The sequence below is a fragment of the Pseudomonas lini genome (genome assembly GCF_030812475.1).
In the GTDB taxonomy this organism is placed as follows: Bacteria; Pseudomonadota; Gammaproteobacteria; order Pseudomonadales; family Pseudomonadaceae; genus Aquipseudomonas; species Aquipseudomonas lini_A.
The window spans coordinates 283,290-338,881 of record NZ_JAUSSR010000001.1; the positions used below are offsets into that span (position 1 = coordinate 283,290).

The 55,592-nt window shown below is 60.1% G+C and carries 59 protein-coding genes and 1 pseudogene; 55 read left to right on the forward strand and 5 right to left on the reverse strand.

Annotated elements, in window-relative coordinates; all coding sequences use genetic code 11:
* The first annotated feature begins 114 nt into the window (after nt 1-114).
* The 26 genes and pseudogenes from J2W17_RS01385 to flhB all read left to right on the forward strand — a co-directional run bounded on the left by J2W17_RS01385 (nt 115) and on the right by flhB (nt 24,798).
* On the forward strand, nt 115-1,815 hold the full coding sequence (locus J2W17_RS01385; RefSeq protein ID WP_307328040.1) for a flagellin N-terminal helical domain-containing protein: 1,701 nt from the start codon (nt 115-117) through the stop codon (nt 1,813-1,815).
* Between the two features lie 215 nt (nt 1,816-2,030).
* Nucleotides 2,031-2,242: pseudogene (locus tag J2W17_RS01390) on the forward strand (flagellar protein FlaG); the annotation flags it as partial.
* A gap of 81 nt (nt 2,243-2,323) precedes the next feature.
* On the forward strand, nt 2,324-3,700 hold the full coding sequence (gene fliD, locus J2W17_RS01395) for a flagellar filament capping protein FliD (protein WP_307328042.1): 1,377 nt from the start codon (nt 2,324-2,326) through the stop codon (nt 3,698-3,700).
* A 154-nt stretch (nt 3,701-3,854) separates the two neighbouring features.
* Entirely contained in the window at nt 3,855-4,250 is a 396-nt protein-coding gene (fliS, locus tag J2W17_RS01400) for a flagellar export chaperone FliS (RefSeq protein WP_307328046.1), read from the forward strand.
* A gap of 17 nt (nt 4,251-4,267) precedes the next feature.
* A complete protein-coding gene (gene fliT, locus J2W17_RS01405; protein ID WP_307328049.1) occupies nt 4,268-4,564 on the forward strand; it encodes a flagellar protein FliT in 297 nt (98 codons plus the stop codon).
* A gap of 169 nt (nt 4,565-4,733) precedes the next feature.
* Nucleotides 4,734-6,209 carry a sigma-54 dependent transcriptional regulator gene (locus J2W17_RS01410; protein WP_307328051.1) on the forward strand — a complete coding sequence of 492 codons (1,476 nt, stop codon included), beginning with the start codon at nt 4,734-4,736 and terminating at the stop codon, nt 6,207-6,209.
* Between the two features lie 295 nt (nt 6,210-6,504).
* Nucleotides 6,505-7,725, forward strand: a complete 1,221-nt coding sequence (locus tag J2W17_RS01415) for a sensor histidine kinase (protein WP_307328054.1) — start codon at nt 6,505-6,507, stop codon at nt 7,723-7,725.
* Nucleotides 7,726-7,730: 5 nt separating this feature from the next.
* On the forward strand, nt 7,731-9,116 hold the full coding sequence (locus tag J2W17_RS01420; protein ID WP_307329441.1) for a sigma-54-dependent transcriptional regulator: 1,386 nt from the start codon (nt 7,731-7,733) through the stop codon (nt 9,114-9,116).
* Between the two features lie 310 nt (nt 9,117-9,426).
* On the forward strand, nt 9,427-9,756 hold the full coding sequence (fliE, locus tag J2W17_RS01425; protein WP_064679115.1) for a flagellar hook-basal body complex protein FliE: 330 nt from the start codon (nt 9,427-9,429) through the stop codon (nt 9,754-9,756).
* A gap of 15 nt (nt 9,757-9,771) precedes the next feature.
* Nucleotides 9,772-11,559 (forward strand): flagellar basal-body MS-ring/collar protein FliF, encoded by a 1,788-nt coding sequence (gene fliF / locus J2W17_RS01430; RefSeq protein WP_307328059.1) that lies wholly within the window; start codon nt 9,772-9,774, stop codon nt 11,557-11,559.
* A complete protein-coding gene (gene fliG / locus J2W17_RS01435; RefSeq protein WP_307328063.1) occupies nt 11,552-12,568 on the forward strand; it encodes a flagellar motor switch protein FliG in 1,017 nt (338 codons plus the stop codon). Before fliF ends, fliG begins: the two co-directional genes overlap by 8 nt.
* Before the next feature lie 7 nt (nt 12,569-12,575).
* Entirely contained in the window at nt 12,576-13,376 is an 801-nt protein-coding gene (fliH, locus tag J2W17_RS01440) for a flagellar assembly protein FliH (protein WP_307328066.1), read from the forward strand.
* Nucleotides 13,366-14,724, forward strand: coding sequence for a flagellar protein export ATPase FliI (gene fliI / locus J2W17_RS01445; RefSeq protein WP_307328069.1), 1,359 nt, complete (start codon nt 13,366-13,368; stop codon nt 14,722-14,724). Before fliH ends, fliI begins: the two co-directional genes overlap by 11 nt.
* A 6-nt stretch (nt 14,725-14,730) precedes the next feature.
* Nucleotides 14,731-15,180: a flagellar export protein FliJ gene (gene fliJ, locus J2W17_RS01450; RefSeq protein ID WP_307328072.1), complete on the forward strand. Its 450-nt coding sequence runs from the start codon at nt 14,731-14,733 to the stop codon at nt 15,178-15,180.
* A 213-nt stretch (nt 15,181-15,393) separates the two neighbouring features.
* Nucleotides 15,394-15,693, forward strand: coding sequence for an STAS domain-containing protein (locus J2W17_RS01455; RefSeq protein ID WP_307328075.1), 300 nt, complete (start codon nt 15,394-15,396; stop codon nt 15,691-15,693).
* A 5-nt stretch (nt 15,694-15,698) separates the two neighbouring features.
* A complete protein-coding gene (locus J2W17_RS01460; protein ID WP_307328078.1) occupies nt 15,699-17,405 on the forward strand; it encodes an ATP-binding SpoIIE family protein phosphatase in 1,707 nt (568 codons plus the stop codon).
* A 30-nt stretch (nt 17,406-17,435) separates the two neighbouring features.
* Nucleotides 17,436-17,804 (forward strand): Hpt domain-containing protein, encoded by a 369-nt coding sequence (locus tag J2W17_RS01465; RefSeq protein ID WP_307328079.1) that lies wholly within the window; start codon nt 17,436-17,438, stop codon nt 17,802-17,804.
* 83 nt (nt 17,805-17,887) lie between these two features.
* On the forward strand, nt 17,888-19,204 hold the full coding sequence (locus J2W17_RS01470) for a flagellar hook-length control protein FliK (protein WP_307328082.1): 1,317 nt from the start codon (nt 17,888-17,890) through the stop codon (nt 19,202-19,204).
* A 181-nt stretch (nt 19,205-19,385) separates the two neighbouring features.
* Nucleotides 19,386-19,886: a flagellar basal body-associated protein FliL gene (gene fliL / locus J2W17_RS01475; RefSeq protein ID WP_307328084.1), complete on the forward strand. Its 501-nt coding sequence runs from the start codon at nt 19,386-19,388 to the stop codon at nt 19,884-19,886.
* 9 nt (nt 19,887-19,895) lie between these two features.
* Complete coding sequence (gene fliM, locus J2W17_RS01480; RefSeq protein WP_307328086.1) at nt 19,896-20,864, forward strand: flagellar motor switch protein FliM; 969 nt, start codon at nt 19,896-19,898, stop codon at nt 20,862-20,864.
* 69 nt (nt 20,865-20,933) lie between these two features.
* Nucleotides 20,934-21,389, forward strand: a complete 456-nt coding sequence (gene fliN, locus J2W17_RS01485) for a flagellar motor switch protein FliN (RefSeq protein ID WP_307328089.1) — start codon at nt 20,934-20,936, stop codon at nt 21,387-21,389.
* Nucleotides 21,390-21,845, forward strand: a complete 456-nt coding sequence (fliO, locus tag J2W17_RS01490; protein WP_307328092.1) for a flagellar biosynthetic protein FliO — start codon at nt 21,390-21,392, stop codon at nt 21,843-21,845.
* Nucleotides 21,845-22,603: a flagellar type III secretion system pore protein FliP gene (gene fliP, locus J2W17_RS01495; protein ID WP_307328096.1), complete on the forward strand. Its 759-nt coding sequence runs from the start codon at nt 21,845-21,847 to the stop codon at nt 22,601-22,603. Before fliO ends, fliP begins: the two co-directional genes overlap by 1 nt.
* Nucleotides 22,600-22,869, forward strand: a complete 270-nt coding sequence (fliQ, locus tag J2W17_RS01500) for a flagellar biosynthesis protein FliQ (protein ID WP_307328099.1) — start codon at nt 22,600-22,602, stop codon at nt 22,867-22,869. Before fliP ends, fliQ begins: the two co-directional genes overlap by 4 nt.
* A 3-nt stretch (nt 22,870-22,872) precedes the next feature.
* Nucleotides 22,873-23,655, forward strand: coding sequence for a flagellar biosynthetic protein FliR (gene fliR / locus J2W17_RS01505; protein ID WP_307328101.1), 783 nt, complete (start codon nt 22,873-22,875; stop codon nt 23,653-23,655).
* Between the two features lie 3 nt (nt 23,656-23,658).
* On the forward strand, nt 23,659-24,798 hold the full coding sequence (gene flhB, locus J2W17_RS01510) for a flagellar biosynthesis protein FlhB (protein WP_307328104.1): 1,140 nt from the start codon (nt 23,659-23,661) through the stop codon (nt 24,796-24,798).
* Nucleotides 24,799-24,950: 152 nt separating this feature from the next.
* Here the strand turns inward: flhB and J2W17_RS01515 are convergent, their stop codons facing one another.
* Nucleotides 24,951-25,313 carry a DUF6124 family protein gene (locus tag J2W17_RS01515; protein WP_307328108.1) on the reverse strand — a complete coding sequence of 121 codons (363 nt, stop codon included), beginning with the start codon at nt 25,311-25,313 and terminating at the stop codon, nt 24,951-24,953.
* Nucleotides 25,314-25,813: 500 nt separating this feature from the next.
* On the opposite strand from J2W17_RS01515, the gene J2W17_RS01520 reads away from it, so the two are divergent.
* Entirely contained in the window at nt 25,814-25,954 is a 141-nt protein-coding gene (locus tag J2W17_RS01520; protein ID WP_307328111.1) for a hypothetical protein, read from the forward strand.
* 99 nt (nt 25,955-26,053) lie between these two features.
* Entirely contained in the window at nt 26,054-26,476 is a 423-nt protein-coding gene (locus J2W17_RS01525) for a hypothetical protein (protein WP_307328114.1), read from the forward strand.
* A 151-nt stretch (nt 26,477-26,627) separates the two neighbouring features.
* On the opposite strand, the gene J2W17_RS01530 is transcribed toward J2W17_RS01525, so the two are convergent.
* Nucleotides 26,628-27,731: an RHS repeat-associated core domain-containing protein gene (locus tag J2W17_RS01530; RefSeq protein ID WP_307328117.1), complete on the reverse strand. Its 1,104-nt coding sequence runs from the start codon at nt 27,729-27,731 to the stop codon at nt 26,628-26,630.
* An 862-nt stretch (nt 27,732-28,593) separates the two neighbouring features.
* On the opposite strand from J2W17_RS01530, the gene J2W17_RS01535 reads away from it, so the two are divergent.
* Nucleotides 28,594-29,490, forward strand: coding sequence for an RHS repeat-associated core domain-containing protein (locus tag J2W17_RS01535; RefSeq protein WP_307328120.1), 897 nt, complete (start codon nt 28,594-28,596; stop codon nt 29,488-29,490).
* Between the two features lie 414 nt (nt 29,491-29,904).
* Here J2W17_RS01535 and J2W17_RS01540 read toward each other — a convergent pair whose 3' ends face one another.
* Entirely contained in the window at nt 29,905-30,180 is a 276-nt protein-coding gene (locus tag J2W17_RS01540) for a hypothetical protein (RefSeq protein ID WP_307328123.1), read from the reverse strand.
* A 398-nt stretch (nt 30,181-30,578) separates the two neighbouring features.
* On the opposite strand from J2W17_RS01540, the gene flhA reads away from it, so the two are divergent.
* The 15 genes from flhA to J2W17_RS01615 all read left to right on the forward strand — a co-directional run bounded on the left by flhA (nt 30,579) and on the right by J2W17_RS01615 (nt 45,123).
* Nucleotides 30,579-32,708: a flagellar biosynthesis protein FlhA gene (gene flhA / locus J2W17_RS01545; protein WP_307328126.1), complete on the forward strand. Its 2,130-nt coding sequence runs from the start codon at nt 30,579-30,581 to the stop codon at nt 32,706-32,708.
* Between the two features lie 11 nt (nt 32,709-32,719).
* On the forward strand, nt 32,720-34,048 hold the full coding sequence (gene flhF, locus J2W17_RS01550; RefSeq protein ID WP_307328129.1) for a flagellar biosynthesis protein FlhF: 1,329 nt from the start codon (nt 32,720-32,722) through the stop codon (nt 34,046-34,048).
* A gap of 116 nt (nt 34,049-34,164) precedes the next feature.
* Nucleotides 34,165-34,995, forward strand: a complete 831-nt coding sequence (gene fleN, locus J2W17_RS01555) for a flagellar synthesis regulator FleN (protein ID WP_007975361.1) — start codon at nt 34,165-34,167, stop codon at nt 34,993-34,995.
* Entirely contained in the window at nt 34,992-35,732 is a 741-nt protein-coding gene (fliA, locus tag J2W17_RS01560; protein WP_307328135.1) for an RNA polymerase sigma factor FliA, read from the forward strand. Before fleN ends, fliA begins: the two co-directional genes overlap by 4 nt.
* A gap of 167 nt (nt 35,733-35,899) precedes the next feature.
* Nucleotides 35,900-36,271, forward strand: coding sequence for a chemotaxis response regulator CheY (locus J2W17_RS01565; RefSeq protein ID WP_024012118.1), 372 nt, complete (start codon nt 35,900-35,902; stop codon nt 36,269-36,271).
* A gap of 22 nt (nt 36,272-36,293) precedes the next feature.
* Complete coding sequence (locus tag J2W17_RS01570) at nt 36,294-37,082, forward strand: protein phosphatase CheZ (protein WP_307328139.1); 789 nt, start codon at nt 36,294-36,296, stop codon at nt 37,080-37,082.
* A 23-nt stretch (nt 37,083-37,105) separates the two neighbouring features.
* Nucleotides 37,106-39,367, forward strand: coding sequence for a chemotaxis protein CheA (locus J2W17_RS01575; RefSeq protein WP_307328142.1), 2,262 nt, complete (start codon nt 37,106-37,108; stop codon nt 39,365-39,367).
* Between the two features lie 50 nt (nt 39,368-39,417).
* Entirely contained in the window at nt 39,418-40,554 is a 1,137-nt protein-coding gene (locus J2W17_RS01580; RefSeq protein WP_307328145.1) for a protein-glutamate methylesterase/protein-glutamine glutaminase, read from the forward strand.
* A complete protein-coding gene (locus J2W17_RS01585; protein ID WP_307328148.1) occupies nt 40,554-41,294 on the forward strand; it encodes a flagellar motor protein in 741 nt (246 codons plus the stop codon). Before J2W17_RS01580 ends, J2W17_RS01585 begins: the two co-directional genes overlap by 1 nt.
* A 14-nt stretch (nt 41,295-41,308) precedes the next feature.
* Entirely contained in the window at nt 41,309-42,202 is an 894-nt protein-coding gene (gene motD, locus J2W17_RS01590) for a flagellar motor protein MotD (RefSeq protein WP_307328151.1), read from the forward strand.
* A 43-nt stretch (nt 42,203-42,245) separates the two neighbouring features.
* Nucleotides 42,246-43,034 (forward strand): ParA family protein, encoded by a 789-nt coding sequence (locus tag J2W17_RS01595; protein WP_307328153.1) that lies wholly within the window; start codon nt 42,246-42,248, stop codon nt 43,032-43,034.
* Between the two features lies 1 nt (nt 43,035).
* A complete protein-coding gene (locus J2W17_RS01600) occupies nt 43,036-43,305 on the forward strand; it encodes a hypothetical protein (RefSeq protein WP_307329483.1) in 270 nt (89 codons plus the stop codon).
* A complete protein-coding gene (locus J2W17_RS01605; protein WP_307328156.1) occupies nt 43,302-44,159 on the forward strand; it encodes a CheW domain-containing protein in 858 nt (285 codons plus the stop codon). The genes J2W17_RS01600 and J2W17_RS01605 overlap by 4 nt, the downstream gene beginning before the upstream one ends.
* 85 nt (nt 44,160-44,244) lie before the next feature.
* The gene (locus J2W17_RS01610; RefSeq protein ID WP_307328159.1) at nt 44,245-44,730 is read left to right on the forward strand and encodes a chemotaxis protein CheW; all 486 of its coding nucleotides are present in this window, start codon (nt 44,245-44,247) and stop codon (nt 44,728-44,730) included.
* Nucleotides 44,731-45,123, forward strand: coding sequence for a DUF2802 domain-containing protein (locus tag J2W17_RS01615; RefSeq protein ID WP_307328162.1), 393 nt, complete (start codon nt 44,731-44,733; stop codon nt 45,121-45,123).
* A 228-nt stretch (nt 45,124-45,351) separates the two neighbouring features.
* Here the strand turns inward: J2W17_RS01615 and J2W17_RS01620 are convergent, their stop codons facing one another.
* Together J2W17_RS01620 and fliK are read right to left on the reverse strand one after the other, a co-directional pair.
* Complete coding sequence (locus J2W17_RS01620) at nt 45,352-45,681, reverse strand: EscU/YscU/HrcU family type III secretion system export apparatus switch protein (RefSeq protein ID WP_307328165.1); 330 nt, start codon at nt 45,679-45,681, stop codon at nt 45,352-45,354.
* Nucleotides 45,678-47,249, reverse strand: coding sequence for a flagellar hook-length control protein FliK (gene fliK / locus J2W17_RS01625; RefSeq protein WP_307328168.1), 1,572 nt, complete (start codon nt 47,247-47,249; stop codon nt 45,678-45,680). Before fliK ends, J2W17_RS01620 begins: the two co-directional genes overlap by 4 nt.
* A gap of 198 nt (nt 47,250-47,447) precedes the next feature.
* Here fliK and ccmA point away from each other — a divergent pair, with 198 nt between their 5' ends.
* The 11 genes from ccmA to phnN all read left to right on the forward strand — a co-directional run bounded on the left by ccmA (nt 47,448) and on the right by phnN (nt 55,521).
* A complete protein-coding gene (ccmA, locus tag J2W17_RS01630) occupies nt 47,448-48,083 on the forward strand; it encodes a cytochrome c biogenesis heme-transporting ATPase CcmA (protein ID WP_307328171.1) in 636 nt (211 codons plus the stop codon).
* Entirely contained in the window at nt 48,080-48,748 is a 669-nt protein-coding gene (gene ccmB, locus J2W17_RS01635; protein WP_093225052.1) for a heme exporter protein CcmB, read from the forward strand. Before ccmA ends, ccmB begins: the two co-directional genes overlap by 4 nt.
* Nucleotides 48,749-48,839: 91 nt before the next feature.
* The gene (locus tag J2W17_RS01640) at nt 48,840-49,595 is read left to right on the forward strand and encodes a heme ABC transporter permease (RefSeq protein WP_064679078.1); all 756 of its coding nucleotides are present in this window, start codon (nt 48,840-48,842) and stop codon (nt 49,593-49,595) included.
* Entirely contained in the window at nt 49,592-49,768 is a 177-nt protein-coding gene (ccmD, locus tag J2W17_RS01645; RefSeq protein WP_064679077.1) for a heme exporter protein CcmD, read from the forward strand. The genes J2W17_RS01640 and ccmD overlap by 4 nt, the downstream gene beginning before the upstream one ends.
* Entirely contained in the window at nt 49,765-50,220 is a 456-nt protein-coding gene (gene ccmE, locus J2W17_RS01650) for a cytochrome c maturation protein CcmE (protein WP_307328183.1), read from the forward strand. The genes ccmD and ccmE overlap by 4 nt, the downstream gene beginning before the upstream one ends.
* 3 nt (nt 50,221-50,223) lie before the next feature.
* Nucleotides 50,224-52,212: a heme lyase CcmF/NrfE family subunit gene (locus J2W17_RS01655; RefSeq protein ID WP_307328186.1), complete on the forward strand. Its 1,989-nt coding sequence runs from the start codon at nt 50,224-50,226 to the stop codon at nt 52,210-52,212.
* On the forward strand, nt 52,209-52,745 hold the full coding sequence (locus tag J2W17_RS01660) for a DsbE family thiol:disulfide interchange protein (RefSeq protein ID WP_307328189.1): 537 nt from the start codon (nt 52,209-52,211) through the stop codon (nt 52,743-52,745). Before J2W17_RS01655 ends, J2W17_RS01660 begins: the two co-directional genes overlap by 4 nt.
* Nucleotides 52,742-53,215: a cytochrome c-type biogenesis protein gene (locus J2W17_RS01665; RefSeq protein ID WP_307328193.1), complete on the forward strand. Its 474-nt coding sequence runs from the start codon at nt 52,742-52,744 to the stop codon at nt 53,213-53,215. The genes J2W17_RS01660 and J2W17_RS01665 overlap by 4 nt, the downstream gene beginning before the upstream one ends.
* A complete protein-coding gene (ccmI, locus tag J2W17_RS01670) occupies nt 53,208-54,410 on the forward strand; it encodes a c-type cytochrome biogenesis protein CcmI (protein ID WP_307328196.1) in 1,203 nt (400 codons plus the stop codon). Before J2W17_RS01665 ends, ccmI begins: the two co-directional genes overlap by 8 nt.
* 14 nt (nt 54,411-54,424) lie before the next feature.
* On the forward strand, nt 54,425-54,835 hold the full coding sequence (locus J2W17_RS01675) for a hypothetical protein (RefSeq protein ID WP_307328200.1): 411 nt from the start codon (nt 54,425-54,427) through the stop codon (nt 54,833-54,835).
* Nucleotides 54,836-54,951: 116 nt separating this feature from the next.
* The gene (gene phnN, locus J2W17_RS01680) at nt 54,952-55,521 is read left to right on the forward strand and encodes a phosphonate metabolism protein/1,5-bisphosphokinase (PRPP-forming) PhnN (RefSeq protein WP_307328203.1); all 570 of its coding nucleotides are present in this window, start codon (nt 54,952-54,954) and stop codon (nt 55,519-55,521) included.
* Nucleotides 55,522-55,592 lie beyond the last annotated feature (71 nt).

Below are 55,592 nucleotides of genomic sequence, written 5' to 3' on the forward strand. Positions count from 1 at the left end.
AAAGCCCTCAAGCAAATTGCATTCACGACGATAACCATTACGAAGGTTCTCTAGGCCACACCCGGCGGTTGCCAGGGCCGGAAGCCGCAGTATTCATCCAATGAGGATTTCGTCATGTCCATGTCAGTAAATACCAACACTACCTCCCTGGGCGTTCAGAGAAACCTGAACAAGGCTTCCGATGCGCTGAGCAATTCGATGAACCGCTTGTCCTCCGGCCTGAAAATCAACAGCGCCAAAGATGACGCTGCCGGCCTGCAGATCGCTAACCGTCTGACCAGCCAGATCAACGGTCTGAACGTTGCCGTTAAAAACGCCAACGACGGTATCTCCATCGCCCAGACGGCTGAAGGTGCGATGCAGGAATCCACTAACATCCTGCAGCGTATGCGTGAACTGGCCCTGCAATCGTCCAACGGCGCGAACAGCGATGAGGATCGTACTTCCCTGAATCAGGAATTCACCGCACTGTCGGGTGAGCTGAACCGTATTTCCAGCACTACCACTTTCGGTGGCAAGAACCTGCTCGACGGTTCGTTCAACAACACCAGCTTCCAGGTAGGCGCCAGCGCTAACGAAACCATTTCGTTCGGCATGGGCGACCTGAGCGCCGCTGGTTTGAAAGGGTCTTATAGCAGCGCTTCTGTTACTGGCACCAACATGTCGGCCATGGCTGCTAGCGTAGAAGGTTCCACCACTACGCTGGCTTCGACTACTGTAACGGGTGTTGCTTATACCGGGTTCGCTCCAACCGGAACCGAAAAGCTTAGCGTCAACGGTGTTGATATTACGTTGGCCGCTGGCGATAACACCAGTACTTTGGTTGCCGCTAAGATTCAAGCTCAGGTACGGGCTGCAACGGGCAACGCTGCGTTCACCGCAGTTGCAGCGGCTGGTACTGATCCTATCGCAATAACCAATCCTACTGGTTCGGTTTCCATTGCAGGTGCAGACGCTGGCAAATTTGGTTTGACTGCTGGCACTACCAGCAACAATACAGTTGGTGCGTCCACTACTCCAAAAGCTGGAAGTATCAACGTCAATGGTACTGATCTTACTATTGCTGCTGGCGCTACCATCACCAGCATCCTGACCAGCATTAAAGGCGTGGCTGGTATTGGAGATGCCCAGATCAACGATGGTCAAATTTCCATCACCTCCAAGGACGGCACCAAACTAACACTGGCAGACAGCGCTGGGGCGGCCAATAGCGGCTCTCTTACCATGTTGGGTCTGAAAAGCGGTACTTCAGACGTGAAGATGACGGCTGATACTTCACTGAAAATCGGCAATACCGAAATAAAGATTACTAAAGGTAGCGATCTTGACGCCGTTATCTCTTCGATCAACAGCGCCAGTGCCGGCGCAACGGCATCTAAGACCGCCGATGGCAAAATTGCTCTCAGCGGCAAGGCAGACATCGCGATCTCGGCAGGCACCACTGGTTCACTGGGTGATCTGGGCCTGACCGCCGGTATCACCAACGCCACAGAAACCCAAACCACCGTCGGTGATCTGGACATCCTGAGCGCTGCGGGTTCCCAGCAATCGGTTCAGGCACTAGATGCAGCCATCCAGCAAATCGACAGCCAGCGCGCCGCGCTGGGTGCTGTTCAAAACCGTTTCGACAGCACCGTCGCCAACCTGCAAAGCATCGCACAAAACTCCACCGCTGCCCGTGGTCGAGTGCAGGATGCTGACTTCGCTTCCGAGTCTGCAGAACTGACCAAGCAACAAACTCTGCAACAGGCTTCCACTGCGATCCTGTCCCAGGCTAACCAGATGCCATCCGCTGTAATGAAGCTCCTTCAGTAATCCCAGCGTCTGGTCAGTGAAAAAGAAGGGCACGTCTAACGCGCCCTTTTATTCATTACATTGACTTTCATGTGAAGTGATAGCAATAGAATATGAGTGTAACGTTAAATCAGTCCCAGCTTTAATGCGTTGTAGAGGCAATCAGTCCTGACTAGTCGCCGCCGTCAGCCGATGTGGTTCGATAAAAAACAGGTGGAACAGCCCAAGCGGGCAGAATTGAACAAGCGGTGACCGATATTCGAGATTTTGTGCCGTCCACCGAGCACAATCTGGATTTCTCGATTGATGACTCGACCGGCAGAGTCGCGGCCAGGTGATCGCTACGGGTAGTGGTGAAGTCATTCGCCAGCTGCCATCAGAAGTGACTTTGAAGTTGGATGCAAGCTTGAGTGATGCCAACAGCCTTCTGTTTGACGAAAAAGTTTAACCTGGCATGTGTTTTGATGGTGGCTGTTATTGGTGAATCGTTCGTCAAGAACATGGCGGCCGTCCGGTAAGGAGAAGAAGTATGGCAAGTTCAACCGTCAGCGGCATTGGATCAGGGATTGACACCCAGAGCATTGTCACCGCTTTGGTTAATGCCGAAAAAGCGCCGAAGCAGGCACAGATCGACAAGCAGACCGCTTCGACCAGCACGACGCTGTCTGGTATCTCGATGATCAAGAGTGCGCTGGATACTTACCGGGCAGCGATTGCCAAACTCAATACCGCCACTGCTTTTGGTAGCATTTCCGGCGCGTCTTCCGATGAGAAAATTGCCAAGACAACGGTCACTGATACGGCTACCAATGGTTCCTATGCCCTGGAAGTCAGCAAGCTCGCCACGGCTTCAAAGGTCTCTACCGCCGTGTTTGCGGGCGGGGCGTCGAGCGTGGTCAATAGCGGTACGCAAGCAACCACGCTGACCATTTCACAATCAGGTTCTGATTACGGTGTCATCATCGAACCCGGTGCGACTCTGCAGCAGACTCGTGATGCGATTAACACCCAGCTCAAGTCGAAGAATATCAGTGCAAACATTCTTACCGATGCCAGCGGCTCTCGATTGGTTTTGAGTTCGAATACAACCGGCAAGGGTACTGAACTCACCCTCAGTGGTGCTGATGAGCTGACCAAAGACTACGTGGTCACTACCATTCCGCAGAATGCCGAGTACACGCTCGATAATGTAAAGATGGAGTCCGCTTCCAACTCTGTCAGTTCGGTCGTCAGTGGGGTTAATCTCGAGCTGATTGCAGAAGGAAAATCCACAATTACGGTATCGACCAGTACCGCGCAATTGAAAACTTCCGCACAAGCGTTCGTATCGGCTTATAACGCGCTGATGACGGCTATCAATACGCAAACCAAGGTAAGTGCGACAGTGACCGCTACTGGCGGTGCGACCACGACGGGTGGTGCGCTCACGGGTGATGCGACGATGCGTAGCCTGGTGTCTTCAGTGCGCAATGAGCTGGTATTTGTGGAAGGTGGTGCAGGAAGCAGTGGCTTAAGCATGCTTTCGCAGCTAGGCATCAACACCGACAAAAGCACCGGGCTGCTAGCCATCGATGATGCCAAATGGGACAGGGGCGTGAAGGCATTTGGTTCCGAAGTCGCCGAGCTATTCACTGGCAAAAGTGGCCTTATCAGTCGCATGACGAGCGCAACTGATGCGTTCGCGAAATCCGGAGGAGTGCTGGCTCAGCGCCAGACCAGCCTGACTGACTCCCTGGACTCACTCAAGGTCGATCAGGAAGAATTGACCCGCCGCGTGGCATCCTTGCAAACCACGTTGACTGCAAAGTACACGGCTATGGATACCCTTATCGCGCAGTTGAATGCGAGCTCCAAAAGTATCATGACGACACTTAATGCGTTGAACAAAGCCAATGACGACGACTGACGATCATCAGGCAGTAAAACCCGGATACCTGTCCTCAGGCGATCCGGGTTTTTTTTGTTGAGCGTAATGGGCTGTTATTAAAGTTTCGCTTGCTAAGGTCGATAACCTGTCATAGCAGAAAATCGACAGCTTATTGTTTTTCGAGGAACCAGCCGTGAACCCCATGAAAGCCCTTCGCCAGTATCAAATGGTCAACTCGCATGCGCAGACTTCCGAGGCTAGCCCGCATCGATTGGTACAGATGCTGATGCAAGGAGGTCTGGATCGTATTGCGCAGGCAAAAGGAGCGATTGAGCGTAACGATATAGCTACCAAAGGCCTCTGTATTGGCAAAGCGGTCGCAATCGTCGGTGGTTTGCGTGAGGGACTGGACCCTGAGAAGTCGCCAACCCCTTTGTCTGATCTCGACAACCTCTACGATTACATGATGCGTCGGTTGACGGAGGCGAATATCAAAAGTGATCCGCGCATCCTCGATGAGGTTGCCGGTTTGCTCAGTAATATCAAAGAAGGTTGGGATGCCATCGCGCCCGGAAATACTTCGCTTTAATCTTCGAGGTAAAGGCCATGAGTCAAGCACTGCAACGGATTGAACAAACCCGCGAAGCCCTTATCGACGCGCTGGCCGAGCGCAATTGGGATGCGATCGGCGAACTGGATATGGCGTGTCGGGAATGCGTTGACCAGGTGCTCACCGAAGCGCCGATCGACGAGGCAGCGGTGCGCACGAATCTGGAAAGCCTGCTGGCGGTCTACAAGGATTTATTGACGGCAACGATGGGCGAGCGCCAATCGATAGTCGACGAAATGTCCCAGATCACCCAAGCGAAGAACGCGGCAAAGGTTTACCATCTGTTCGGTTGAAAAACCGGCAGTCCCACATGTAGTGCGCCATAAATTTGACTGTGCACGGTTTTTTGACTTAACTAGTGGCTGTTCGCACATTTCAGGCGTCTACAGGCCTTTCGGTCTGCGAACGTCTAGCTTGCCCACTCATTTCGGGCACCGAGTTGACTAGGGAAGTTGCTATTGCATGTGGCGTGAAACCAAAATTCTGCTGATAGATGACGATAGCGTTCGCCGCCGGGATCTTGCGGTGATTTTGAATTTTCTTGGCGAAGAAAATTTGCCCTGCGGCAGCCATGACTGGCAGCAGGCGGTCGGCTCGTTGTCATCAAGTCGTGAAGTGATCTGTGTCCTTATCGGGACGGTCAATGCGCCTGGTGCACTTCTGGGCCTGTTAAAGACACTCTCGACCTGGGATGAGTTCCTTCCGGTGTTGTTAATGGGCGATAATTCTTCCGTTGAATTGCCCGAAGACCTGCGTCGTCGAGTGCTGTCGACCTTGGAGATGCCCCCCAGCTACAGCAAATTGCTCGACTCGTTGCACCGTGCCCAGGTCTATCGCGAGATGTACGACCAGGCGCGCGAGCGCGGTCGCCATCGCGAGCCCAATCTTTTCCGCAGTCTGGTCGGCACCAGCCGGGCGATTCAGCACGTGCGGCAGATGATGCAGCAGGTTGCCGACACCGATGCCAGCGTGCTGATCCTCGGGGAGTCCGGCACCGGCAAGGAAGTGGTGGCACGTAACCTCCACTATCACTCCAAGCGGCGTGACGCGCCGTTCGTGCCGGTCAATTGCGGGGCGATTCCGGCGGAATTGCTGGAAAGCGAACTGTTCGGGCATGAGAAGGGCGCCTTCACCGGGGCGATCACCAGTCGGGCCGGACGCTTCGAGCTGGCCAATGGCGGCACCCTGTTCCTCGATGAAATCGGCGACATGCCGCTGCCGATGCAGGTCAAGCTGTTGCGCGTGCTGCAGGAGCGCACGTTCGAGCGCGTGGGCAGCAACAAGACCCAGAGCGTCGATGTGCGCATCATCGCGGCGACCCACAAGAATCTTGAAAGCATGATCGAGATCGGCTCGTTCCGCGAAGACCTGTACTACCGCCTGAACGTGTTCCCGATCGAAATGGCGCCGCTGCGCGAGCGTGTCGAAGACATCCCGCTGCTGATGAACGAGCTGATCTCGCGCATGGAGCACGAGAAGCGCGGTTCGATCCGCTTCAATTCCGCGGCGATCATGTCGCTGTGTCGTCACGGCTGGCCGGGCAACGTCCGTGAGCTCGCCAACCTGGTGGAGCGCATGGCGATCATGCATCCCTACGGGGTGATCGGCGTGGTCGAGTTGCCGAAGAAATTCCGCTATGTCGACGATGAAGACGAGCAACTGGTCGACAGCCTGCGCAGTGATCTCGAAGAGCGGGTGGCCATCAACGGCCATGCCCCGAACTTCAGCGCCAACGCGCTGCTGCCGCCGGAAGGCCTGGACCTGAAGGACTACCTGGGTGGTCTGGAACAGGGGCTGATTCAGCAGGCGCTGGATGATGCCAATGGCATCGTGGCGCGCGCCGCGGAACGGTTGCGCATTCGTCGCACCACCCTGGTGGAGAAGATGCGCAAGTACGGCATGAGCCGGCGTGAGGGTGATGAACAGGCGGAGGATTGACGCCTGTTTCGCCCCCCTGTAGGAGCTGGCTTGCCAGCGATGGACTCAAAGGCGCCGCGTTTAACCGGTAAACACGCGTTATCGCGTCCTCCCCTGTAGAAGCGAGCTTGCTCCGGGCGGCGTTCCGACGATGGTCGTTAACGATAACGCGTTCTTTCAGGATGCACGCGTTGTCCTTGCGTTTTTCGCGAGCAAGCTCGCTCCTACAGTGTGCGGTTTTTTCAGGCACGGGTATTGCTATAGCTCTCGCAACGTTCCGTTTATCTGACGGTCCAGCCCAGCGAGTGAGCACACGATGCCCCAAGCCGCCCAGATCTCTCCTGTCCCTGACGCTTCGGGGCACCCGTCCGTAGAGCAGGCAAGCCGGCTTGGCCTCGAGCAGTCGTTTGCCCTGTTCAACCAGATGTCGAGCCAGTTGACCGATTCCTACAGCATGCTCGAGGCCCGGGTCACCGAGCTCAAGGGTGAGCTGGAAGTGGTCAGCGCCCAGCGCATGCAGGAACTGGCGGAAAAAGAACGCCTGGCCAACCGCCTGCAACACCTCCTTGATCTGTTGCCCGGCGGCGTGATCGTCATCGATGCCCAGGGCATCGTGCGTGAAGCCAACCCGGCGGCCTGCGAACTGCTGGGGCTGCCCCTCGAGGGCGAGTTGTGGCGGCAGGTTATTGCCCGGTGCTTCGCGCCCCGGGAGGACGATGGTCATGAAGTGTCTCTCAAGGATGGCCGACGATTGTCGATCGCCACGCGGTCGCTGGATGCCGAGCCGGGTCAACTGGTGCTGCTCAACGACCTGACTGAAACCCGGCACCTGCAGGATCAACTGGCGCGCCATGAACGTCTGTCGTCCCTGGGGCGCATGGTCGCCTCGCTCGCCCATCAGATTCGCACACCCTTGTCCGCGGCCTTGCTCTATGCCAGTCATTTGACTGAGCAGACGCTGCCGGTCGAGACCCAACAACGTTTTGCCGGGCGCCTCAAGGAGCGCTTGCATGAACTCGAACATCAAGTGCGCGACATGCTGGTGTTCGCCCGCGGCGAGCTGCCGCTGACCGATCGCATCACGCCGAAAATGCTCTTGCAGTCACTGCAGGCAGCGGCGCTGACCCAGGTGCAGGATGTGTCGATCCGCTGGCAGTGCGACAGCCATGCGGGCGAGCTGCTGTGCAATCGCGACACCCTGGTCGGTGCCCTGTTGAATCTCATTGAAAACGCCATTCAGGCCAGTACCGGGGGCGTGCGCTTGAAGGTCCATCTCTATACCCGCGACAACCACTTGTGCGTCGCGGTCAGTGACAGCGGCAGTGGCATCGACAGCCAGGTGCTGGCCCGCCTGGGCGAGCCGTTTTTCACCACCAAGACCACCGGCACCGGCCTCGGCCTGACCGTGGTCAAGGCGGTGGCGCGGGCCCATCAGGGCGAATTGCAGCTGCGCTCGCGGCTCGGTCGCGGCACCTGCGCGCGGGTGAGCCTGCCGCTTTTTTCGGCGGACAAGCCCAGCGTTCAGGGGGCGCAATGAGCACCATGGCGATCAAGGTGTTGCTGGTCGAGGACGACCGCGCACTGCGCGAAGCCTTGGCGGATACGCTGCTGCTCGGCGGGCACGCCTACACCGCCGTGGGTTCGGCGCAGGAGGCGCTGGCTGCTGTCAGTTGCGAGGCGTTCAACCTGGTGCTCAGCGACGTCAACATGCCGGGCATGGATGGCCATCAACTGCTCGGATTGTTGCGGGCGCGTCAGCCGCAATTGCCGGTGTTGCTGATGACAGCCCATGGCGCAGTGGAACGGGCGGTCGATGCGATGCGCCAGGGCGCGGCGGATTACCTGGTCAAGCCGTTCGAGCCCAGGACCTTGCTCGATCTGGTGGCGCGGCATGCGCTTGGCAGTCTTGGTGCGAGCGAAGGCGAGGGGCCGATAGCGTTCGAGCCGGCCAGTGCGCAATTGCTGGCATTGGCCGCGCGGGTCGCGCGCAGTGATTCCACGGTGCTGATCTCCGGTGAGTCCGGGACCGGCAAGGAAGTGCTGGCGCGGTACATCCACCAGCACTCTCACCGCGCCAGTCAGCCGTTCATTGCGATCAACTGCGCAGCCATCCCGGACAACATGCTCGAGGCCACGCTGTTCGGACACGAGAAGGGCTCGTTCACCGGAGCCATCGCAGCGCAGGCCGGCAAGTTCGAACAGGCGGATGGCGGGACCCTCCTGCTCGACGAAATTTCCGAAATGCCCCTGGGCCTGCAGGCCAAGCTGCTGCGCGTGTTGCAGGAGCGGGAGGTCGAGCGGGTCGGTGCGCGCAAGCCGATCGTCCTGGATATTCGCGTGGTCGCCACCACCAACCGTGACCTGGCCGCTGAAGTGGCGGCGGGGCGGTTTCGTGAAGATTTGTACTATCGGTTGTCGGTATTTCCGCTGGCCTGGCGTCCGTTGCGCGAGCGCACCGCGGATATCCTGCCGCTGGCCGAGCGTTTGCTGGCCAGGCACGTGAACAAGATGAAGCATGCCGCGGCACGCCTGTCGCCCGAGGCGCAGGCCTGCCTGATCGGTTATCCATGGCCTGGCAACGTGCGCGAGCTGGATAACGCGATTCAGCGCGCGTTGATTTTGCAGCAGGGCGGGTTGATTCAGCCCCAGGATTTCTGTTTGGCCGGGCCGGTGGCCTGTGCGCCGTTACCAGTCTTGGCACCTGCGACGGTGCGCGCGGTGGAGGTCGAAGCGGAATCCGCCGGGGCCTTGGGCGATGATTTGCGGCGCCGTGAGTTCCAGATGATCATCGACACGTTGCGCGCCGAGCGAGGCCGTCGCAAGGAAGCTGCCGAACGCCTGGGCATCAGTCCGCGCACCTTGCGCTACAAGCTGGCGCAGATGCGCGATGCCGGCATGGACGTGGAAGCCTGTCTGTTCGCCACCTGACTCACCCAATCCTGCCGCAACACGCCCCCCCCGTAGGAGCTGGCTTGCCAGCGAAGGCGGCCTGTCAACCAACACATGCATCGACTGACACCCCCCCCCCGTAGGAGCTGGCTTGCCAGCGAAGGCGACCAGTCAACCAACACATGTATTGGCCGAGAGACCGCTTTCGCTGGCAAGCCGGCTCCTGCAGGGGCGTAGCGTTTGGGAGTCTTTTGTTCAGAGCGCCATGGAGCTGGCACCCTTGTTGCTAACACCTGACTACCCGCCGAGTGAGCGTCAAAAAATTGCGGGTCGCCAGAGAGAGTAGACGATGAGCCAAGGTATTGAATTCAATCGGTTGATGCTGGATATGCGGGCCATGCAAATGGATGCCATGTCTGCGCCGAAACCGACGGCTGCCGTGCCTCAACTACCGGGCAGCAGCTTTGCCGACATGCTCGGTCAGGCCGTGAATAAAGTGAACGAAACCCAGCAGGCCTCCAGCCAGTTGTCCACGGCGTTCGAGATCGGCAAAAGCGGTGTCGACTTGACCGACGTGATGATTGCCAAGGAAAAAGCCGGCGTGTCTTTCCAGGCGATCACCCAAGTCCGAAACAAGCTGGTCCAGGCCTACCAAGACATCATGCAGATGCCGGTTTAAGGACGATAGCGAGTCATGGCAGAACCAGGCGCTGATAACGTTCCGGCCAGGGCCATTCCGGCAGGCGGCAAACCGCCGCTGTTCGGGTTGTCCTTTCTGGAAAATCTCTCCGAGATGACCATGCTGCGTCAGGTGGGCCTGTTGGTCGGTCTGGCGGCGAGCGTGGCGATTGGCTTTGCCGTGGTGTTGTGGTCCCAGCAACCGGACTATCGGCCCCTGTACGGCAGCCTCGCCGGCATGGACGCCAAACAGGTCATGGATACCCTGGCGGCCGCCGATATTGCCTACTCAGTCGAACCCAATTCCGGCGCCTTGCTGGTCAAGGCCGAAGACCTGTCCCGCGCGCGCCTCAAGCTCGCGGGCGCTGGTGTCACTCCCAGCGACGGCAATATCGGTTTTGAAATCCTCGACAAGGACCAGGGCCTGGGCACCAGCCAGTTCATGGAAGCGACCCGCTATCGGCGCGGCCTTGAAGGCGAACTGGCGCGGACCATCTCCAGCCTGAACAACGTCAAGGGTGCCCGGGTGCACCTGGCCATTCCGAAAAGCTCGGTGTTCGTGCGCGATGAGCGCAAGCCCAGTGCGTCGGTGTTGATCGAGCTGTATTCCGGCCGTTCCCTGGAACCTGGCCAGGTGCTGGCGATCATCAATCTGGTCGCGACCAGTGTGCCGGAGCTGAGCAAATCCCAGGTCACCGTGGTCGATCAGAAGGGCAACCTGCTGTCGGATCAGGCGGAAAACTCCGAGCTGACCATGGCCGGCAAACAGTTTGACTACAGCCGCCGCATGGAAAGCATGCTTACCCAGCGCGTGCATAACATTCTGCAACCGGTGCTGGGCAACGATCGTTACAAGGCCGAAGTCTCGGCCGATGTGGATTTCAGTGCCGTCGAGTCGACCTCCGAGCAGTTCAACCCGGATCAGCCGGCGCTGCGTAGCGAACAATCGGTGAACGAACAACGCACCACCAGCAATGGCCCGCAAGGCGTGCCGGGTGCCCTGAGCAACCAGCCGCCATCGCCGGCTTCCGCGCCGGCAACCACCGGTGGCGGCACCGCATCGGCCGGCATGGTGCAGCCTGGTCAGCCGCTGCTGGACGCCAACGGTCAGCAAATCATGGACCCGGCCACCGGCCAGCCGATGCTTGCCCCTTACCCGGCGGACAAGCGTTCACAGTCCACCAAAAACTTCGAGCTCGACCGTTCCATCAGCCACACCAAACAGCAGCAGGGCCGCCTGAATCGCCTGTCGGTGTCGGTGGTGGTGGACGATCAGGTCAGGATCAACCCGGCCAACGGTGAGACCACCCGCGCGCCGTGGACCGCCGATGAATTGTCGCGCTTCACCCGTCTGGTGCAGGACGCCGTCGGCTTCGACGCCAGCCGTGGTGACAGCGTCAGCGTGATCAACATGCCGTTCTCCGCCGAGCGCGGTGAAGTGATCGCCGATGTGCCGTTCTACTCCCAGCCGTGGTTCTGGGACGTGATCAAGCAAGTGCTGGGTGTGCTGTTCATCCTGGTGCTGGTGTTCGGTGTGTTGCGTCCGGTCCTCAACAACATCACCAACGGCGGCAAAGGCAAGCAATTGGTTGGCGTCGGCAGTGATGTCGAATTGGGTGGCATGGGCGGTCTGGATGGTGAACTGGCCAACGACCGCGTCAGCCTTGGCGGGCCGCAGAGCATCCTGCTGCCGAGCCCGAGCGAAGGCTATGACGCCCAGTTGAATGCAATCAAGAGTCTGGTGGCAGAAGACCCGGGTCGTGTGGCCCAGGTCGTCAAAGAGTGGATTAACGCAGATGAATGATAGAGCCGCTGCCGCGAAACTGTCCAAGGTCGACAAAGCCGCGATCCTGCTGCTGTCCCTGGGCTCCACCGACGCCGCCCAGGTGTTGCGCCACATGGGCCCCAAAGAGGTCCAGCGCGTGGGCGTGGCCATGGCGCAGATGGGCAACGTGCACCGCGAGCAGGTCGAGCAGGTGATGAGCGAGTTCGTCGAGATCGTCGGCGACCAGACCAGCCTGGGCGTCGGCTCCGACGACTACGTGCGCAAAATGCTGACCCAGGCCCTGGGCGAAGAGAAGGCCAACGGCCTGATCGACCGCATCCTGCTGGGCGGCAACACCAGTGGCCTGGACAGCCTGAAGTGGATGGAGCCACGCGCCGTCGCCGACGTGATCCGTTATGAACACCCGCAGATCCAGGCGATCGTGGTCGCGTATCTCGACCCGGACCAGGCCGGTGAGGTGCTGGGCAACTTCGATCACAAGGTGCGCCTGGACATTATCTTGCGGGTTTCCTCGCTCAACACCGTGCAGCCGGCCGCGCTGAAAGAACTCAACCAGATTCTCGAGAAGCAGTTCTCCGGCGCCTCCAATGCCTCGCGTACCAACCTGGGTGGCATCAAGCGCGCGGCCGACATCATGAACTTCCTCGACAGCTCGATGGAAGGCCAGTTGATGGACTCGATCCGCGAAGTCGACGAAGATCTGTCCGGCCGGATCGAAGACCTGATGTTCGTGTTCAACAACCTGGCCGATGTCGACGACCGCGGGATTCAGGCGTTGCTGCGCGAAGTGTCCTCCGATGTGCTGGTGCTGGCCCTCAAGGGGTCGGACGAAAACGTCAAGGAAAAGATCTTCAAGAACATGTCCAAGCGGGCGGCCGAACTGTTGCGCGACGACCTCGAGGCCAAGGGCCCGGTGCGCGTCAGCGACGTGGAAACCGCGCAGAAGGAAATCCTCACCATTGCCCGCCGTATGGCCGAAGCCGGAGAAATCGTTCTCGGTGGGAAGGGCGGCGAAGAGATGATCTGACATCACTATGTCGACCGAACATGATGAGTCCCCGTCCGACCTGATCCGTGCCAAGGATGTCAGGGGTGTCGATATCTGGTCGTTGCCCAGTTTCGATCCCTACGTGCCCGAGCCCGAGCCGGAGCCTGAACCCGAGCCGCCGCCCATGCAGGAAGTGCCGCTGGAGGACGTCCAGCCGCTGACCCTCGAAGAGCTCGAAAGCATTCGCCAGGAAGCTTATAACGAAGGTTTTGCCACCGGCGAGCGGGAGGGCTTCCACAGCACCACGCTCAAGGTCCGCCAGGAAGCCGAAGTGGCGCTGACGGCGAAGCTTGCCGCGCTGGAAAAGCTGATGGGCCACCTGCTGGAACCCATTGCCGAGCAGGACACCCAGATCGAGAAGTCCCTGGTTGACCTCGTGCAACACATCACCCGGCAAGTGATCCAGCGCGAACTGGCGATCGACTCGACCCAACTCGAACACGTCATGCGCGATGCCCTCAAGCTGTTGCCATTGGGCGTGGGCAACGTGCGGCTGTACATCAATCCGCAGGATTTCGAACAGGTAAAAGCCCTGCGCGAGCGCCATGAAGAAACCTGGCGCATCGTCGAGGACGAGGCATTGCTGCCGGGTGGTTGCCGGGTCGAGACCGAGCATAGTCGCATTGACGCCACGGTTGAAACCCGGATTGCGCGGGTCATGGACAAGCTGTTCGATCAACTGCATGAACAGGCATTGCACCCGGCTGCGCCGGACCTGAGCCTGGAGTTGCCTGTGGGCAGTGCCGCGGCCGTTGCCCCCACGCCGGACCTGCCCGATGCGCCTTGACCGCACCAGCTTCGCCAAGCGCCTGAGCAGTTACGCCGAGGCTGCCACGCTGGCCGGCGCGCCGATCCTCGAAGGCCGCCTGCTGCGCATGGTCGGCCTGACCCTCGAAGCCGAAGGTTTGCGCGCCGCCATGGGCAGCCGCTGCATGGTGATCAACGACGACAGTTACCACCCGGTGCAGGTCGAAGCCGAAGTCATGGGCTTCTCGGGCAGCAAAGTCTTTCTGATGCCGGTTGGCAGCGTCGCCGGGATCGCGCCCGGTGCGCGCGTGGTGCCGCTGGCGGATACCGGTCGCCTGCCGATGGGCATGAGCATGCTCGGGCGGGTGCTCGACGGTGCCGGTCGGGCGCTGGACGGCAAGGGCGGGATGAAGGCCGAAGACTGGGTGCCGATGGACGGCCCGACCATCAACCCGCTCAAGCGTGAACCGATCAGCGAGCCGCTGGACGTGGGCATTCGTTGCATCAACGGCTTGTTGACGGTCGGTCGCGGCCAGCGCCTCGGTTTGTTCGCCGGTACCGGCGTGGGCAAGAGTGTGCTGTTGGGCATGATGACCCGCTTCACCGAGGCCGACATCATCGTGGTCGGGCTGATCGGTGAACGGGGCCGTGAGGTCAAGGAATTCATCGAGCACATCCTCGGTGAAGAAGGCCTCAAGCGTTCGGTGGTGGTGGCCTCGCCGGCGGACGATGCGCCGCTGATGCGTCTGCGCGCGGCCATGTATTGCACGCGCATCGCCGAGTATTTTCGCGACAAGGGCAAGAATGTGCTGTTGCTCATGGACTCCCTGACCCGATTCGCCCAGGCCCAGAGGGAAATCGCCCTGGCCATCGGCGAACCGCCCGCGACCAAGGGCTATCCGCCGTCGGTGTTCGCCAAGTTGCCGAAGCTGGTAGAGCGCGCCGGCAATGCCGAGAAGGGTGGCGGTTCGATCACGGCGTTCTACACCGTGTTGTCCGAGGGTGATGACCAGCAGGACCCGATTGCCGACTCGGCGCGAGGCGTGCTCGACGGGCACATCGTCCTGTCCCGGCGCCTGGCCGAGGAAGGTCACTACCCGGCGATCGATATCGAAGCGTCCATCAGCCGGGTCATGCCGTCGGTGGTGTCAAAGGAACACATGGCCCGCGCCCAGTATTTCAAGCAATTGTGGTCGCGTTATCAACAGAGCCGCGACCTGATCAGCGTCGGCGCCTACGTCGCAGGCGGTGACCGGGAAACCGACCTGGCGATTGCCCTGCAGCCGCAGTTGGTCAAGTACCAGCGCCAGGGCCTGAACGACAGTATCAGCCTGGGTGAAAGCGAAGCCTACCTGGGTTCGATCTTCGCCCCCGCGGCCGGCGGCTAACCGGCCATGGCCCAGAGCCGCGCAGCCCGCCTGGCACCGGTGGTGGACATGGCCGAAAAGGTCGAGAAAGCCGCGGTCCAGCGCCTGGGACATTTCCAGGGGCAGGTGCGCCTGGCCGAAAGCAAGCTCGCCGACCTTGAGGCCTTTCGGCTCGACTATCAGGAGCAATGGATCGTGCGTGGCAGCAACGGCGTTTCCGGGCAATGGTTGCTGGGGTATCAAGGCTTCCTCGCGCAATTGGGCACGGCCATCGACCAGCAGCGACAAAGCCTCGCCTGGCATCAGAACAATCTGAACAAGGCGCGGGAAACCTGGCAGCAGGCGTATGCCCGGGTCGAAGGGTTGCGCAAACTGGTGCAGCGCTACAGGGATGAGGCGCGACGGCTGGAAGACAAGCGCGAGCAGAAGCTGCTGGATGAATTGTCGCAGCGGTTGCCGCGCCAGGATCCGTATTGAATCGGTAAGACCGCGTTATCGTTCATCGGGGGCAAGCCACGCTCCCACAGGTTCTGTGTCTTATTCAAATGCTGTGAACGACACAAAACCTGTGGGAGCGTGGCTTGCCCGCGAAGGCGTACTCCGCCCCGCCACAAATGTCGGCCTTGCCCCCACCCCCGGCAGATGCTAAACCTTCTAAACGTACGTTCCCCAAAGACAAGGAAGCCGTTCATGTCAGTTTTATCAGAAGTATCCCCGGATGGACAAAAGCTGACGATATCGATCAAGGGACGATTCGATTTCGCCAAGCATCAGGAATTCCGAGAATCCTACGAGGATAAGAAGCTCTCCGCCGTCGTCGTCGACTTGAAAGAAGCCACCTACCTCGACAGTTCGGCACTGGGCATGTTGCTCTTGCTGCGCGATCACGCCGGTGGCGACAATTCCGACATTCGCGTGGTCAACAGCAGTTCCGACGTGAAGAAGATCCTCGCCATCTCCAATTTCGACAAACTGTTCGACATCAGTTGAACGGCATGCAGTCGCCGCTCGAATCACTGACGATCCTCATCGCCGAAGACAGCGCGGCCGATCGCATGCTGCTGTCGAGCATCGTTCGGCGCCAGGGCCATGAAGTGCTGACGGCCGCCAACGGTGCCGAGGCGGTCGAAGCATTCCGTCAGCAACGCCCGCAACTGGTGTTGATGGACGCGATGATGCCGGTGATGGACGGCTTCGAGGCGGCGCAGCAGATCAAGGCGCTGGCCGGGGAAACCCTGGTGCCGATCATCTTTCTGACCTCGCTCACCGAAAGCGAGGCTCTGGCGCGTTGCCTGGAAGCCGGGGGTGACGACTTTCTGGCAAAACCCTACAACCAGGTGATCCTGGCCGCCAAAATCAAGGCGATGGACCGCCTGCGCCGGTTGCAGGCCACCGTGTTGCAGCAGCGTGACCAGATCGCCAGGCATCACCATTACCTGCTCAACGAGCAGCGGGTGGCCAAGGCCGTATTCGACAAGGTGGCCCATTCCGGTTGCCTGAGTGCGCCGAATATCCGCTACCTGCAATCGCCCTACGCATTGTTCAACGGTGACTTGCTGCTGGCCGCGTACACCCCGGCCGGCGACATGCATGTATTGCTCGGGGATTTCACCGGCCACGGATTGCCGGCGGCGGTCGGGGCCATGCCCCTGGCTGAAGTCTTCTATGGCATGACGGCCAAGGGTTACGGGCTGTCTGAAATCTTGCGCGAGATGAATGCCAAGCTTAAACGCATACTGCCGGTGGACATGTTCTGCTGTGCCACGCTGCTGTGCCTGAGTTTTCAGGGGCGTTCGGTGGAGGTGTGGAACGGCGGGATGCCGGACGGTTACCTGCACAGCATCGCCAGCGGTGAGCGCACGCCACTGAAGGCGCGGCACTTGCCGCTCGGCGTGCTGAGCCCGCAAACCTTTGACGATCGCACCGACGTGTTGCCGATGGCGGTCGGCGATCGGGTGTTTCTGTTATCCGACGGTGTGATCGATACCTGCGATGCCAACGAACAACTGTTTGGTGTCGAGCGACTGCAGCAAGTGTTTGCCGCCAGTCACCAGCCTGATGCGTTGTTCGCGGAAATCGAGCAGGCGCTGCGCGATTTTCGCGGTGAAGCCCGTGACGACGTCAGCATGGTCGAGGTCAGCTTGCTGGAGGCGGCGCAGGTGAGCCCGCCGGCGTTGGTGTATTCCGACAGTGGCCAGTCCAGTCCGCTGGACTGGTCGGTGAGCTTCGAGTTTCGCGCTGCCACGCTCAAGCGCTTCAATCCGCTGCCCTATCTGTTGCAGTTGTTGCTCGAGGTCCATGGGCTGCGGGCGCAAAGCGGGGCGCTCTACACGGTGCTGGCTGAACTGTACTCCAACGCCCTGGAGCATGGGGTACTGGGCCTGGACTCCGGCCTCAAACGGGATGCAACGGGGTTTACCCGCTATTATCAACAGCGCAATACGCGCCTGGATGAGCTGCGCGATGGCTTCGTCCGGGTGCATTTGCAGGTGGCACCGAAGGGCGAGGGCGGTTGCCTGACGATTCGCGTCGAAGACAGTGGCAAGGGCTTTGATGTCGAACGGGTGATGCAGCGGCCCGCGGATGGTGTCCGTTTATCGGGACGTGGCGTCGGTCTGATCCGTCAATTGAGCCGTAATGCCAGTTGGTCAGACGATGGTCGAAGTGCCCGCGTGGAATTTTTCTGGGAGGCTCAGGCATAATCCACGCATTCTTGATCAAGGAGTGAGCAAGTGGCTGACACACATCTGGACCGCGACGTGCTGAGCGCGTTGCAAGAGGTCATGGAGGATGAGTATCCGGTATTGCTGGATACCTTTCTCGCTGACGCTGAAGAACGCCTGGTTCTATTGCACAAAACCGGTGATGCCCAGCAGTTGATGAATGCTGCCCATAGTTTCAAGGGCAGCAGCAGCAACATGGGGGCCGTGCGCCTGGCCGAGCTGTGCCATGAGCTGGAGCAGCGTGCCAAGCATAAAAACCTGTCGGGCGTGGAAAAACTGGTCGGTGAGATCGACGGTGAATTCGCCATAGTCCGGCGGCTGTATGAAGCCGAACGTCAGCGAGCTTTACCGACCAAGGCGAGCGTCCAACGCTTTTAGCGCGTGCAGTTTAAACCTGGCGCGACCTTTGCTTTCATCTCCGTCACCTGTACTAACAATCCCAGTGCGGCGGAGACTGTTCCATGCCCGTAACCCCCCCTGTTCTTGTCCAGGCCGCCGCCCATTCCAAGGCCAAAGCGGCTTGCGCCAATCCACCGGCGCAGGTCGCCGAGCCCGGGGCCAAGGCATCCGGCTTCGCTGATGTCTACGCCAATCAGGCGCGCAATACCCGTTATGCGGTGAATGACGGACCCGCCAGGCCAATGCGCGAGAAGGTAGCGCAGGGGCCGGACAAAACGGACGTCAGTCACGACAAGGCTGCCGCCCCGAAACCGGCCGTTGCCGATAGCGGCAAATCCTTGCCCGCCGATAAGCCGGCGACCGACGACAAGGTCGCCAGCGAGGAGGCGAATGGCGCTGACACCCCGGTCACCGAGGCGGCGGTCGACCCGACGCTCGATCCTGCAGACCCGGCACTCGGTGCGCAAACGTCGCCAGGGGTAGACGCCGTGCCACCCCAGGGCGAACAGCCGATGGTCGTGGCAATGATCGCGGTCGTCGTCACCGCGGACACCGGATTCGACCCCCAAGCCGACCCGCTCGACGCCCTGCCAGCCGTGCGCATGGCCATGGAGCAGAGCGGGCACGTTTGCGCCTCCAGCCAGGCTCAGCCGCCAGCGTTGCCGACCTCGGCCGAGGCAGAGGCCGACGGCGAGCCGGCTGCGGCGCAAAATCTGGTCGCCGGCAAGGCGAGTCTGCTTGACGTGCAGGCCGAAAAGGACAGCACCGAGGGCGGGGACAAGGCCTTCAGCGGTCTGCTCGATGACGGTTTGAAAGACTTGAGCGCCGCCAGTAGCGATACCCGTGTCGACGATTTCGCCAGCCGTCTGGCGGCGCTGACCCAGGCGGCCACGCCGAAAACCGCTAACGCGCAGCCGGTGAACCAGCCGATCGCCATGCATCAAAGTGGCTGGAGCGAAGAAGTGGTGAACCGGGTCATGTACCTGTCCAGCGCCAACCTCAAGGCGGCCGACATCCAGTTGCAGCCGGCCGAACTCGGGCGCCTGGACATTCGCGTGAGCATGGTCCCTGATCAACAGACCCAGGTCACCTTCATGAGCGCGCATCCGGTTGTGCGCGAAGCGCTGGACGGACAGATGCATCGCTTGCGCGAGATGTTTGCGCAGCAGGGGATGGGGCAGGTTGATGTCAATGTGTCCGACCAGTCCCGTGGGTCGCAGCAAGGACAGGACCAGGCACAGCAAAGTCACGGCGGGAGGACCAGCGCCAGCGGTGGTCGCCTCGATTCCATGGATGACGAGCGTGCGCCAGCAGGCGCCGAAGCATCCTCCAGCACTACCCGCGTGATCGGCTCCAGCGCAGTCGACTACTACGCCTGACCAAGCCCCCCTCCCTGTAGGAGCGAGCTTGCTCGCGATGGACTTCAACGATAACGCGTTCTTCCAGGATTCACGCGTTGTCCTGGCGTTTTTCGCGAGCGAGCTCGCTCCTACATTGGCATAACACTTGCTCTTGCCTAGCCTGCAACCGTGAAACCCCGATTAGTGACGGATTATTGGCATGGCGAAGAGCGAAGACGCAGTGAAAGACCCCGCGACCAAAGGCAAGCTCAAGCTGATCATTGCGATAGCGGGCGCGTTGCTGCTGGCGATCGGCTTGTCTGGCGGGGCTACCTGGTACTTCATGCACAGCCCCCAGAGCAAGCCAGCCGACGCGCTCGACACCGTGGTCGTCGGCAAACAGCCGTCGGTTTTCGTGCCCCTGCTTCCCGCCTTCATTGCCAACTACAACCAGAACGGCCGCCAGCGCTACATGCAGGTGAGCATCACCTTGCAGGGGCGCGATCAAGCCGGCCTGGACGCGCTCAAGGTGCACATGCCGGTGATCCGCAATAACCTGGTCATGCTGTTTTCCGCACAGGACTTCGCCACCCTGGCATCCCCGGTCGGCCAGGAAATGTTGCGGCAGAAGGCCACGGCCAGCGTCCAGGAAGTGGCACAGAAAGAACTCGGCAAAGTGGTCATCGAACAATTGCTTTTCACTAATTTCGTACTGCAGTAGGAACACGACATGGCCGTGCAGGACCTGCTGTCCCAGGATGAGATCGACGCACTGTTGCACGGTGTCGACGATGGGCTGGTACAGACCGATACGGCTGCCGAGCCCGGCACCGTCAAAAGCTATGACCTGACCAGCCAGGATCGCATCGTCCGTGGACGCATGCCGACCCTGGAGATGATCAACGAACGATTCGCCCGCTACACCCGCATCAGCATGTTCAACCTGCTGCGCCGTTCGGCGGACGTGGCCGTCGGCGGCGTGCAGGTGATGAAGTTCGGCGAATACGTGCACTCGCTGTACGTGCCGACCAGCCTCAACCTGGTCAAGATCAAACCGTTGCGCGGCACCGCGCTGTTCATCCTCGACGCCAAGCTGGTGTTCAAGCTGGTGGACAATTTCTTCGGCGGCGACGGTCGCCACGCCAAGATCGAAGGACGCGAGTTCACCCCGACCGAACTGCGCGTGGTGCGCATGGTGCTCGAGCAGGCCTTCGTCGATCTGAAGGAAGCGTGGCAGGCGATCATGGAAGTGAGCTTCGAGTACATCAACTCGGAAGTGAACCCGGCCATGGCCAACATCGTCGGCCCGAGCGAGGCTGTTGTGGTGTCGACCTTCCACATCGAACTCGATGGCGGTGGCGGCGACCTGCACGTGACCATGCCCTATTCGATGATCGAGCCGGTGCGCGAAATGCTCGACGCCGGTTTCCAGTCGGACCTCGACGATCAGGACGAGCGCTGGGTCAACGCCCTGCGCCAGGACGTGCTGGATGTCGACGTGCCGATCGGCGCCACGGTTGCCCGTCGCCAGTTGCGCCTGCGGGACATCCTGAACATGCAGCCGGGGGACATTATCCCGGTCGACATGCCGGAAGAAATGATCATGCGCGCCAATGGCGTGCCTGCGTTCAAAGTCAAGATGGGCTCGCACAAAGGCAACCTCGCGTTGCAAGTGATCGAGCCGATCGAGCGCCGTTGACCGGCGCGCTGCACATTCGCTTTTAACTGACGGCGCCCCGTTGAACGGGGTGCCCGCCGAGGACACATGATGGCTAACGATATACACACCCAGGACGACCAGGCGCTGGCTGATGAATGGGCGGCCGCTCTCGAGGAAGCCGGTGACGGGCAGGCCGACATCGACGCCTTGCTGGCCGCCGATGCTGCCAGCTCTTCGTCCAACCGTCTGGCGATGGAAGAGTTCGGCGGCGTGCCGAAGAACAACAATCCGGTCACCCTCGACGGTCCGAACCTGGAGGTGATCCTCGACATTCCGGTGTCGATTTCCATGGAAGTCGGCAGCACCGAGATCAATATCCGCAACCTGCTGCAACTCAACCAGGGTTCGGTGATCGAGCTCGACCGCCTGGCCGGTGAGCCGCTGGACGTCCTGGTCAACGGCACACTCATCGCCCACGGCGAAGTGGTGGTGGTCAACGAGAAGTTCGGCATCCGCCTGACCGACGTGATCAGCCCAAGCGAACGCATCAAGAAGCTGCGCTGAGTGAAAAAGGTCCTGCGTGGGTTATCAGGGTTGGCGCTGGCCTTGCCGTTCAACGTGCTGGCGGCCGAACCGGTGGCGACTGTCGCCACGGCGGCGGCACCGGCGGTCAGCAGCGGAGTGGCCGGGCAATTGACCCAGCTGGTGTTCGGCCTGCTGCTGGTGCTGGGGTTGATTTTCTTCCTCGCCTGGCTGCTGCGCCGGGTGCAGCAGGCCGGGCCGGCCGGCAAGGGGCAGGTGATCGAGCTGATCGGCTCGCGCGCGCTCGGCCCGCGCGACCGGCTGATGCTGGTGCAGGTCGGCAACGAGCAGATTCTGCTCGGCCTCAGTCCTGGCAGCATCACCGCCTTGCATGTGCTCAAGGAGCCGGTTCAGGTGCCGACCACCGAGAAGGCCACTCCCGAATTTGCCCTGCGCCTGATGGAGCTGATGGGCAAGGATCACAAGGATAAGAAGTGATGGCTGCGTTACGCATCGTCTTTACGCTGGCCTTGATGCTGGGTGCGCCGCTGGCGTACGCCGCCGACCCGTTGTCGATCCCGGCGATCACCCTGGGCACCAATGCCGAAGGCGCCCAGGAATACTCGGTCAGCCTGCAGATCCTGCTGATCATGACCGCGCTGAGTTTCATCCCGGCGTTCGTCATGCTGATGACCAGTTTCACCCGGATCATCATCGTCTTCTCGATCCTGCGCCAGGCCCTGGGCCTGCAGCAGACGCCGTCGAACCAGATCCTCACGGGCATGGCGCTGTTCCTCACCCTGTTCATCATGGCGCCGGTGTTCGACCGGGTGAATCAGGATGCCTTGCAACCCTATCTGGCGGAAAAACTCACGGCCCAGGATGCTGTGGCCAAGGCCCAGGTGCCGATCAAGGACTTCATGCTGGCGCAAACCCGCAGCAGCGACCTGGAGCTGTTCATGCGTCTGTCCAAGCGCACCGACATCGCTTCGCCGGACCAGGCGCCGCTGACCATCCTGGTACCGGCCTTTGTCACTTCTGAGCTGAAAACCGCGTTCCAGATCGGCTTCATGATCTTCATTCCGTTCCTGATCATCGACCTGGTCGTGGCCAGTGTGCTGATGGCCATGGGCATGATGATGCTGTCGCCGCTGATCATTTCCCTGCCCTTCAAGATCATGCTGTTCGTGCTGGTGGATGGCTGGGCGTTGATCATCGGTACCCTGGCCAGCAGCTTCGGCGGTGTGTCGCCATGACCCCGGAAGTGGCGGTCGATATCTTCCGCGAAGCGCTGTGGCTGACCACCATGATGGTTGCCGTGCTGGTGATCCCGAGCCTGCTGGTGGGCCTGGTGGTGGCGATGTTCCAGGCGGCGACCCAGATCAACGAACAGACCCTGAGCTTCCTGCCGCGCTTGCTGGTAATGCTGGTAACGCTGATCGTGGCCGGCCCGTGGCTGGTGCAGACTTTCATGGAATACATCCTGCAGTTGTACGGCAGTATTCCCCAGGTCATCGGCTAAGCCATGTCGCTGTTGCAGCTGACCGATACCCAGATCAGCACCTGGGTCGCGACCTTCATGTTGCCGCTGTTCCGCGTGGCGGCACTATTGATGGTAATGCCGATCGTGGGCACGCCCCTGGTGCCCATCCGCGTGCGCCTGTACTTCGCGCTGGCCATCACCGTGGTGATCGTTCCGGGCCTGCCGCCGATGCCGCCGGTCAACGCGCTGGACTTGAGCGGGTTGCTGCTGATTGCCGAGCAGATCCTCATCGGCGCGGTGTTGGGATTCGCCTTGCAGCTGTTCTTCCAGGCGTTCGTGATCGCCGGGCAGATCGTCTCAATCCAGATGGGCATGGGCTTCGCCTCGATGGTCGACCCCACTAACGGCGTCTCGGTGGCGGTGATTGGCCAGTTTTTCACCATGCTGGTGACGTTGCTGTTCCTGTCCATGAACGGCCATCTGGTGGTGTTCGAAATCCTCACTGAAAGCTTCACCACGTTGCCGGTCGGCAGCGGGTTGATGGTCACTCATTTCTGGGACCTGGCCGGCAAGCTCGGCTGGGTCCTGGGCGCGGCGCTGTTGCTGGTGCTGCCGGCGATCACTGCGTTGCTGGTGGTCAACATCGCGTTCGGCGTGATGACCCGGGCGGCGCCGCAGTTGAACATCTTCTCCATCGGTTTCCCGCTGACCCTGGTGCTCGGTCTGTTCATCGTCTGGGTCGGGCTCGCGGACATCATCAACCAGTATCAACCGCTGGCCTCCGAGGCCTTGCAGTGGTTACGTGAACTGGCACGGGCGCGCTGAGTCATGGCAGAGAGCGAAAGCGGTCAGGACAAAACAGAAGATCCCACGGAGAAAAAGAAAAAGGACGCCCGGGAGAAGGGCGAGATTGCCCGCTCCAAGGAACTCAATACCCTGGCGATCATGCTCGCAGGTGCTGGTGCGCTGCTGATCTTCGGCGGGGCACTGGCCCAGGAACTGATGGATTTGATGCGGATGAACTTCTCCTTGTCGCGGGAAGTGATCCTGGACCAGCGTTCCATGGGCAGCTACCTGCTGCACTCGGGGCTGATTGCATTGCTGGCGATCCAGCCGGTGATGATTACCTTGCTGCTGGCGGCGCTGATCGGCCCGATTTCCCTGGGCGGCTGGTTGTTCTCCCCCGGCACCATGGCGCCCAAGTTCAGCCGCATGAACCCCGGCGCAGGCCTCAAGCGCATGTTCTCGTCCAAGGCCGTGGTGGAACTGCTCAAGGCCCTGGCCAAGTTTTTCATCATCCTGTTCGTGGCGCTGGCGGTGTTGTCCTCGGACATCGACGATCTGCTGCGCATCGCCCATGAACCGCTGGACATGGCGATCATCCACAGCCTGCAAGTGGTCGGCTGGAGCACCTTGTGGATGGCCTGCGGCCTGATCATCATCGCCGCGGTGGACGTGCCGGTGCAGCTGTGGGAAAGCGCCAACAAACTGAAGATGACCAAGCAGGAAATTCGCGACGAGCACAAGGAACAGGAAGGGCGGCCGGAGGTCAAGCAGCGGATTCGCCAGCTGCAGCGCGATATGTCCCAGCGGCGGATGATGGCCGCCATACCGGATGCCGATGTCGTCATCACCAACCCGACCCACTACGCCGTGGCGCTCAAGTACGACCCGGAGAAGGGTGGGGCGCCGATGCTGGTGGCCAAGGGCAGTGATTTCCTTGCGCTGAAGATGCGCGAAATTGCGGTGGCCCATGAGGTGATGTTGCTCGAATCCCCGGCGCTGGCGCGGTCGATCTACTACTCCACCGAACTGGAGCAGGAGATCCCGGGCGGGCTCTACCTGGCCGTCGCCCAGGTACTGGCCTACGTCTACCAGATCCGCCAGCACCGCGCGGGCAAGGGCAAACGCCCGGATCCGCTCAAGGATGATCTCCCGATTCCCCCGGATCTGCGCCGCGATTCCTGACCAGTCCCAAGCCAGTCAGCCGACACACAAAAACCTGTGGGAGCGGGCTTGCTCGCGAAGAGGCCGTTCCAGTCAATAGAGATGTTGACTGACACACCGCTTTCGCGAGCAAGCCCGCTCCCACATGAATTGTGCATTACTTGAGTCCTTGACTAGCCCTGCGGATCGACATTATCCAGCGCGCGATTCACCGCCAATTCGCCCAGCATGATCATCTGCGCAATCGCCATCATCGTATTGCGCTGAGAACCTCTCAGGCATCCGGCAAAGTCATCAGCCACAACCCTGGCCGACGCCAACGACTCGCAGGCATGGGCCAACAGGCTTTCGGTATCGATGCCGGGCGCAATGACGAACATCGTGCTGGGCTTTCGCGCTGTGGCGTTTATGCGAGCGGACAGGTTGATGTACTCATCGAGCGCGCGGTCGGCGGCTTCGTGGAGTTTTTGCGGGTCGATTGGGGTGTCTGTGGAAACGTCTTCGGTTTCCGGTGGGTTGGGCGTTACTTTGAACATGGTGAAACTCCTAATTGTAATCAAGGAGCCTTCACCCTCGCTACCAAACGTAGGGTGGCGGCCATACGCGGGTTGGTAGACCGGCAATTAGGACCCGGCGCCCCCGAAGAGGCCCTGCGCATGGCCACCATAAGCCGAGGTCTGATGAGACCTGCAAGCGATGGCGCTATGCGACTAATTGTCGGGCTACCAAACCCGATCGCTGTTTTTCAGCGACCGCGAAACGATAAAGCCCGGCCCTCAGGCGCACAAGCCGGCGGATTCTGGCGCAGTCGTAGGCTAAGGCGCAAGAATGTGTAGGCTCTGTAAGTGTCTGGAGATGTGGATTAAACATGAGTGTTTAAAATCAAAAGCGCAGTCTTCGGCGGCTTCTACACGCCATCACTACCCCGTGTATCTGCCCAAGGTGCGATCGTTTGATCTTGACGCGGAAAACTTTCGAAGTACTTGGAATACCGCGCAGCGGATGTCGGCCATCGGTGCAGGGGGGATTTGGCGGGATGATCACCGCGACCCTGGCGATGAGGTTTGCTCCGGTGTTATGTCGCAGTGTTGAAGTGGATTCAGACGGTCTACAGGCGCACAATTTCGAGCAGGATGCTGCTCTTTCGATCATAAAAAATACTTCCGACCTGTCATGAATGACAGTATACAGAAGTGTTTTCTCTAACTAGATTGGCCTTAAGCGATCCGACCAATATTTTTCATCCTGGCGGGTCTTTTCATAAAAGGATCAATCAATGCCCATTGAAAAACACCAGCAATCGTCTAGTAATACCAATAGCACAGGGGCTTTGTCCTGCAATACGGAGCTTCATCAATGGAGAAAATTCAATGCCGATATAACTGAATTTTACGTCAGTCCATTTGGCTCGGGGTCCGTGCGAAGCTATCAAACTTCGTGGCCGGAAACTATTCTTCACTTTACGCTCCCAAAGAATTTTTCTACCAAAAAATACATCATTGGCGAAGATGGCGTCGCGATAAATTTCTATTGGGAGGGCATCTACTATATTGGCAAAAGCGGTGAGATAGATGTGACTTACGACCCAGCTAAAGAACATCTGACAGGCACTTTTAATTTTCGCTCAGCTCGCCAAGACACAGGACAAACCTTTGATTTCACCAGCGGAGAGTTCGATATTGTCGGGGCGGAAAAGTAAAACTGATTAACTTTTGAAGTCCTGACAAAAAAGAGAAAAAGGGACACCCATTAGCCTTGTCTCGAGACCGGCTAATGGGTGTCCCCTTTTTGCTCTTTTTGCTGGTCCCTTTTTGCTGCTTTTTGCTGCTTTTTGCTGAGAGAGTTTTATTCTACTTTCTAATAAAGTCTGCCTCTATGTCTGGTCGAAAGTAATGCGGTAGCGCTAGTCCGGACTGTCTATAAATCTCACGTTGCTGGTGAATGTTTATATGAAGCTTGGTCGGGAATGCGTCTCTAATAAATATATTTTTAGGTGTTTCGCCGCTGGCAATTTGTTGTGAGAGATTGTTTGCTACTTTAGAAGTGACGCCATTTAATTTTCCTTCAATGCCTGCGCCGATAACATGAAAATCAAAGGTGTTTCTAGTTTTATTTTCCATGTGAATGTTCAGGTTGTTGAAGCCGGTTTCGTCTTCCCACAGTTTGAGTCCGCTTTTTTGGAGGTTGTTAGCTGTATCAGTGAGTTGTATGTCTTTTCCTGGAACTTTTCCTAACAACGTATTTGTCGCGTTGTAAGCTCTATCTTTTAGTAGGGATGTTGCTGTTAGTTTTTTGTTTGTGAATTCTGCAGGGTTGATTTGGTTCAGTTTTAACGGATTTGCTGTTGCGGAGTTTTTTAAGTGTAACCTGACCCTGGTTTTATTTAGCCATCTTGAAAATATGCGACTCACAAGTTCCGAAGATCTACCATTTGAGTCGCTCCTGTTCATAGGGTCGCCTAAACAATAAACATATGAATTTAGCCCGCCTTTGCCGAATGGACTCAAGCTGTCTGGGCTATTGAATCGCATCAAAGTCGGATTAAACGCCCGATACCCATTCCCCAGTAAATAACATCCAGTTATCGGGTCCGGCCTTTCACCGTTAAAGCCAAGCAAGCTAAGAAGTCCGTTTGCAGCCAGGTGGTAGCCATAGGGCGAATAGACGATGGGGTGCTGTGGATGATCCGCCTGGAGCGTCTGCAGCACCGAACGCTGCTGATCGGTGGCCAACAGCGTGGTATCGGGTGCGTTACCCTCACTTCGTTTTTGCGCCAACAGCTGGTCGCCATGCTGGACAATCGAATAGCGCATCGCCCCCTGTATCTCGGTGGCGAGCCTGCTCTTGCAGTAAAAACGCTGGCGCTCGGGGATATTTGCCAGGGCGTGACTGATCAGTCGATCGAGGGGATCGTAATGGTATTGGCAAAGCACGGTTTCGCGCGGCGATGTCATGGTTGGGTTGCTCCGAAGGTCCGAAGTGCGGGAGTTCAGTATTGGCGGTTTGGCAAGGGTTGGGTACTAGCAGAACTGATAGGTACGCTGGACTCGTTCGATTTTGCTGATCTGTAGCGCTCTTTCCGAGATGTTTGCTGGCAGTGCCGGCCTCTTCGCGGGCAAGCCCGCTCCCACAGGGGGCTGCGTTGAATCACAATTTTGTGTTCACTGCCAAACCTTGTGGGCGCGGCGGTGCGGCGATCCGACTTGCCCGCGAAGAAGCCGGCACTGACGCTGAAAAATCCCCGGATAAACCGCTCTGTTTCAACCTTCGGCAAAGTTGGAAGGCTTCTTGCAGTACCCCCTCTGAACACAAGAGGGGACACCCATTAGCCGGTCTCGAGTCAAGGCTAATGGGTGTCCCCTTTTTGGTTGCCTTTTTGGTTCTTTTTGGTTGTGAGGTTCAAGACGGTATCTTGTATCTCGACTATCGCTCCTGATGGAGCGATAGTCGAGATACAAGGAGCTGCCGAAGGCTGCGATCTTTTGATCTTGAAACGGCCAGCCGGGTGTCATCATCTTTTCTGCCTTATGTAAACCTAGCAGTTCTGTTAGTAGGCGGATTCGTCAACTGAGTAGACAATCAAGCCTCCAACTCTTGAAAGCCAGGAGCACACAATGTCTTCCACGCGGCTAACGTTGCTGTGCCATTATAGCTACGACGCCCTTAACCGATTGATCAGCGATTCACTGGCGGACAAACCAGTGCTTAGGCGTTTCTACTGCGAAAGCCGTATATCCAATGAGCTTCAGGGCGCGGCGCACTATCCTTCAGTGCGGCGAGCTGCTATTGGCACAACGGCGCCGTGAGGACGATGTATTGAATACCACGCTGGTGATGACGGACCCGCAACGTTCAGTACTGCACACGCTTAACGCAAATCATCAGCGACACCCCATCGCCTACTCGCCCTATGGCCATCGCGCAATTGAAAACGGCTTTCTCAGCCTCCTCGGATTCACCGGCGAACGGCCGGATCCGGTGACCGGGCATTATTTGCTTGGGAACGGGTATCGAGCGTTTAATCCGACACTAATGCGATTCAATAGTCCGGACAAACTAAGTCCGTTCGGCCGGGGCGGGTTGAATTGTTACGCATACTGCTTGGGGGATCCGGTAAACTCGGCGGATCCAAATGGACACTCACCCTTAAAGTTTCTAACAATTAAACCAACTCTAGGAAAACTAGTATTCGCCCCTGGAAATTTTAAGAATGTAGATGAGTGGTTTGATACTGTCTATGCGAATGTTCCAAAAAAAATGCGACTTGAATTTGAGAATCCTACAAAAAATGCTGGTGCATCTGTAAAAAGACGCAATTCGATGTCTGCCATGCCTTCAGAGAAACACAAAGAGTTTGACTTTAACGAACTTATTGGGTATCACGGAAGTCCACAAGAAAATACAGCCAGCTTGCTTTCCGGAATTAATCCAGAAAAACTTCGCAACGGTTGGTATGGGAAAGGTTTCTACTCGACCCCTACCTATGAACGTACTATTCATTATGGTGAAAAGAGATTTGGTGTTTATGCAGGAAACCAAAAAGCTTTAAAAGAGGGTCGAGATTACACATTTCATAGATCGCCAGATGCCGGTCGTCATGGAGACTATGTCGAGCTTGTAATAAGAGCTCCCGCCTATGAGTCAGTTAGGATACGAGAAATCCAAGGCAGAGGAGAAGTGATGTCGCCAAGGTCCCATGAGGCACCGTTTTAAATTAAAGCTTTTTGGATAAGATCTGCTCAAAAGATTAACAGGGAAACCGTCAGGCACGACCATCAAGTGCACAAGCTGGTGAATATTGGCGTTGTTGTAGGCTGTGGCGCAAGTATGTGTAGATTTTTTAAGTGTCTGGCTATGTCTGTTAAACATTTATGTTTGAAGTCAAAGAGTCGCAGCCTTCGGCAGCTTCAGGCTATACGCTTTACCGGTGTAGGGGCTGCCGAAGGTTGCGATTCTCTAATTTTATCGACTGTTTTTAAAGTAGGTCCGCAGAAATCCACTGGTCTCTGATTATTTTTGCTTTGGTCGGATGAACTCCCATTAATTCACGCCGGTGAATCCGAGGAGGCTGAGAAAGCCGTTTTCAATTGCGCGATGGCCATAGGGCGAATAGGCGATGGGCTGCGGTTAATGATTGGCCTTGAGCGCCTGCAACACCGAACGCTGCTGATCGGTGGCCAGCAGCGTGGTATCAAGCGCATTCCCCTCTCTTCGTTGTTGCGCCAGCAGCTGGTCACCATGCTGGACGATCGAATAACGCATCGCCCCCTGTATCTCCGTGACCAGCCTGCTCTTGCAGTAAAAGCGCTGGCGCTCGGGGGTTTCTGGCAGGGCGTGACTGGTCAATCGATCAAGGGAATCGTAGCGGTATTGGCAGAGTATGGTCTCGCGCGACGATGTCATGGGGGGGCTCCGAATGTCCAAAGTGCGGGAGTTCAGTATTGGCGGTTTGGCTAGGGTTGGGTACTAGCAGAACTGATAGGTACGCTGGACTCGTTCGAATTTGCTGATCTGTAGCGCTCTTTCCGAGATGTTTGCTGGCAGTGCCGGCCTCTTCGCGGGCAAGCCCGCTCCCACAGGGGGCTGCGTTGAATCACAATTTTGAGTTCACTGCCAAACCTTGTGGGCGCGGCGGTGCGGCGATCCGACTTGCCCGCGAAGAAGCCGGCACTGACGCTGAAAAATCCCCGGATAAACCCCTCTGTTTCAACCCTCGGCAAAAGTTGGAAGGCTTCTTGCAGTACCCCCTCTGCGCCTGCACCTGGCGTCAAAAGTTTGCTTCAAAGGCACGGGGAAAACCGGTGGATCGCTCTCAGTTATTCAACACTGCTCGCACGAACGTTGCCGACTTGAGTCGCGGCAATCTGGGTGTGCCGTTGTTGTTGCTGGTCATGCTGGCGATGATGATGTTGCCGATGCCGCCGTTCCTGCTGGACGTGTTTTTTACGTTCAACATCGCCTTGTCCATTGTGGTCCTGCTGGTGTGTGTCTACGCCTTGCGCCCGCTGGATTTCGCGGTATTCCCGACCATCCTGCTGGTGGCGACGCTGCTGCGGCTGGCGTTGAACGTGGCCTCGACGCGGGTGGTGATGCTCCACGGCCAGGACGGTCATGCCGCTGCCGGCAAGGTGATCCAGGCCTTTGGCGAGGTGGTGATCGGCGGTAACTACGTGGTCGGTATCGTGGTGTTCGCGATTCTGATGATCATCAACTTCGTGGTGGTGACCAAGGGTGCCGGGCGGATTTCCGAGGTGAGCGCGCGTTTCACCCTCGATGCCATGCCCGGCAAACAGATGGCGATCGACGCCGACCTGAACGCCGGTTTGATCGACCAGAACCAGGCCAAGGCCCGACGCTCCGAAGTGGCCCAGGAAGCCGAGTTCTATGGTTCCATGGACGGTGCCAGCAAGTTCGTGCGCGGTGACGCCATCGCCGGCCTGTTGATTCTGTTCATCAACCTGATCGGCGGCATGGCGGTCGGGATCTTCCAGCACGGCATGACCTTCGGCGATGCCGGCAAGGTGTACGCGCTATTGACCATCGGTGACGGTTTGGTGGCGCAATTGCCATCACTGTTGTTATCGACAGCCGCCGCGATCATGGTGACCCGTGCTTCCGGTTCCGAAGACATGGGCAAGCAGATCAACCGCCAGATGTTCGCCTCGCCCAAGGCACTGGCGGTTTCGGCCGGTTTGATGGCGGTGATGGGCCTGGTGCCGGGCATGCCGCACTTTTCCTTTCTCAGCATGGCGGCCCTGGCAGCCGGCGGCGCGTACCTGTTCTGGAAGAAGCAGAACAACGTCAAGGTCCAGGCCCTGCAAGAGGTCCAGCGTCAACAGGAGCTGCTGCCGTCGCCGGCCCGCGCCCAGGAAACCAAGGAGCTGGGCTGGGACGACGTCACCCCGATCGACATGATCGGCCTGGAAGTCGGCTACCGCCTGATTCCGCTGGTGGATCGCAACCAGGGTGGTCAGTTGCTGGCGCGGATCAAGGGCGTGCGCAAGAAGCTGTCCCAGGACCTGGGCTTCCTGATGCCGACCGTGCATATCCGTGACAACCTCGACCTGGCACCGAGCGCCTATCGCCTGACCCTGATGGGGGTGATCCTGGCCGAAGCGGAGATTTACCCGGACCGGGAACTGGCGATCAACCCGGGGCAGGTCTACGGTACGTTGAACGGCATAAACGCCAAAGATCCGGCTTTCGGTCTGGAAGCGGTTTGGATCGAAGTCAGCCAGCGGGCCCAGGCGCAATCCCTCGGTTATACCGTGGTCGATGCCAGTACCGTGGTGGCTACTCATTTAAATCAGATTCTGTACAAGCACTCCAGTGAGCTGATCGGACACGAAGAAGTGCAGCAACTCATGCAATTGCTGGCCAAGAGCTCGCCAAAGCTGGCTGAAGAACTGGTGCCGGGCGTGGTCTCGCTGTCGCAACTGCTCAAGGTGTTGCAGGCCTTGCTGGCCGAACAGGTACCGGTGCGGGACATTCGCAGCATTGCCGAGGCCATCGCGAACAACGCGGCCAAGAGTCAAGATACCGCCGCGCTGGTGGCGGCCGTCCGCGTCGGCGTATCCCGCGCAATCGTCCAAAGCATTGTAGGCACTGACTCCGAGCTGCCAGTGATCACGCTGGAGCCAAGGTTGGAACAGATATTGCTCAATAGTCTGCAGAAGGCGGGACAAGGCTCGGAAGAGGGCGTTCTGCTGGAGCCAAGCATGGCTGAAAAGCTGCAGCGCTCGTTGATCGAGGCGGCGCAGCGCCAGGAAATGCAAGGTCAACCGGTGATTCTGCTGGTAGCCGGTCCGATTCGCGCGATGTTGTCGCGATTTGGCCGGCTCGCAGTCCCGGGCTTGCATGTGTTGGCGTACCAGGAAATCCCTGACAACAAGCAAGTGACCATCGTTGCGACAGTAGGGCCCAACGGCTGAGGTAAGGGTTCATGCAAGTTAAGCGTTTTTTCGCCGCCGATATGCGTCAGGCCATGAAGCTGGTTCGTGATGAGCTGGGCGCTGACGCCGCCATCATTGGCAACCGCCGGATCGCCGGTGGTGTCGAGCTGACCGCCGCCCTGGATTACAAGCTGTCGGCGCTGGCGCCGCGTGTGCCGAACATGGAGCTCGAAGACGAACTGCGCAAGACCCAGTCGCGGATCGTCACCGCCCAGGCCGAACTGAGCCTGCGTAGCGAAGGCGAGAGCGACAAGGCCACCAATCGTCAGTTGTTCGCCGGCCTGCCGCTGACCGCCGCCGAGCCGCTGGTCGAGCCGACTTACACCGAACCTGCGCGCCCTGCGCCAGCGCCTGCCGCGTTCTCCGGTGGCGTCGACCCGCGCGCCTTCGACTCGATGCGTTTCGAGCTCAACAGCCTGCGCGAATTGATGGAAGTGCAACTCGGCTCCCTGGCCTGGAATCAGCTGCAAGGCAGCCGCCCGGCCCAGGCCAACCTCTGGCGGCGCATGCAACGCATCGGCCTGTCCGGTCCGTTGTCCCGGGATTTGCTTGCAATGATTCCCGACATCGAAGAGCCCCGTCAGGCCTGGCGCATGTTGCTGGCGCATTTGGCGCGGATGATCAATACACCGGACATCGAACCCCTGGAAGAGGGCGGTGTGATTGCCATGGTCGGCCCTGCCGGCATGGGCAAGACCACCACCCTGGCCAAACTCGCGGCCCGGTACGTGCTCAAGTACGGCGCGCAGAATATCGCGCTGGTGAGCATGGACAGCTACCGGATCGGTGCCCAGGAACAGCTCAAGACCCTCGGCCGCATCCTCAATGTGCCGGTGACGCACGTCGACCCGGGGCAATCGCTGGTGCAGGCGCTCGATCCCTTGCTGCGCAAGCGCGTGGTGCTGATCGATACCGCCGGCCTGCAGGCCAGCGACCCGGCCCTGCGCATGCAGCTCGAAAGCCTGGCGGTGCGTGGCATCAAGTCAAAGAATTATCTGGTATTGGCCACCACCAGCCAGAAACAGGTGCTGACGGCCGCTTATCACAGTTACAAGCGCTGCGGGCTCGCTGGCTGCATCCTGACTAAACTGGATGAAACGGCGAGTCTGGGCGAGGTGTTGAGCCTGGCCATCAGCCATGATTTACCCGTGGCTTACCTGACCGATGGCCCGCGGATTCCGGATGATTTGCATCTGCCGCGTCGTCATCATCTGGTCAGCCGTGCAGTAAGCGTGCAAATGCAGGAAGAACCCAGCGAAGAAGCCATGGCTGATATGTTCGCTGATATTTATCACAGCCCGACCAAACAGGTCGGCTGAGGTAGCAATGAATAGTTTTTGTACCTACATCGATGGCCTGCCATGCATTGTTCCGTATGTGAACGCGCAGCCAGTAATGTGGCCTCCGTCTATGCAAGACAAGGTAAAGAAATAACATGGGCAGCATGCATCCCGTACAGGTGATCGCGGTGACCGGCGGCAAAGGTGGCGTCGGGAAAACTAACGTGTCAGTGAACTTGTCCCTGGCTCTCGCCGAGCTCGGCCGGCGCGTCATGTTGCTGGACGCCGACCTGGGGCTGGCGAACGTCGACGTCCTGCTGGGACTGACACCCAAACGTACCCTGGCCGACGTGATCGAAGGCCGCTGCGAGTTGCGCGACGTTCTGTTGCAAGGCCCGGGCGGCATTCGTATCGTGCCGGCCGCGTCCGGCACGCAGAGCATGGTGCATCTGAGCCCGGCGCAACATGCCGGCCTGATCCAGGCCTTCAGCGATATCGGCGATAACCTCGACGTCCTGGTGATCGACACCGCGGCGGGCATTGGTGAGTCGGTCGTCAGTTTCGTTCGCGCCGCCCAGGAAGTGTTGCTGGTGGTCTGTGACGAACCGACGTCGATCACCGACGCCTACGCCCTGATCAAATTGCTCAATCGCGATTACGGCATGAACCGTTTCCGCGTCCTGGCCAACATGGCCCAGAGCCCGCAGGAAGGTCGCAACCTGTTCGCCAAGTTGACCAAGGTCACCGATCGCTTCCTCGACGTCGCCTTGCAATACGTCGGCGCCGTGCCGTATGACGAAAGCGTGCGCAAGGCCGTGCAGAAACAGCGCGCGGTCTATGAGGCCTTCCCGCGTTCCAAGTGCTCCCTGGCCTTCAAGGCCATTGCACAGAAGGTCGATACCTGGCCGCTGCCGGCCAATCCCCGCGGGCACCTGGAGTTTTTCGTCGAACGCCTCGTGCAACAAACCGCAGGACCGGTGCTATGACAGCCGGTGGCTACAACTTTTACAAGCAGTCGGCACGTGACGCGCAGTACGAGCTGATCGAGCGTTACGCGCCACTGGTCAAACGCATTGCTTACCACTTGCTGGCGCGTCTGCCAGCCAGTGTCCAGGTCGAAGACCTGATCCAGGCCGGGATGATCGGTCTGCTGGAAGTGTCGACCAAATATGACGCCGGCAAAGGCGCCAGCTTCGAGACATACGCGGGCATTCGAATCCGCGGCGCGATGCTCGATGAGGTGCGCAAGGGGGACTGGGCGCCACGTTCGGTCCACCGCAATACCCGCATGGTCAGCGACGCGATTCGCTCGATTGAAGCAAAAACCGGTCGCGACGCTAAAGATCACGAAGTTGCGGCCGAACTCCAGTTGAGTCTCGACGATTATTACGGGATTTTGAACGACACCCTGGGCAGCCGGCTGTTCAGTTTCGACGATCTGTTGCAGGACGGCGAACACGAAGGGCTGCACGAGGATGGCGCGAGTGCGCATCCGGAACCGTCGCGGGATCTGGAAGATGAACGCTTCCAGGCGGCGCTGGCGGACGCGATCGCCAACCTGCCCGAGCGTGAGCGACTGGTGTTGGCGCTGTACTACGACGAAGAGCTGAATCTCAAGGAAATCGGCGAGGTTCTGGGGGTCAGCGAATCCCGGGTCAGCCAGTTGCACAGCCAGTGCGCGGCCCGTTTGCGGGCGCGCTTGGGGGAGTGGCGAGCGCGCTGAAGGCAGTGTGGGGACACTGCGAACGTGACTGGCGGGGTGGTGAACTGCGCCGGTCTCGATCTGTTGTGCTCCAGACAGTCATCGAGTGTATCGCCGGATTGATTGAAATGGCGCGTCCAGGTGTTGGGCGCGTTTAAGACTGCTTGGAGGTCGACTTGGACAAGAACATGAAAATCCTCATCGTTGATGACTTCTCAACGATGCGGCGGATCATAAAAAACCTGTTGCGTGACCTTGGGTTCACCAACACGGTCGAGGCGGATGATGGCACTACCGCCATTCCGGTGCTCAACAGCGGCAGCATCGACTTTCTGGTCACCGACTGGAACATGCCAGGCATGACCGGCATCGATCTGCTGCGCCACGTGCGCGCCGATGAAAAGCTCAAGCACCTGCCGGTGCTGATGGTGACCGCAGAAGCCAAGCGCGAGCAGATCATCGAAGCGGCCCAGGCCGGGGTAAACGGCTATGTGGTCAAACCCTTCACGGCCCAGGCGCTGAAAGACAAAATCGAAAAGATTTTCGAACGCATTGGTTGAGCAACGGCGCCACGGGGAAGCTATGGAGCATAAAGAATCTTCACAGGGCGATTTCGAGTCGACCCTGAAAAAACACGCGGTCGAACTGGTTCAAAGCCTTGAAAAAGGCAAGTTCGGCGACGCGGTACAACTGATCCATGAGCTCAACCAGACCCGTGACCGCGGCCTGTATCGGGAAGTAGGCAAGCTCACCCGCGAGTTGCATAGCGCGATCGTCAATTTCCAGATTGACCCGCACATGCCGCAAGCCGAGGAAGTCTCCCAGATCACGGACGCCACGGAGCGCCTGGGCTATGTGGTCCGGCTGACCGAAGCCGCGGCCAACCGCACCATGGACCTGGTGGAGAACGCCACGCCGTTGGTCAACAGCCTGAGCAATGAGGCCCAGGCGCTGAGTACGGACTGGGGACGCTTCATGCGTCGCGAAGTCGGGGCTGAAGAGTTCCGCGAACTGGCCCGGCGGGTCGATGGTTTCCTGACACGCAGCAGCGTCGACAACCGCATCGTGTCGAGCAATCTCAACGATATCCTGCTCGCCCAGGACTATCAGGACCTCACCGGGCAAGTGATCAAGCGTGTGACCCAATTGGTCACCGAAGTTGAAAGCAACCTGCTCAAGCTCGTGCTGATGGCCAGTCAGGTGGACCGCTTTGCGGGCATCGAACATGACCGTGAAGCGATGCGGGCGGAAAAAGATCCGCAAAAACAGCTCTCGCAGGGTGAAGGTCCGCAGATTCATGCCGATAAAAGAGAAGACGTTGTGTCCGGTCAGGACGATGTGGACGATTTGCTTTCCAGCCTTGGATTTTAAGACCTGTTAGGAGCACCCATTTAATGAGCTTCGGCGCCGATGAAGAGATCCTTCAGGATTTCCTGGTTGAGGCCGGCGAGATTCTAGAGCAACTGTCCGAACAGCTGGTCGAGCTTGAAAGCCGACCGGATGATGCGGACTTGCTCAATGCAATTTTTCGCGGTTTTCACACTGTAAAAGGAGGCGCCGGCTTCCTCCAGCTCAACGAGCTGGTGGAGTGCTGTCACATCGCCGAGAACGTGTTCGACATCCTGCGCAAGGGTGAACGTCGCGTCGATTCGGAACTGATGGACGTGGTTCTTGAAGCGCTGGATGCAGTGAACGGCATGTTCACCGAGGTCCGCGAACGCAGCCCGGTCACGGCGGCCACGCCTGAGTTGCTGGCGGCCCTGGCGCGCCTGGCCGAGCCGCAATCGGCCGACGAAGGGGCACCGGTTGTCGCCGTGGCGCCTGTGGCTGAAAGCGTGGCGGATGACATCACCGACAACGAATTCGAACAACTGCTGGACTCGTTGAACGCGGTCAAGGCGCAGGCCGAGGCGGCGCCTGCCGCTCCGGCACCAGCACCGGTCAGCCACAATGGGCCGGTCAGCGACGAAATCACCGATGCCGAGTTCGAGGCATTGCTCGATCAGTTGCATGGTAAAGGCCGGTTCGCCGTCGACGCCGTGGCTGCACCAACCGCACCAGCAGCGCCCGCCGCACCGAAAGCGGCAGGGGACAGCTCCGACATCACCGACGAAGAATTCGAAGCACTGCTCGACCAGTTGCATGGCAAGGGCAACTTCGCGGTCGAAGCGCTGGAGTCGGCGATCGCGTCGGCTCCGGTCCCGGCCGCGCCGGAGGCCGCAGCGGTGGGCAGCGATCTGATCTCCGATCACGAGTTCGAAGCGCTGCTCGACGAGCTTCACGGCAAAGGCAAGTTTTCTGAAGTCGGCACCGCGACCGGCGCCAGTGCGTCGGTGGCCACGCCGGTCGCCAAGGCGGCAGGGCCGCAACCGGTCGCCAAAGCCCTCGAGCCCAAAGCCCCCGAGCCAACCGCCGAAGCAGCGAAGGCCGCCCCGGCGCCTGCGCGTGCACCTGCGGCGCCTGCGCCTGAGAAGCCGGCCAGCGAAGCCGAGACCACCGTGCGGGTCGACACCGCGCGGCTCGACGAAATCATGAACATGGTCGGTGAGTTGGTACTGGTGCGTAACCGTCTGGTCCGCCTGGGTGCCAACAGCGCCGATGAGGCAATGTCCAAGGCCGTGTCGAACCTCGACGTGGTCACGGCCGACCTGCAGACCGCGGTCATGAAGACACGGATGCAACCGATCAAGAAAGTCTTCGGACGTTTCCCGCGCCTGGTTCGCGACCTGGCGCGCCAGCTCAAGAAAGAGATCAACCTGGAGCTGGTCGGCGAAGAAACCGACCTCGACAAGAACCTGGTCGAGGCCCTGGCCGATCCGCTGGTCCACCTGGTGCGCAACGCCGTCGACCACGGCATCGAATCGCCGGAAGAACGTGAAGCGTCGGGCAAGCCCCGCGGCGGCAAAGTGATTCTGGCGGCCGAACAGGAAGGCGATCACATCCTGCTGTCGATTTCCGATGACGGCAAAGGCATGGACCCGAACGTCCTGCGTGCCATCGCGGTAAAACGCGGGGTGATGGACAAGGACGCGGCCGAGCGCCTGAGCGACACCGAGTGCTACAACCTGATCTTCGCCCCGGGGTTCTCGACCAAGACCGAGATCTCCGACGTGTCGGGTCGTGGCGTGGGCATGGACGTGGTGAAAACCAAGATTTCCCAGCTTAACGGTTCGATCAACATCTACTCGGCCAAAGGCCAGGGCTCGAAGATCGTCATCAAGGTGCCGCTGACCCTGGCGATCATGCCGACGCTGATGGTCATGCTCGCCAACCAGGCGTTCGCCTTCCCGCTGGTGAACGTCAACGAGATCTTCCACCTCGACCTGTCGCGCACCAACGTGGTGGACGGCCAGGAGGTGGTGATCGTGCGCGACAAGGCGCTGCCACTGTTCTACCTCAAGCGCTGGCTGGTGCGCTCCGCCGCTCACGAAGAGCAGCGTGAAGGCCATGTGGTGATCCTGACGGTGGGCACCCAGCGGATCGGCTTCGTCGTCGACCAACTGGTGGGCCAGGAAGAAGTGGTCATCAAGCCATTGGGCAAAATGCTCCAGGGGACCCCGGGCATGTCGGGCGCCACCATCACCGGTGACGGCCGCATCGCGTTGATTCTCGATGTTCCGAGCATGCTCAAGCGTTACGCCACGCGGCGTATTTGATTCTGGCGGGGCGGGGCGACTGAGCCTTGCTCCGTCCATATGGAGTGTTTATGGCAGTCAAGGTCCTGGTGGTGGACGATTCGGGGTTTTTCCGCCGCCGCGTCTCGGAAATTCTTTCAGCCGATCCGAATATCCAGGTCGTCGGCACGGCGACCAACGGCAAAGAGGCGATCGATCAGGCGTTGGCCCTCAAGCCGGACGTGATCACCATGGACTACGAGATGCCGATGATGGATGGCATCACCGCCGTGCGGCATATCATGCAACGCTGCCCGACCCCGGTGTTGATGTTCTCCTCGCTGACCCATGAAGGCGCCCGGGTCACCCTCGACGCGCTGGATGCTGGCGCAGTGGATTTCCTGCCGAAGAATTTCGAAGACATTTCGCGCAACCCGGAGAAGGTCAAGCAACTGCTGTGCGAGAAGATCCTGAGCATCTCGCGCAGTAACCGTCGTGTCAGCGCCTACAGCGCTCCGGCGCCGGTCGCCGCGCCAGCCCCAGCCCCGACGTCTGCGCCTTCGAGCGTCACCAGTTACGGTAGTAGCGCGCCGGCGCGTCCGGCCCCGGCACCCATTCCGGCGCGTACGCACGCCCCGGTCTCGTCGTCGCCAGCACCCAAGCGCAAAGCTTACAAACTGGTCGCCATCGGCACGTCCACCGGCGGCCCGGTTGCCCTGCAGCGGGTGCTGACCCAGTTGCCAGCCAATTTCCCTGCACCGATCGTGTTGATCCAGCACATGCCGGCGGCGTTCACCAAGGCGTTCGCCGAGCGCCTGGACAAGCTCTGCCGCATCCGCGTCAAGGAAGCCGAGGATGGCGACATCCTGCGTCCGGGCCTCGCGCTGCTGGCGCCGGGTGGCAAGCAGATGATGGTCGACGGCCGTGGCGCGGTGAAAATCCTCCCGGGTGACGAGCGACTGAACTACCGGCCGTGCGTGGACATCACCTTCGGTTCGGCGGCCAAGTCCTACGGCGACAAAGTTCTGGCGGTGGTGTTGACCGGCATGGGCGCCGACGGACGAGAAGGCGCGCGCCTGCTCAAGCAGAGCGGTAGTTCGATCTGGGCCCAGGATGAAGCCAGCTGCGTGATCTACGGCATGCCGATGGCCATCGTCAAAGCCGAACTGGCCGACGCGGTGTATGGCCTGGACGAGATTGGCAGGCATCTGGTCGAGGCGTGTGTCTGATGGATGTACTGAGCCTGATCGGGATCATCATGGCATTTGTCGCGATCATCGGCGGCAACTACCTTGAAGGCGGTCACCTCGGCGCACTGGTCAACGGCCCGGCAGCACTGATTGTCATCGGCGGCACCGTCGGGGCGGCGCTGCTGCAGTCGCCGATGAGCGCCTTCAAGCGCGCCTTGCAGATCCTGGTCTGGATTTTGTTCCCGCCGCGGGTGGATCTGGCCGGCGGTATCGATCGCGTGGTGGGCTGGAGCCTGACCGCGCGCAAGGAAGGTTTGCTTGGCCTGGAAGGGGTGGCCGATGCCGAACCCGACAATTACTCGCGCAAAGGCCTGCAACTGCTGGTGGACGGCGCCGAGCCGGAGTCCATTCGCAGCATTCTGGAGGTGGATTTCTACACCCAGGAAAGCCGCGATATCGAGGCCGCCAAAGTTTTCGAAAGCATGGGCGGCTACGCGCCGACCATCGGCATCATCGGTGCGGTGATGGGCCTGATCCATGTCATGGGCAACCTGGCCGATCCGTCACAACTGGGCAGCGGCATTGCCGTGGCCTTCGTCGCCACCATCTACGGCGTGGCCAGTGCCAACCTGGTGCTGCTGCCGATTGCCGCCAAGCTCAAGTCCGTCGCCCTGCGCCAGTCGCGTTATCGCGAAATGCTGCTCGAAGGGATCCTGTCGATCGCCGAAGGTGAAAACCCTCGTTCCATCGAGATGAAGCTTCACGGTTTCATGGATTGAGGAGGTCATGGACGATGGCTCGTCGCCGGCAACCTGAAGAACCCGTCAATCGTGAACGCTGGCTGGTGTCCTACGCGGACTTCATCACCTTGCTGTTCGCTTTTTTCGTGGTGATGTACTCGATCTCTTCGGTCAACGAAGGCAAGTACAAGGTGATTTCCGAAGCCTTGATCGGGGTCTTTGCCAATGCCGACCGCGCACTGCAGCCGATTCCCGTCGGCGACGAACGACCGAGGACCGTGACCCCGGCCAAGCCACTGGTAAAGGACAGCGAGCAAATCGACGCGGGCATCGCCCAGGCCGCCAACGATCCGCTGAAAAGCATCGCCGATGACATCAGCGCGGCATTCGGCGACCTGATCAGTTCCAACCAGATGACCGTGCGCGGCAATGAGTTGTGGGTCGAGATCGAGCTCAATTCCAGCCTGTTGTTCGGCAGCGGCGACGCCATGCCCAGCGACATCGCGTTCAACATCATCGACAAGGTCGCCGCGATCCTGAAGCCGTTCGACAACCCGATTCACGTTGAAGGTTTCACCGACGATCGACCGATCCGCACTGCGCAATACCCGACCAACTGGGAGCTGTCCTCGGCCCGGTCGGCCAGCATCGTGCGCATGCTGGCGATGCAGGGGGTGAACCCCGGTCGTCTGGCGTCGGTGGGTTACGGTGAGTTCCAGCCGGTGGCCAACAACGCGACCGCCGAGGGCCGGGCGCGTAACCGGCGCGTGGTGCTGGTGGTGTCGCGAAATCTCGATATCCGTCGCAGCCTGACCGGCACCGGAACCACCAATGCCAAACCGGATGCCGCCTTGAAGCGTGCTGGCACACAAACTGCACCGACCCCGATCAAGTCGCCGGGACGAGAGAGTGCCGTCAATTCTCCGTCACCCGCATTAATACGCTGAGCTAATTCTCGGTCGTACCTGTCGACCGGGAGGAACAATCCAAATGAGAGTCTGGGCAGTCGCCAATCAAAAAGGTGGTGTAGGTAAAACCACTTCCTCCATCGCTTTAGCCGGGTTACTGGCCGAGGCGGGCAAGCGCGTGGTCGTGGTCGATCTCGACCCCCACGGCTCCATGACCAGTTACTTCGGTTATGACCCCGATCGCCTGGAACACAGCGTCTACGACCTGTTCCTGCACAAGGGCAGCGTGCCCGAGGGGTTGCCCGGTCAGTTGTTGTTGTCCACCAGTCATGAACACATTTCGCTGTTGCCGTCGAGCACCGCGCTGGCGACCCTCGAGCGCCAGTCGCCGGGCCAGAGCGGCCTGGGCCTGGTGATTGCCAAGAGCCTGGCGCAGTTGTGGCAGGACTTCGATTACGCGCTGATCGACAGTCCGCCGTTGCTCGGCGTGCTGATGGTCAATGCCTTGGCGGCGAGCCAGCAGCTGGTGATCCCGGTGCAGACCGAGCACCTGGCGGTCAAAGGCCTGGAGCGCATGGTCAGCACCCTGACGATGATCAACCGCTCGCGCAAACAGGCGCTGCCGTTCAGCATCGTGCCGACCTTGTACGATCGCCGTACCCAGGCCTCCATCGGGACAATGCGGTTGTTGCGCGACATGTACCCGGAGGAAATCTGGCAGGGCCACATCCCGGTCGACACCCGCTTGCGGGACGCCAGTCGTGCGGGCATGACGCCTTCGCAGTTCGACACCAAGAGCCGTGGCGTCCTCGCGTACCGCGCCCTGCTCAAGCACCTGCTGGCGGCACAACTCGTCCCGCAGGTGGCCTGAGATGAACCCGATCCCCGTCGTCAACGATATCGCTGGAAACCTGGCACCCCGCGGCGCTCTCAGGTTTTTCGCTGTAGGAGCAAGCTTGCTCGCGATGGTCGTCAACGATAACGCTGGAAACCTGACACTCCGCGGCGCTCTCAGGTTTTTCGCTGTAGGAGCAAGCTTGCTCGCGATGGTCGTCAACGATGACGCTGGAAACCTGACACTCCGCGGCGCTCTCAGGTTTTTCGCGAGCAGGCTCGCTCCTGCAATGGGTGGGCGTCAGTGAACAGGCCGGTAAAGACCACTTCACGTCCGCAACTGGCGCTGCAGTCCTATCTGGACAGCTTGCTGATGGAGGTGACCGAAGAGCTGCCGCTGGAAATGGAGGCGCTGCCGGAGGTTGAAGACGCACTGGATGAATTCCAGGCGGCGGTGCTTGAAGAGCAGGCACTCGATGCACGGAAATCCGCTGTGGCTGCCGCGCCTGTGGTTGCTCCGGTCACGCAAGCATCGGGAGTGATCGACGAAGCGCCGGCACCGGTTCCGGTACCCGAATCGGCCATCGCACCACCACTGCAAACCCTGGTACCGCCGGTAGTCGAAGTCCATCAAGCTCCCGGCACCACGCCGCCAACGATTGAAACAAACGGTCGTCCTTCATGGGCCGCCGAGCCATTCGAATGCCTGTTGTTCGACGTCGCCGGGTTGACCCTGGCGGTACCGCTGGTGTGCCTGGGTTCGATCTATTCGTTGTCCGGTCACGAACTGACGCCCCTGTTCGGTCAGCCCGACTGGTTCCTCGGAATCCTGCCAAGCCAGGCCGGCAACCTGAAGGTGCTCGATACCGCGCGCTGGGTCATGCCCGATCGTTACCGCGACGATTTCCGCCAGGGCCTGCAATACGTCATTTCGGTGCAGGGCTACGAGTGGGGGCTGGCGGTGCATCAGGTCAGCCGCTCGTTGCGCCTGGACCCGAACGAAATCAAATGGCGCAGTCACCGCGGTCAACGGCCATGGCTGGCGGGCACGGTGATCGAACACATGTGTGCGTTGCTCGACGTTACCGAACTGGCCGAGTTGATCGCCAGCGGTGGGGCAAAACACATGGACGACAACAAGCCGGCGCGTCAACCGACATAGTAGCTACATGACAAAACAGAAGGCGGCACTGCATGTCGTCGCACAGAACACACACCGCCAGGGCGGTTTATCTAGGGGTCAGGGTATGAATGAGAAGGCGTCGTCTGCAAAGGGTTCCGAAGATCCGATCCTGCAATGGGTAACCTTCAAGCTGGACAATGAAACCTACGGCATCAACGTGATGCGCGTCCAGGAAGTCCTGCGCTACACCGAAATCGCCCCGGTCCCCGGTGCCCCGAGCTACGTGCTGGGCATTATCAACCTGCGTGGCAACGTGGTCACCGTGATCGACACCCGTCAGCGCTTCGGCCTGATGAACGCCGAAATCAGCGACAACACCCGTATCGTCATCATCGAAGCCGACAAGCAAGTGGTCGGGATCATGGTCGACAGCGTGGCCGAAGTGGTTTATCTGCGCCAGTCGGAAATCGAAACCGCGCCGAACGTCGGTAACGACGAGTCCGCCAAGTTCATCCAGGGCGTGTGCAACAAGAACAACGAATTGCTGATCCTGGTCGAACTGGACAAGATGATGAGCGAAGAAGAATGGTCGGACCTGGAGAACATCTGATTGATGCTTGAGGTGGCGGTCATTGTCCTGTTCCTCTTGTGGGCAGGCACGCTGGCAATGTTCCTGGCCTACGTGCGCGCGCAAAAGCTGGTCGCCGCGCAACAGGCCGGGGATGATGCGCTGCGCGACCAGCGCCTCAAGGACCTGGCCAAGCGCGTCGACGACTACCAGAACAGCAACGTGCGCATGGGGCAGGACCTGCAGGAATTGCGCGCGGTGGTCGGGCCGTTGCCGGACAAACTGGCGCAGCTGGAACAACGCGACCCGTCGAGCCTGTCGTTCGCCCAGGCGGCTCGCCTGGTAGGCATGGGCGCAAGCGTCAACGAACTGACTCAGTCCTGCGGCCTGACCCAGGCCGAGGCGGAGCTGATGAGCAAGTTGCACAAAAGCTGACAGGACCGTCCACAACCCCCTGTGGGAGCGAGCCTGCTCGCGAAAACCGTCAACGATAACGCGTTAAACCTGATACCCCCCAGCGCCCGACGGTTTTCCGCGTTCCCCTGTGGGAGCGGGCTTGCCCGCGAAAATCGTCAACGATAACGCGTTATAGCTGGCAAACCGCGGCGCCCGTTGGTTTTTCGCGAGCAGGCTCGCTCCTACAGGATGGCGTTAATTGAAATCTCAGTAATCATCCCCGCGATCGGTAATGTCCTTCTCGACCATCGGCCCATCCGGATCGTGCCCCGCGGGAAATTTCCCCTTCAGATTCCACGCAAACGCAATAATCTCGGCAATCGTACGGTACAACTCTTCCGGAATACTTTCCCCCAACTCCATCCGCGCCAGCAGCTTCACCAGTTCGGCGTTCTCGTAAATCGGTACTTCATAATCCCGGGCAATCTTCAAAATGGCTTCGGCCAGCGCATCGTCAGCTTTCGCCGTGAGGGTAGGGGCATGGCTGCCATCGTATTTGAGAGCGATGGCCTGGCGCGGGGTGTCAGGGATTTTCATGCGGTTTCGTCGACCCAGCGTTGTTCGAGACGGGTTTGGGCGCCTTGCGGCGGTGTGCCGAGGTGGCAATCGATGTCGCCGACGTTCAGGCCCGAATCCAGCAGGCGTTGACGCAGTGCCGCCAGATTGCTTTCGATCAGGCTGGCGGTATAGGGCCGCTCGGCCCATAGCTGACTGGAAAGGCTGCCACTGATCAACTGCGCTTGTACCTGTAGCGGCCCGAGCGGCTCCATGTCGAACGCCAGTTCGACGCGCCAGAGCTGTTGCCTGGGCGGGCGTTCTTCGTGGCGTTCTTTTGGCTGCTGCTGTTCGGGAGCGTCTTCGCGCTGGAACTTGACTTGCAGTGGCACGATGTCCTGCATATTGCGCATTGGTATTTCCAGCTGCCAGGTGCTCATCAGGCGCCCGTCACTGGTCATGCCGGTCTGCTCCAGGCTCGACAGTTGATGGCTTTGCAAGCGCGCCACCGCTGCAGCCGCCAGGCGCAGCAGGTGTTCGAGATCGTCCTCGCCTTCTGCGCTTTGCAACAGGCGTTCGGGCAGGGGGAAGGTGGTCGGCGACGGTTTGGCGCTGACCTGCACCAGCATGCCCAGGGCGCTGCGCACGAAACCCGGCATGGCTTGGGCCAGGGTATTGGCGGCAACGATCGCATTCAAGTTGGTGTTGGCCGGCAATCCCGGGGTCAATTGTGCGATCAGCTTGAGCAAGTCGCCCTTCATGTCCGGCGCCAACGTCGGGTTCTGCCCGCCGAGGAGTTTCGCTTCGAGGAACAGTCCGCTGCCGGCCAGTGCCTGGGCCAGGCCCTTGGGTGTACTGAGTTGATGCACATCCGGCAGGCCGGCGAGCAACTTGTCCACGGCAGCGCGCACTTCGCTGGATGCCTGGTCCGCGGGCAGGTTTTGCAGCATTTTCAACAACCCGTCGATCGAACCCTGGCGACTCTGCTGACTGACCAGTTGTTGAGTCACCGCCAGTTGTTCCTGACGGCTGCTCAAGGGCACGAACGTCAGGGTCTGGGCGTCCTGCACCCGTGCGCTCAACAAGGTGCCGACGGGCAGTGGCTGCGGGCTGTCGATGCTCAATGTACTGCCACTCAACGCCGTATTGAGCAGGCTCACCATCGAGCGAAAGACCGTTGGCTGACCCGACACTTGGGGCATGACTTGAGAGGTCAATACCTTGCCTTGCACCAGGGTGCCGGCCGGCAGTTGCGCGGTGTCGATGCGGGTGAGGGTGGCGACGCTGGACGCGACGGCCTGTTGCACGGTGATCGCCAGATTGGCTGCCGATGGCTGAGTAATCGCAAGGTGCGTGCCCTGGAGCAGCGGCTGGCTGCTGGTGGCCTGGACCGTGGTCTGGCGGCCGCTGTCGAGGGTAACCTTCAGCAGCAGTTGAAACGTCTGTTGCGCCTGCTTGAGCGACAACACTTCGGCCTTGGCGCTCTGACCGGTGCTGATCAGGCCCTCCATCGGCGTCAGCAACTTGAGCAACTCACCACTGACCGCTTGCGCATGCGGCGTCGCAGGCACGGTTGGCGGTAGCGGGGGGATGTTCATATCGCCTGTCATATGCGGTCACAACCTGAGGAAATTGCCCTCTTGAGAGTAGGGCATGGCATGTATAATGCGGCCCCGTTGTATCCGGGGCGCTGAATTCATTTGCAAATACTTGATCTGGCGCCTTAGACCGAGCTGCCAAAGCATTTATCCTGCATCACTTTAGCGGCCGAACCGCTGCCGACTTGAACCGTAAAGGCCCGTGATCTCTTGACCAGTCCTGTCCTGCAAACCGTTGCCCTTGCCTGTGAGCGAGACCTTCGGCTGCTCTTCGAAAATCTCGAATTGAGACTGGCCAGTGGCGAAATGGTGCAAATCAGTGGCCCTAACGGCAGCGGCAAGACCAGTCTGCTGCGTCTGCTGTGCGGCCTGATGCAGCCGACCGCCGGTCAAGTGCTGCTCAACGGCCAGCCGCTGAACGAGCAACGCAGTGAACTGGCGCACAACCTGCTGTGGATCGGCCATGCCGCCGGGATCAAGGACCTGCTGACCCCGGAAGAAAACCTGAGCTGGCTCTGCGCCTTGCATCACCCGGCCTCCCACGAGGCGATCTGGCAAGCGTTGGCCGCTGTCGGTCTGCGCGGTTTCGAGGATGTTCCCTGCCATACCCTGTCCGCCGGCCAGCAGCGCCGCGTGGCATTGGCGCGGTTGTACCTGGACAGTCCGGCATTGTGGATCCTCGATGAGCCCTTTACCGCGCTCGATAAACAAGGCGTGGCGCAGCTCGAAGAACACCTGGCCGCACACTGCGAGCGCGGTGGCATGGTCGTGCTGACTACGCACCACACCCTGAGCCGGATGCCGGCGGGTTATCGCGACATCGACTTGGGGAACTGGGCCGTATGAGTGTCTTCGGCCTGTTGGTCGCCCGCGAGGCCCGTCTGCTGTTCCGCCGTCCCGCGGAATTGGCCAATCCGCTGGTATTCTTCGCGATCGTCGTTTCGCTGTTCCCGCTGGCGGTCGGACCCGAGTCTCAATTGTTGCAAACCTTGTCTCCTGGACTGGTCTGGGTAGCGGCCCTTTTATCTGTCTTGCTCTCGCTGGACGGGCTCTTCCGCAGTGATTTCGAGGACGGTTCCCTGGAACAGTGGGTCCTTTCGTCGCACCCCCTGCCTCTTCTGGTATTGGCCAAGGTACTGGCACACTGGGCCTTCTCCGGCCTGGCACTGGTTTTGCTGGCACCACTGCTGGCGTTGATGCTCGGTCTGCCTGCCGCCTGTCTGCCGGTGTTGCTGCTTTCGTTATTGCTGGGTACACCGGTGCTGAGCCTGCTCGGTGCGGTGGGCGCGGCGCTGACGGTGGGATTGAAGCGAGGCGGCCTGCTGCTGGCGTTGCTGATCCTGCCGTTGTATATCCCGGTGTTGATCCTGGGCAGTGGCGCCTTGCAGGCGGCCTTGCAAGGCATGCCGGCGACCGGTTATCTCCTGTGGCTTGGCAGCCTGACCGCCCTGGCGATAACCCTGACACCTTTTGCAATAGCTGCTGGCCTGAAGATCAGCGTCGGCGAATAATAATGAGGCCTGGTCAAATTTTGACCACTTCCCTGGAAGAAAGGCAGACTCCCGGCGCTTGAAGCCAGGAGCAACCGTGATGGAAACAGTAATGAACTGGACCTGGTTTCATAAGCTCGGCTCACCCAAATGGTTCTACGGCATCAGCGGCAAACTGCTGCCGTGGCTCAGTGTCGCGGCGTTGCTGCTGATCGGCGTTGGCGTAGTATGGGGGCTGGCCTTCGCACCGCCGGACTACCAGCAAGGCAACAGCTTTCGCATCATCTACATCCACGTTCCGGCCGCCATGCTCGCGCAGTCCATCTACGTGATGCTGGCCGTGTGCGGCATCGTCGGGCTGGTGTGGAAGATGAAACTGGCCGACGTCGCCCTGCAATGCGCGGCGCCCATCGGTGCCTGGATGACCGCCGTGGCGCTGGTCACCGGCGCGATCTGGGGCAAACCGACCTGGGGCTCGTGGTGGGTCTGGGATGCCCGACTAACGTCCATGCTGATCCTGCTGTTCCTGTACTTCGGTCTCATTGCGCTGGGCAACGCGATCAGCAATCGTGACAGCGCGGCCAAGGCCTGCGCGGTGCTGGCGATTGTCGGCGTGATCAATATCCCGATCATCAAATACTCGGTGGAGTGGTGGAACACCCTGCACCAGGGCGCCACCTTCACCCTCACCGAAAAGCCGGCGATGCCGGTGGAAATGTGGTTGCCATTGCTGCTGACGGTGTTGGGTTTCTACTGTTTCTTCGGCGCCGTGCTGTTGCTGCGCATGCGCCTTGAAGTGCTCAAGCGCGAAGCTCGCGCGAGCTGGGTCAAGGCCGAAGTGCAAAACAGCCTGGAGGTCGCGCGATGAGTTTTGCTTCATTCGGCGATTTCCTTGCCATGGGCCATCACGGCCTGTATGTCTGGTCGGCCTATGGCATTTGCCTGGCGGTACTGGTTCTCAACGTGGCGGCGCCGGTCCTGGCCCGCAAGCGGTATCTGCAACAAGAGGCGCGTCGTCTGCGCCGGGAGAACGGCAAGTGAATCCCCTGCGTAAAAAGCGTCTTATCATCATTCTCGCGATCCTGGTCGGCGTCGGCGCTGCGGTCGGCCTGGCCCTGAGCGCCCTGCAACAGAACATCAATCTGTTCTACACCCCGACCCAGATCGCCAACGGCGAAGCCCCGCAAGATACGCGCATCCGCGCCGGCGGCATGGTCGAGAAAGGTTCGCTGCAACGTTCCGGCGATTCCCTGGACGTGAAATTCATTGTCACCGACTTCAAGGAATCCGTGACCATCAGCTACCGCGGCATCCTTCCGGATCTGTTTCGCGAAGGGCAGGGCATCGTCGCCCTGGGCAAGCTCAATGCCGATGGCGTAGTGGTGGCCGACGAAGTGCTGGCCAAGCACGATGAAAAATACATGCCGCCTGAAGTGACCAAGGCTTTGAAAGACAGCGGCCAATCGGCTCCAACGCCCGCGAAGGAGGGTTGAACCATGACTTCCGGCATTTTTATTCCTGAGCTGGGCCACCTGGCGATGATCCTGGCGCTGTGCTTCGCGCTGGTCCAGGCCGTGGTGCCGTTGCTGGGTGCCTGGCGGGGTGACCGCTTGTGGATGAGCCTGGCCCAGCCGGCCGCCTGGGGGCAGTTCGCGTTCCTGCTGTTTGCCTTCGGTTGCCTGACGTACGCCTTCATGGCCGACGATTTCTCCGTGGCCTATGTCGCCAGCAACTCCAACAGCGCCTTGCCGTGGTACTACAAATTCAGTGCGGTATGGGGCGCCCACGAAGGTTCGTTGCTACTGTGGGCGTTGATCCTCGGCGCCTGGACCTTCGCCGTGTCGGTATTCTCGCGGCAGTTGCCGCAAGTGATGCTTGCCCGAGTATTGTCGATCATGGGCATGATCAGCATCGGTTTCCTGCTGTTCCTGATCCTGACGTCGAACCCCTTCGAGCGAATCCTGCCGCAGATTCCAACGGACGGTCGTGACCTCAACCCCTTGCTGCAAGACATCGGCCTGATCGTTCACCCGCCCATGCTGTACATGGGTTATGTCGGTTTCTCCGTGGCCTTCGCCTTTGCCATCGCCGCGTTGCTCGGCGGGCGTCTCGATGCGGCGTGGGCGCGCTGGTCCCGTCCGTGGACCATCGTCGCCTGGGCTTTCCTCGGTATCGGCATCACGCTGGGCTCCTGGTGGGCCTATTACGAGCTCGGCTGGGGCGGCTGGTGGTTCTGGGACCCGGTGGAAAACGCCTCCTTCATGCCCTGGCTGGTCGGCACGGCGCTGATTCACTCGTTGGCGGTCACGGAAAAGCGTGGCGTGTTCAAGAGCTGGACCGTGCTGTTGGCCATCGCCGCGTTTTCGTTGAGCCTGCTCGGCACCTTCCTCGTTCGTTCCGGTGTGCTGACCTCGGTGCACGCCTTTGCGTCCGACCCCGAGCGTGGTGTGTTCATCCTGATCTTCCTGTTGTTCGTGGTCGGCGGTTCGCTGACCCTGTTCGCCCTGCGCGCACCGGTGGTCAAGAGTCACGTTGGCTTCAACCTCTGGTCCCGGGAAACCCTGCTGCTGGGCAACAACCTGGTGCTGGTGGTGGCGGCTTCGATGATTCTGCTCGGCACCTTGTACCCGTTGATCCTCGATGCGATGACTGGCGCCAAGCTGTCGGTCGGCCCGCCGTACTTCAACGCGTTGTTCATTCCCTTGATGGCGTTGTTGATGGTGGTGATGGCGGTCGGCATGCTGGTGCGCTGGAAAGACACCCCGGTCAAATGGCTGATGGGCATGCTGACCCCGGTGTTGCTCGGCAGCGCCGCGCTGGCTGTGGTGGCCGGCGTCGCCTACGGTGATTTCAACTGGGCGGTGATCGCCACCTTCATGCTCGCGGCCTGGGTGTTGCTGGCCGGCGTTCGCGACATCTTCGACAAGACTCGCCACAAGGGCCTGATCAAAGGCCTGCCGACCTTGACCCGCAGTTACTGGGGCATGCAGGTCGCGCACCTCGGCATTGCCGTGTGTGCCCTGGGTGTCGTGCTCTCGAGCCAGAACAGCGCCGAGCGCGACCTGCGCCTGGCGCCGGGCGAATCCATGGACCTGGGCGGCTACCAATTCGTGTTCGAAGGCGCCAAACACTACGAAGGCCCGAACTTCACCTCCGACAAGGGCACCGTACGAGTGGTCCGTGACGGCAAGGAAATCAGCGTGCTGCATCCGGAAAAACGTCTGTACACCGTGCAGAACTCGGTGATGACCGAAGCCGGGATCGATGCCGGTTTCACCCGGGACCTCTACGTTGCCCTCGGCGAACCGCTGGGGGATGGCGCCTGGGCCGTGCGCGTGCACGTCAAGCCGTTCGTGCGCTGGATCTGGTTCGGTGGCCTGCTCACCGGTTTCGGCGGGTTGCTGGCGGCCCTGGATCGGCGTTATCGGGTCAAGGTGAAAAGCCGCGTGCGTGAAGCACTGGGCATGACGGGAGCGACGGCATGAGACGTTGGCTGATGCTGTTGCCCCTGGCGATTTTCCTGGTGGTTGCCGTGTTCCTGTACCGCGGCCTGTACCTGAACCCGGCGGAATTGCCCTCGGCGATGATCAACAAGCCGTTCCCGGAGTTTTCCCTGCCCGCGGTGCAGGGCGACAAGACCCTGACCAGGGCCGACCTCCTCGGCAAGCCGGCGCTGGTCAACGTCTGGGGCACCTGGTGCATCTCCTGCCGGGTCGAGCACCCGGTGCTGAACAAGCTGGCCGAGAAGGGCGTGGTGATCTACGGCATCAACTACAAGGATGTCAACGCGGATGCCTTGAAGTGGCTGGAAGAATTCCACAACCCGTACCAATTGGACATCCGTGACGACGCAGGCACATTGGGCCTGAACCTCGGCGTGTATGGCGCCCCGGAAACCTTCTTCATCGATGCCAAGGGCATCATCCGCGACAAGTTCGTCGGGGTGATCGACGAACAGGTCTGGCGTGAAAAACTTGCAGCCAAGTATCAGGCGCTGGTGGATGAGGCCAAGCCATGAAGCGCTGGATAGCTGCTGTGGTGTTGGGCTTGAGCATGGCCGGCGTGGCGCATGCGGCCATCGATACCTATGAGTTCGCCAATGAAGGCGATCGCGAGCGTTTTCGCGAGTTGACCAAAGAACTGCGCTGCCCCAAGTGCCAGAATCAGGACATCGCCGATTCCAACGCCCCGATTGCCGCCGACCTGCGCAAAGAGATTTTCCGCATGCTTGGCGAGGGGAAGGACAATCAGCAGATCATCGATTTCATGGTCGACCGCTACGGTGATTTCGTGCGCTACAAGCCCGCGCTGAACGCCAAGACAGTGGTGCTTTGGTTCGGCCCCGCCGGCCTGCTGCTGGGTGGTTTCGTGATCATCGCCGTGATTGTCCGACGCCGGCGCGTGCAAAGCGCTGCCACCAAGGATGAGCTTTCTGCCGAGGAGCGTGAGCGCCTCGACCACCTGTTGGATAAAACCAAGAATGATTGATTTCTGGCTCGCTGCAGGTCTGCTGCTTCTGGTTGCCCTGAGTTTTCTGTTGATCCCCGTTCTGCGTGGCCGTCGCGCCCAGCTTGAAGAGGATCGTACCGCCCTCAACGTCGCGCTGTATCAGGAGCGCGTGGCCGAACTGCAAACCCAGCAGGAGGAGGGCGTGCTCGACGCCGGCCAAATGGACACTGGTCGTGCCGAAGCCGCTCGTGAGCTGCTGGCGGACACTGAAGGCGTCGAGGCACCGCGAGTGTCGCGCCTGGGCAAACCGTTGCCATTGCTGGCGGCGATTCTGGTGCCGGTGCTGGGCCTTGGCCTGTACCTGCATTTCGGGGCCAGCGACAAGGTCGAGCTGACCCGGGAATTCACCCAGGCGCCACAGTCGATGGAAGAGATGACCCGTCGCCTGGAGCGCGCGGTCGAGGCGCAGCCGGATTCGGCTGAAGGCCTGTATTTCCTCGGTCGCACCTACATGGCTCAGGATCGTCCTGCTGACGCAGCGAAGATCTTCGAACGTGCAGCTAACGTGGCCGGTCGTCAGCCGGAGTTGCTCGGCCAATGGGCCCAGGCCCAATACTTCGCCGATGGCAAGAAGTGGTCGGACAAGATCCAGGCACTGACCGACGAAGCGCTCAAGGCCGATCCGAAGGAAGTCACCAGCCTTGGCCTGCTCGGTATCGCCGCCTTCGAAAGCGAGCGTTACCAGGACGCCATCGACTATTGGAATCGCCTGCTCACGCAATTGCCGCCGGATGACAACTCCCGAGCCGCGCTGCAAGGCGGGATTGCTCGGGCCAGCGAAAAACTCGTCGCCGGCGGCGGCAAATTGGCCGAGGCGCCGGCTGCCAAGGTCGCGGCGGTGCTCAAGGTCCGTGTGGATCTTTCACCCGAGCTCAAGGCCAAGGTCCAGCCGGGCGACAGCGTGTTCATCTTTGCCCGGGCCACATCCGGCCCACCGGCGCCACTGGCCGCCAAACGCCTGACCGTGGCCGACTTGCCGGCGACCGTCGAACTGGGCGATGCCGATGCCATGATGCCGCAGTTGAAACTGTCGAACTTCCCTGAAGTCCAACTGGTTGCGCGCATCTCCCGCGCCGGCCAGCCGACGGCGGGCGAATGGATCGGTCGCAGCCAGCCCTTGGCCAGCAGTACCACCGCACAGCAACAACTGACCATCGACAGTCCGGATAAATGACAGGAAACGCAACCATGACCGCCATCGCTCGTATCACCCTGCTCAGTATGGTCCTGGGGTTAAGCGCTTGCGCGGTCCAGCGGCCTCAGCCGACGCCGACGCCACAGCCGCCGATCCCGCCCTCGCAGCCCCGCCCGACGCCGTCCACCGCCCCGACGCCGAGCAAGCCGAGCATTCCGGCCAAGCCCGCCAAACCGCTGCCCCGCACCTCCGCCAGTTTCGCCCCGCCGCCCGGTGGCAACAGCCACTGGGATCCCAAGCTGGGGGTCTACGTGCTCGAAGATCAGACCAATACCTTCTACCGCCAGCGCACCTACTACCGCTGGAACAACGGCTGGAGTCGTTCGATCAGCCCGAACGGGCCGTGGGAAGACACCACTATCCAGGGTGTGCCGGGCGGGTTGGGACGGCAGTTCGGGAAGTAAATAGTCAGCACGAAACACGGCGACCTTCGGGTCGCCTTTTTGATCAAATAGACACGGAGCCAGGACGGCCTGCCGGTGGTCCGACAAGTCTGGCGACAGGCGAAGAGGGTATTTTGATGGCGGGCAGGTTGATCTATCTCATCGGACCTTCCGGTTCGGGCAAGGACAGCCTGTTGGATGCAGCACGAGCGCCATTGGCCGATCGCGGCTGTCGGATGGTGCGGCGGGTCATCACCCGCTCGGCGGAAGCAGTGGGGGAAGCGGCGCATGGCGTGAGTGCGCAACGGTTTGCCGAGATGGAGGCGCAGGGCGCGTTTGCCCTGAGCTGGCATGCCAATGGCCTGGCCTACGGCATCCCGCGTGAAATCGACGACTGGCTGGCGGCAGGTCAGGACGTACTGGTCAATGGCTCGCGCGGCCATCTGCCGGCTACGCGCCGGCGTTATCCTGACCTGCTCGTGCTGTTGCTGACCGTCGATCAAGCCGTTTTGCGCCAGCGCCTGCTGGCACGGGGGCGGGAGTCGGTCGCCGAGATCGAGGCGCGGCTGGCGCGCAATGCCCGCTTCAGCGAGCGGGTGCTCGCCGCGCACGATCCGGCAGTGCGTGTGATCGACAACTCGGGGCCGCTGGAACACACGGTCGATCGTTTGCTAGCCTGCATCGACGGTCAATCCGAATGCGCCTGACAAATCACACCCCGTAAAACAACCAACCGTCGTCCTCTCGGTTTTTGTGCTTGAGTAAAGATAACTCTAGG

What these genes read in the sequence shown, in the direction of transcription:
- J2W17_RS01570 (WP_307328139.1), top strand. Translation starts at nt 36,294, where the DNA reads ATGGAGCATAAAGAATCTTCACAGGGCGATTTCGAGTCGACCCTGAAA.
- J2W17_RS01415 (WP_307328054.1), top strand. Translation starts at nt 6,505, where the DNA reads ATGCCCCAAGCCGCCCAGATCTCTCCTGTCCCTGACGCTTCGGGGCAC.
- J2W17_RS01420 (WP_307329441.1), top strand. Translation starts at nt 7,731, where the DNA reads ATGGCGATCAAGGTGTTGCTGGTCGAGGACGACCGCGCACTGCGCGAA.
- motD (WP_307328151.1), top strand. Translation starts at nt 41,309, where the DNA reads ATGGCTCGTCGCCGGCAACCTGAAGAACCCGTCAATCGTGAACGCTGG.
- J2W17_RS01525 (WP_307328114.1), top strand. Translation starts at nt 26,054, where the DNA reads ATGCCCATTGAAAAACACCAGCAATCGTCTAGTAATACCAATAGCACA.
- fliP (WP_307328096.1), top strand. Translation starts at nt 21,845, where the DNA reads ATGGCTGCGTTACGCATCGTCTTTACGCTGGCCTTGATGCTGGGTGCG.
- J2W17_RS01530 (WP_307328117.1), bottom strand. Translation starts at nt 27,731, where the DNA reads ATGACATCGCCGCGCGAAACCGTGCTTTGCCAATACCATTACGATCCC.
- fliH (WP_307328066.1), top strand. Translation starts at nt 12,576, where the DNA reads ATGTCGACCGAACATGATGAGTCCCCGTCCGACCTGATCCGTGCCAAG.
- fliA (WP_307328135.1), top strand. Translation starts at nt 34,992, where the DNA reads ATGACAGCCGGTGGCTACAACTTTTACAAGCAGTCGGCACGTGACGCG.
- fliE (WP_064679115.1), top strand. Translation starts at nt 9,427, where the DNA reads ATGAGCCAAGGTATTGAATTCAATCGGTTGATGCTGGATATGCGGGCC.
- J2W17_RS01675 (WP_307328200.1), top strand. Translation starts at nt 54,425, where the DNA reads ATGACCGCCATCGCTCGTATCACCCTGCTCAGTATGGTCCTGGGGTTA.
- J2W17_RS01610 (WP_307328159.1), top strand. Translation starts at nt 44,245, where the DNA reads ATGAATGAGAAGGCGTCGTCTGCAAAGGGTTCCGAAGATCCGATCCTG.
- fliG (WP_307328063.1), top strand. Translation starts at nt 11,552, where the DNA reads ATGAATGATAGAGCCGCTGCCGCGAAACTGTCCAAGGTCGACAAAGCC.
- J2W17_RS01520 (WP_307328111.1), top strand. Translation starts at nt 25,814, where the DNA reads ATGATCACCGCGACCCTGGCGATGAGGTTTGCTCCGGTGTTATGTCGC.
- fliL (WP_307328084.1), top strand. Translation starts at nt 19,386, where the DNA reads ATGGCGAAGAGCGAAGACGCAGTGAAAGACCCCGCGACCAAAGGCAAG.
- flhB (WP_307328104.1), top strand. Translation starts at nt 23,659, where the DNA reads ATGGCAGAGAGCGAAAGCGGTCAGGACAAAACAGAAGATCCCACGGAG.
- J2W17_RS01515 (WP_307328108.1), bottom strand. Translation starts at nt 25,313, where the DNA reads ATGTTCAAAGTAACGCCCAACCCACCGGAAACCGAAGACGTTTCCACA.
- fliR (WP_307328101.1), top strand. Translation starts at nt 22,873, where the DNA reads ATGTCGCTGTTGCAGCTGACCGATACCCAGATCAGCACCTGGGTCGCG.
- phnN (WP_307328203.1), top strand. Translation starts at nt 54,952, where the DNA reads ATGGCGGGCAGGTTGATCTATCTCATCGGACCTTCCGGTTCGGGCAAG.
- J2W17_RS01410 (WP_307328051.1), top strand. Translation starts at nt 4,734, where the DNA reads ATGTGGCGTGAAACCAAAATTCTGCTGATAGATGACGATAGCGTTCGC.
- ccmB (WP_093225052.1), top strand. Translation starts at nt 48,080, where the DNA reads ATGAGTGTCTTCGGCCTGTTGGTCGCCCGCGAGGCCCGTCTGCTGTTC.
- J2W17_RS01385 (WP_307328040.1), top strand. Translation starts at nt 115, where the DNA reads ATGTCCATGTCAGTAAATACCAACACTACCTCCCTGGGCGTTCAGAGA.
- J2W17_RS01620 (WP_307328165.1), bottom strand. Translation starts at nt 45,681, where the DNA reads ATGAAAATCCCTGACACCCCGCGCCAGGCCATCGCTCTCAAATACGAT.
- ccmI (WP_307328196.1), top strand. Translation starts at nt 53,208, where the DNA reads ATGATTGATTTCTGGCTCGCTGCAGGTCTGCTGCTTCTGGTTGCCCTG.
- J2W17_RS01665 (WP_307328193.1), top strand. Translation starts at nt 52,742, where the DNA reads ATGAAGCGCTGGATAGCTGCTGTGGTGTTGGGCTTGAGCATGGCCGGC.
- fliT (WP_307328049.1), top strand. Translation starts at nt 4,268, where the DNA reads ATGAGTCAAGCACTGCAACGGATTGAACAAACCCGCGAAGCCCTTATC.
- J2W17_RS01565 (WP_024012118.1), top strand. Translation starts at nt 35,900, where the DNA reads ATGAAAATCCTCATCGTTGATGACTTCTCAACGATGCGGCGGATCATA.
- J2W17_RS01470 (WP_307328082.1), top strand. Translation starts at nt 17,888, where the DNA reads ATGCCCGTAACCCCCCCTGTTCTTGTCCAGGCCGCCGCCCATTCCAAG.
- fliQ (WP_307328099.1), top strand. Translation starts at nt 22,600, where the DNA reads ATGACCCCGGAAGTGGCGGTCGATATCTTCCGCGAAGCGCTGTGGCTG.
- fliJ (WP_307328072.1), top strand. Translation starts at nt 14,731, where the DNA reads ATGGCCCAGAGCCGCGCAGCCCGCCTGGCACCGGTGGTGGACATGGCC.
- fliD (WP_307328042.1), top strand. Translation starts at nt 2,324, where the DNA reads ATGGCAAGTTCAACCGTCAGCGGCATTGGATCAGGGATTGACACCCAG.
- J2W17_RS01540 (WP_307328123.1), bottom strand. Translation starts at nt 30,180, where the DNA reads ATGACATCGTCGCGCGAGACCATACTCTGCCAATACCGCTACGATTCC.
- J2W17_RS01655 (WP_307328186.1), top strand. Translation starts at nt 50,224, where the DNA reads ATGACTTCCGGCATTTTTATTCCTGAGCTGGGCCACCTGGCGATGATC.
- J2W17_RS01595 (WP_307328153.1), top strand. Translation starts at nt 42,246, where the DNA reads ATGAGAGTCTGGGCAGTCGCCAATCAAAAAGGTGGTGTAGGTAAAACC.
- fleN (WP_007975361.1), top strand. Translation starts at nt 34,165, where the DNA reads ATGGGCAGCATGCATCCCGTACAGGTGATCGCGGTGACCGGCGGCAAA.
- fliM (WP_307328086.1), top strand. Translation starts at nt 19,896, where the DNA reads ATGGCCGTGCAGGACCTGCTGTCCCAGGATGAGATCGACGCACTGTTG.
- fliI (WP_307328069.1), top strand. Translation starts at nt 13,366, where the DNA reads ATGCGCCTTGACCGCACCAGCTTCGCCAAGCGCCTGAGCAGTTACGCC.
- J2W17_RS01640 (WP_064679078.1), top strand. Translation starts at nt 48,840, where the DNA reads ATGAACTGGACCTGGTTTCATAAGCTCGGCTCACCCAAATGGTTCTAC.
- J2W17_RS01585 (WP_307328148.1), top strand. Translation starts at nt 40,554, where the DNA reads ATGGATGTACTGAGCCTGATCGGGATCATCATGGCATTTGTCGCGATC.
- J2W17_RS01600 (WP_307329483.1), top strand. Translation starts at nt 43,036, where the DNA reads ATGAACCCGATCCCCGTCGTCAACGATATCGCTGGAAACCTGGCACCC.
- fliN (WP_307328089.1), top strand. Translation starts at nt 20,934, where the DNA reads ATGGCTAACGATATACACACCCAGGACGACCAGGCGCTGGCTGATGAA.
- fliK (WP_307328168.1), bottom strand. Translation starts at nt 47,249, where the DNA reads ATGACAGGCGATATGAACATCCCCCCGCTACCGCCAACCGTGCCTGCG.
- J2W17_RS01580 (WP_307328145.1), top strand. Translation starts at nt 39,418, where the DNA reads ATGGCAGTCAAGGTCCTGGTGGTGGACGATTCGGGGTTTTTCCGCCGC.
- fliF (WP_307328059.1), top strand. Translation starts at nt 9,772, where the DNA reads ATGGCAGAACCAGGCGCTGATAACGTTCCGGCCAGGGCCATTCCGGCA.
- ccmD (WP_064679077.1), top strand. Translation starts at nt 49,592, where the DNA reads ATGAGTTTTGCTTCATTCGGCGATTTCCTTGCCATGGGCCATCACGGC.
- J2W17_RS01660 (WP_307328189.1), top strand. Translation starts at nt 52,209, where the DNA reads ATGAGACGTTGGCTGATGCTGTTGCCCCTGGCGATTTTCCTGGTGGTT.
- J2W17_RS01575 (WP_307328142.1), top strand. Translation starts at nt 37,106, where the DNA reads ATGAGCTTCGGCGCCGATGAAGAGATCCTTCAGGATTTCCTGGTTGAG.
- J2W17_RS01455 (WP_307328075.1), top strand. Translation starts at nt 15,394, where the DNA reads ATGTCAGTTTTATCAGAAGTATCCCCGGATGGACAAAAGCTGACGATA.
- J2W17_RS01460 (WP_307328078.1), top strand. Translation starts at nt 15,699, where the DNA reads ATGCAGTCGCCGCTCGAATCACTGACGATCCTCATCGCCGAAGACAGC.
- flhF (WP_307328129.1), top strand. Translation starts at nt 32,720, where the DNA reads ATGCAAGTTAAGCGTTTTTTCGCCGCCGATATGCGTCAGGCCATGAAG.